Annotated in this window: 57 protein-coding genes; 25 read left to right on the top strand and 32 right to left on the bottom strand. The window is 63.4% G+C overall.

Translation table 11 applies throughout. The features are described 5' to 3' along the window. Positions 1–43: 43 nt before the first annotated feature. From A3736_RS06585 to pgi, 4 genes are all read right to left on the bottom strand, one after another. Positions 44–1,429, bottom strand: coding sequence for a DEAD/DEAH box helicase (locus tag A3736_RS06585; RefSeq protein ID WP_067680847.1), 1,386 nt, complete (start codon positions 1,427–1,429; stop codon positions 44–46). A gap of 204 nt (positions 1,430–1,633) precedes the next feature. After that, entirely contained in the window at positions 1,634–2,302 is a 669-nt protein-coding gene (locus A3736_RS06590; RefSeq protein ID WP_233999295.1) for a CDP-alcohol phosphatidyltransferase family protein, read from the bottom strand. Between the two features lie 74 nt (positions 2,303–2,376). Continuing rightward, on the bottom strand, positions 2,377–3,267 hold the full coding sequence (locus tag A3736_RS06595; RefSeq protein ID WP_067680691.1) for a DUF4886 domain-containing protein: 891 nt from the start codon (positions 3,265–3,267) through the stop codon (positions 2,377–2,379). After that, complete coding sequence (gene pgi, locus A3736_RS06600) at positions 3,264–4,847, bottom strand: glucose-6-phosphate isomerase (protein WP_067680693.1); 1,584 nt, start codon at positions 4,845–4,847, stop codon at positions 3,264–3,266. Before pgi ends, A3736_RS06595 begins: the two co-directional genes overlap by 4 nt. Before the next feature lie 78 nt (positions 4,848–4,925). On the opposite strand from pgi, the gene lepB reads away from it, so the two are divergent. Genes lepB through era form a run of 3 tightly spaced genes read left to right on the top strand, consistent with a single transcriptional unit; the run spans position 4,926 to position 7,382 of the window. Then, positions 4,926–5,774 (top strand): signal peptidase I, encoded by an 849-nt coding sequence (gene lepB / locus A3736_RS06605; protein ID WP_067680697.1) that lies wholly within the window; start codon positions 4,926–4,928, stop codon positions 5,772–5,774. A gap of 10 nt (positions 5,775–5,784) precedes the next feature. Beyond that, positions 5,785–6,456, top strand: a complete 672-nt coding sequence (gene rnc / locus A3736_RS06610) for a ribonuclease III (protein WP_067680700.1) — start codon at positions 5,785–5,787, stop codon at positions 6,454–6,456. Then, entirely contained in the window at positions 6,453–7,382 is a 930-nt protein-coding gene (era, locus tag A3736_RS06615) for a GTPase Era (protein ID WP_067680703.1), read from the top strand. The genes rnc and era overlap by 4 nt, the downstream gene beginning before the upstream one ends. A gap of 26 nt (positions 7,383–7,408) precedes the next feature. Here the strand turns inward: era and A3736_RS06620 are convergent, their stop codons facing one another. From A3736_RS06620 to plsY, 5 genes are all read right to left on the bottom strand, one after another. Next, positions 7,409–8,071, bottom strand: a complete 663-nt coding sequence (locus A3736_RS06620; protein ID WP_156502024.1) for a hypothetical protein — start codon at positions 8,069–8,071, stop codon at positions 7,409–7,411. A gap of 135 nt (positions 8,072–8,206) precedes the next feature. Beyond that, positions 8,207–8,389 (bottom strand): hypothetical protein, encoded by a 183-nt coding sequence (locus tag A3736_RS06625; protein ID WP_067680709.1) that lies wholly within the window; start codon positions 8,387–8,389, stop codon positions 8,207–8,209. Beyond that, positions 8,389–10,992 (bottom strand): type I DNA topoisomerase, encoded by a 2,604-nt coding sequence (topA, locus tag A3736_RS06630; protein ID WP_067680712.1) that lies wholly within the window; start codon positions 10,990–10,992, stop codon positions 8,389–8,391. The genes A3736_RS06625 and topA overlap by 1 nt, the downstream gene beginning before the upstream one ends. A 125-nt stretch (positions 10,993–11,117) precedes the next feature. Continuing rightward, positions 11,118–12,206 carry a DNA-processing protein DprA gene (gene dprA, locus A3736_RS06635; protein ID WP_067680715.1) on the bottom strand — a complete coding sequence of 363 codons (1,089 nt, stop codon included), beginning with the start codon at positions 12,204–12,206 and terminating at the stop codon, positions 11,118–11,120. Beyond that, positions 12,203–12,787, bottom strand: coding sequence for a glycerol-3-phosphate 1-O-acyltransferase PlsY (plsY, locus tag A3736_RS06640; RefSeq protein ID WP_067680718.1), 585 nt, complete (start codon positions 12,785–12,787; stop codon positions 12,203–12,205). Before plsY ends, dprA begins: the two co-directional genes overlap by 4 nt. A 120-nt stretch (positions 12,788–12,907) precedes the next feature. Here plsY and murI point away from each other — a divergent pair, with 120 nt between their 5' ends. The 5 genes from murI to A3736_RS06665 all read left to right on the top strand — a co-directional run bounded on the left by murI (position 12,908) and on the right by A3736_RS06665 (position 17,867). Beyond that, a complete protein-coding gene (gene murI, locus A3736_RS06645; RefSeq protein ID WP_067680721.1) occupies positions 12,908–13,711 on the top strand; it encodes a glutamate racemase in 804 nt (267 codons plus the stop codon). A gap of 127 nt (positions 13,712–13,838) precedes the next feature. Further along, positions 13,839–15,059 carry a 5-aminolevulinate synthase gene (gene hemA, locus A3736_RS06650; RefSeq protein ID WP_067680724.1) on the top strand — a complete coding sequence of 407 codons (1,221 nt, stop codon included), beginning with the start codon at positions 13,839–13,841 and terminating at the stop codon, positions 15,057–15,059. A 37-nt stretch (positions 15,060–15,096) separates the two neighbouring features. Next, the gene (locus tag A3736_RS06655) at positions 15,097–16,332 is read left to right on the top strand and encodes a cell wall hydrolase (RefSeq protein WP_067680727.1); all 1,236 of its coding nucleotides are present in this window, start codon (positions 15,097–15,099) and stop codon (positions 16,330–16,332) included. Between the two features lie 59 nt (positions 16,333–16,391). Continuing rightward, positions 16,392–17,090, top strand: a complete 699-nt coding sequence (locus tag A3736_RS06660) for a nitroreductase (RefSeq protein ID WP_067680731.1) — start codon at positions 16,392–16,394, stop codon at positions 17,088–17,090. A gap of 6 nt (positions 17,091–17,096) precedes the next feature. Next, on the top strand, positions 17,097–17,867 hold the full coding sequence (locus A3736_RS06665) for a hypothetical protein (RefSeq protein ID WP_067680734.1): 771 nt from the start codon (positions 17,097–17,099) through the stop codon (positions 17,865–17,867). Positions 17,868–17,870: 3 nt separating this feature from the next. On the opposite strand, the gene A3736_RS06670 is transcribed toward A3736_RS06665, so the two are convergent. From A3736_RS06670 to A3736_RS06690, 5 genes are all read right to left on the bottom strand, one after another. Beyond that, entirely contained in the window at positions 17,871–18,473 is a 603-nt protein-coding gene (locus tag A3736_RS06670) for an SOS response-associated peptidase (RefSeq protein ID WP_067680738.1), read from the bottom strand. A gap of 26 nt (positions 18,474–18,499) precedes the next feature. Continuing rightward, positions 18,500–19,702 carry a type III PLP-dependent enzyme gene (locus tag A3736_RS06675; RefSeq protein ID WP_067680743.1) on the bottom strand — a complete coding sequence of 401 codons (1,203 nt, stop codon included), beginning with the start codon at positions 19,700–19,702 and terminating at the stop codon, positions 18,500–18,502. A 156-nt stretch (positions 19,703–19,858) separates the two neighbouring features. Further along, a complete protein-coding gene (locus tag A3736_RS06680; RefSeq protein ID WP_067680746.1) occupies positions 19,859–21,031 on the bottom strand; it encodes a carboxynorspermidine decarboxylase in 1,173 nt (390 codons plus the stop codon). Further along, positions 21,031–21,771 carry a class I SAM-dependent methyltransferase gene (locus A3736_RS06685; protein WP_067680749.1) on the bottom strand — a complete coding sequence of 247 codons (741 nt, stop codon included), beginning with the start codon at positions 21,769–21,771 and terminating at the stop codon, positions 21,031–21,033. Before A3736_RS06685 ends, A3736_RS06680 begins: the two co-directional genes overlap by 1 nt. A gap of 3 nt (positions 21,772–21,774) precedes the next feature. Then, positions 21,775–22,986: a saccharopine dehydrogenase family protein gene (locus A3736_RS06690; protein ID WP_067680752.1), complete on the bottom strand. Its 1,212-nt coding sequence runs from the start codon at positions 22,984–22,986 to the stop codon at positions 21,775–21,777. 61 nt (positions 22,987–23,047) lie between these two features. Here A3736_RS06690 and A3736_RS06695 point away from each other — a divergent pair, with 61 nt between their 5' ends. Together A3736_RS06695 and A3736_RS06700 are read left to right on the top strand one after the other, a co-directional pair. Beyond that, complete coding sequence (locus tag A3736_RS06695) at positions 23,048–24,031, top strand: threonine/serine dehydratase (protein WP_067680755.1); 984 nt, start codon at positions 23,048–23,050, stop codon at positions 24,029–24,031. A 48-nt stretch (positions 24,032–24,079) separates the two neighbouring features. Further along, entirely contained in the window at positions 24,080–24,523 is a 444-nt protein-coding gene (locus A3736_RS06700) for an MAPEG family protein (protein ID WP_067680757.1), read from the top strand. 2 nt (positions 24,524–24,525) lie between these two features. Here A3736_RS06700 and trxB read toward each other — a convergent pair whose 3' ends face one another. The 7 genes from trxB to A3736_RS06735 all read right to left on the bottom strand — a co-directional run bounded on the left by trxB (position 24,526) and on the right by A3736_RS06735 (position 33,974). Next, positions 24,526–25,512 carry a thioredoxin-disulfide reductase gene (gene trxB / locus A3736_RS06705; RefSeq protein WP_067680761.1) on the bottom strand — a complete coding sequence of 329 codons (987 nt, stop codon included), beginning with the start codon at positions 25,510–25,512 and terminating at the stop codon, positions 24,526–24,528. Positions 25,513–25,578: 66 nt separating this feature from the next. Further along, positions 25,579–26,361 (bottom strand): tyrosine-protein phosphatase, encoded by a 783-nt coding sequence (locus tag A3736_RS06710; protein ID WP_067680764.1) that lies wholly within the window; start codon positions 26,359–26,361, stop codon positions 25,579–25,581. Positions 26,362–26,407: 46 nt separating this feature from the next. After that, positions 26,408–27,076 (bottom strand): TIGR02281 family clan AA aspartic protease, encoded by a 669-nt coding sequence (locus A3736_RS06715; protein WP_067680767.1) that lies wholly within the window; start codon positions 27,074–27,076, stop codon positions 26,408–26,410. A gap of 64 nt (positions 27,077–27,140) precedes the next feature. Continuing rightward, positions 27,141–28,139: an L-histidine N(alpha)-methyltransferase gene (egtD, locus tag A3736_RS06720; RefSeq protein ID WP_067680774.1), complete on the bottom strand. Its 999-nt coding sequence runs from the start codon at positions 28,137–28,139 to the stop codon at positions 27,141–27,143. After that, complete coding sequence (gene egtB / locus A3736_RS06725; RefSeq protein ID WP_067680776.1) at positions 28,139–29,422, bottom strand: ergothioneine biosynthesis protein EgtB; 1,284 nt, start codon at positions 29,420–29,422, stop codon at positions 28,139–28,141. The genes egtD and egtB overlap by 1 nt, the downstream gene beginning before the upstream one ends. Before the next feature lie 120 nt (positions 29,423–29,542). After that, positions 29,543–30,913 (bottom strand): class II 3-deoxy-7-phosphoheptulonate synthase, encoded by a 1,371-nt coding sequence (locus A3736_RS06730; protein WP_067680778.1) that lies wholly within the window; start codon positions 30,911–30,913, stop codon positions 29,543–29,545. 106 nt (positions 30,914–31,019) lie between these two features. Further along, positions 31,020–33,974, bottom strand: a complete 2,955-nt coding sequence (locus A3736_RS06735; RefSeq protein ID WP_067680781.1) for a pitrilysin family protein — start codon at positions 33,972–33,974, stop codon at positions 31,020–31,022. 132 nt (positions 33,975–34,106) lie between these two features. On the opposite strand from A3736_RS06735, the gene A3736_RS06740 reads away from it, so the two are divergent. The 7 genes from A3736_RS06740 to A3736_RS06770 all read left to right on the top strand — a co-directional run bounded on the left by A3736_RS06740 (position 34,107) and on the right by A3736_RS06770 (position 38,468). Continuing rightward, the gene (locus A3736_RS06740; protein WP_067680783.1) at positions 34,107–34,694 is read left to right on the top strand and encodes a NifU family protein; all 588 of its coding nucleotides are present in this window, start codon (positions 34,107–34,109) and stop codon (positions 34,692–34,694) included. A gap of 31 nt (positions 34,695–34,725) precedes the next feature. Next, positions 34,726–35,334: a malonic semialdehyde reductase gene (locus A3736_RS06745; protein WP_067680785.1), complete on the top strand. Its 609-nt coding sequence runs from the start codon at positions 34,726–34,728 to the stop codon at positions 35,332–35,334. Positions 35,335–35,389: 55 nt separating this feature from the next. After that, entirely contained in the window at positions 35,390–36,034 is a 645-nt protein-coding gene (gene tsaB / locus A3736_RS06750) for a tRNA (adenosine(37)-N6)-threonylcarbamoyltransferase complex dimerization subunit type 1 TsaB (RefSeq protein WP_067680786.1), read from the top strand. After that, entirely contained in the window at positions 36,031–36,489 is a 459-nt protein-coding gene (locus tag A3736_RS06755; protein ID WP_233999290.1) for a GNAT family N-acetyltransferase, read from the top strand. Before tsaB ends, A3736_RS06755 begins: the two co-directional genes overlap by 4 nt. Before the next feature lie 118 nt (positions 36,490–36,607). Further along, entirely contained in the window at positions 36,608–37,048 is a 441-nt protein-coding gene (locus A3736_RS06760) for a MucR family transcriptional regulator (protein WP_067680788.1), read from the top strand. 77 nt (positions 37,049–37,125) lie between these two features. Further along, on the top strand, positions 37,126–37,551 hold the full coding sequence (locus A3736_RS06765; RefSeq protein WP_067680791.1) for a Fur family transcriptional regulator: 426 nt from the start codon (positions 37,126–37,128) through the stop codon (positions 37,549–37,551). 74 nt (positions 37,552–37,625) lie between these two features. Beyond that, positions 37,626–38,468: a 1-acyl-sn-glycerol-3-phosphate acyltransferase gene (locus tag A3736_RS06770; protein ID WP_067680852.1), complete on the top strand. Its 843-nt coding sequence runs from the start codon at positions 37,626–37,628 to the stop codon at positions 38,466–38,468. On the opposite strand, the gene A3736_RS06775 is transcribed toward A3736_RS06770, so the two are convergent. The 5 genes from A3736_RS06775 to A3736_RS06795 form a co-directional block, all read right to left on the bottom strand. Beyond that, entirely contained in the window at positions 38,465–39,349 is an 885-nt protein-coding gene (locus A3736_RS06775; protein WP_082851354.1) for a LysR family transcriptional regulator, read from the bottom strand. The two genes, A3736_RS06770 and A3736_RS06775, sit on opposite strands and share 4 nt — an antisense overlap. Positions 39,350–39,411: 62 nt before the next feature. Further along, positions 39,412–40,341 carry a hemolysin family protein gene (locus A3736_RS06780; RefSeq protein ID WP_067680799.1) on the bottom strand — a complete coding sequence of 310 codons (930 nt, stop codon included), beginning with the start codon at positions 40,339–40,341 and terminating at the stop codon, positions 39,412–39,414. 23 nt (positions 40,342–40,364) lie between these two features. After that, positions 40,365–40,856 (bottom strand): rRNA maturation RNase YbeY, encoded by a 492-nt coding sequence (gene ybeY, locus A3736_RS06785; protein WP_067680803.1) that lies wholly within the window; start codon positions 40,854–40,856, stop codon positions 40,365–40,367. Beyond that, complete coding sequence (locus A3736_RS06790; RefSeq protein WP_233999293.1) at positions 40,856–41,911, bottom strand: PhoH family protein; 1,056 nt, start codon at positions 41,909–41,911, stop codon at positions 40,856–40,858. The genes ybeY and A3736_RS06790 overlap by 1 nt, the downstream gene beginning before the upstream one ends. A gap of 168 nt (positions 41,912–42,079) precedes the next feature. Further along, positions 42,080–42,790 carry a transporter gene (locus tag A3736_RS06795; protein ID WP_067680806.1) on the bottom strand — a complete coding sequence of 237 codons (711 nt, stop codon included), beginning with the start codon at positions 42,788–42,790 and terminating at the stop codon, positions 42,080–42,082. A 350-nt stretch (positions 42,791–43,140) separates the two neighbouring features. Here A3736_RS06795 and A3736_RS17035 point away from each other — a divergent pair, with 350 nt between their 5' ends. The 4 genes from A3736_RS17035 (at position 43,141) to A3736_RS06815 (ending at position 47,256) form a co-directional block, all read left to right on the top strand. Continuing rightward, positions 43,141–44,076 (top strand): hypothetical protein, encoded by a 936-nt coding sequence (locus A3736_RS17035; protein WP_156502025.1) that lies wholly within the window; start codon positions 43,141–43,143, stop codon positions 44,074–44,076. A 148-nt stretch (positions 44,077–44,224) separates the two neighbouring features. Next, on the top strand, positions 44,225–45,145 hold the full coding sequence (locus tag A3736_RS06805; protein ID WP_067680812.1) for a hypothetical protein: 921 nt from the start codon (positions 44,225–44,227) through the stop codon (positions 45,143–45,145). 89 nt (positions 45,146–45,234) lie between these two features. Further along, the gene (locus A3736_RS06810; protein ID WP_067680815.1) at positions 45,235–46,134 is read left to right on the top strand and encodes a hypothetical protein; all 900 of its coding nucleotides are present in this window, start codon (positions 45,235–45,237) and stop codon (positions 46,132–46,134) included. Between the two features lie 204 nt (positions 46,135–46,338). Then, entirely contained in the window at positions 46,339–47,256 is a 918-nt protein-coding gene (locus A3736_RS06815; protein ID WP_197465523.1) for a hypothetical protein, read from the top strand. Between the two features lie 11 nt (positions 47,257–47,267). Here A3736_RS06815 and miaB read toward each other — a convergent pair whose 3' ends face one another. Together miaB and A3736_RS06825 are read right to left on the bottom strand one after the other, a co-directional pair. After that, on the bottom strand, positions 47,268–48,629 hold the full coding sequence (gene miaB / locus A3736_RS06820) for a tRNA (N6-isopentenyl adenosine(37)-C2)-methylthiotransferase MiaB (protein ID WP_067680819.1): 1,362 nt from the start codon (positions 48,627–48,629) through the stop codon (positions 47,268–47,270). A gap of 88 nt (positions 48,630–48,717) precedes the next feature. Next, positions 48,718–49,179, bottom strand: a complete 462-nt coding sequence (locus tag A3736_RS06825; RefSeq protein WP_067680821.1) for a peptidylprolyl isomerase — start codon at positions 49,177–49,179, stop codon at positions 48,718–48,720. 103 nt (positions 49,180–49,282) lie between these two features. Between A3736_RS06825 and mgtE the strand changes: the two genes are divergently transcribed. Genes mgtE through A3736_RS06840 form a run of 3 tightly spaced genes read left to right on the top strand, consistent with a single transcriptional unit; the run spans position 49,283 to position 51,446 of the window. Further along, positions 49,283–50,728, top strand: coding sequence for a magnesium transporter (gene mgtE, locus A3736_RS06830; protein ID WP_067680823.1), 1,446 nt, complete (start codon positions 49,283–49,285; stop codon positions 50,726–50,728). A gap of 31 nt (positions 50,729–50,759) precedes the next feature. Next, entirely contained in the window at positions 50,760–51,149 is a 390-nt protein-coding gene (locus A3736_RS06835) for a DUF1489 family protein (RefSeq protein WP_067680825.1), read from the top strand. A gap of 51 nt (positions 51,150–51,200) precedes the next feature. After that, a complete protein-coding gene (locus A3736_RS06840) occupies positions 51,201–51,446 on the top strand; it encodes a hypothetical protein (protein ID WP_067680827.1) in 246 nt (81 codons plus the stop codon). 58 nt (positions 51,447–51,504) lie between these two features. Here A3736_RS06840 and A3736_RS06845 read toward each other — a convergent pair whose 3' ends face one another. From A3736_RS06845 to A3736_RS06855, 3 genes are read right to left on the bottom strand one after another with little or no spacing between them, the layout of a single operon-like run. After that, entirely contained in the window at positions 51,505–52,188 is a 684-nt protein-coding gene (locus tag A3736_RS06845) for a DsbA family oxidoreductase (RefSeq protein WP_067680830.1), read from the bottom strand. Next, positions 52,185–53,069: an NAD(+) diphosphatase gene (nudC, locus tag A3736_RS06850; RefSeq protein WP_067680832.1), complete on the bottom strand. Its 885-nt coding sequence runs from the start codon at positions 53,067–53,069 to the stop codon at positions 52,185–52,187. Before nudC ends, A3736_RS06845 begins: the two co-directional genes overlap by 4 nt. Continuing rightward, positions 53,069–54,385 carry a serine hydrolase gene (locus tag A3736_RS06855; protein WP_067680839.1) on the bottom strand — a complete coding sequence of 439 codons (1,317 nt, stop codon included), beginning with the start codon at positions 54,383–54,385 and terminating at the stop codon, positions 53,069–53,071. The genes nudC and A3736_RS06855 overlap by 1 nt, the downstream gene beginning before the upstream one ends. Positions 54,386–54,519: 134 nt before the next feature. Here A3736_RS06855 and A3736_RS06860 point away from each other — a divergent pair, with 134 nt between their 5' ends. After that, a complete protein-coding gene (locus tag A3736_RS06860; RefSeq protein WP_067680842.1) occupies positions 54,520–54,741 on the top strand; it encodes a hypothetical protein in 222 nt (73 codons plus the stop codon). Between the two features lie 22 nt (positions 54,742–54,763). Here the strand turns inward: A3736_RS06860 and A3736_RS06865 are convergent, their stop codons facing one another. Continuing rightward, positions 54,764–55,774 carry an A/G-specific adenine glycosylase gene (locus tag A3736_RS06865; RefSeq protein WP_067680844.1) on the bottom strand — a complete coding sequence of 337 codons (1,011 nt, stop codon included), beginning with the start codon at positions 55,772–55,774 and terminating at the stop codon, positions 54,764–54,766. Positions 55,775–55,969 lie beyond the last annotated feature (195 nt).

Genomic DNA, 55,969 nt, shown 5'->3' on the forward strand with positions numbered 1-55,969 from the left:
GCCGGAGCCTGAAGAGCGGGACGCCGAAGCGCCCCGCTGAAGATCAGCCGCGCGGGGCGCCGCCGCCACCGCCACCACCGCTCCGGCGGCGCCGGTTGCGGTTGCCGCCGGACTGGCCGGACCCTTGGCCCTGACCGCCCGAACCTTGGGGCCGGCCCTTGCGTGCCGGATGCTTGGCCTTGCGCTGCTTGGCGGCATCGCCAGTGGGCGTGACGCGCGGGCGCGCCATGCGCTGCTGCTTTGGCGCAGGCTTGGTCGGGCCGACACCTTCGACCACGGCACGGAAATTGTCGGGCAGTGGCAGACGCTCGAATTCGGCATCGGTCGTCTTGCGGATATCCTTGAGATAACTCCGCTCGTCCTCGGCACAGAAAGCGATGGCAATCCCGTCCGCCCCGGCGCGCGCGGTGCGCCCGATGCGGTGGACATATTGTTCGGGCACGTTGGGCAACTCGTAATTGATCACGTGGCTGACGCCGGGAATGTCGATCCCTCGCGCGGCCACGTCGGTCGCGATCAGCACCGGCGTCTTGGCGCGCTTGAACTCGTCGAGCGCGCGTTCGCGCTGCGGCTGGCTCTTATTGCCGTGGATCGCATTCGCCTGGATGCCAGTCTGCGCCAGCTTCTTCACCACGCGGTCGCAGCCATGCTTGGTGCGCGCGAAGATCAGAACGCGCTCGATCTTGCCGGGCACCTGATGGCGGCCCGACAGGATCAGTTCGAGCAGGCTCTGCTTCTCGTCCTGCTGGACCATGAAGAGATATTGCTCGATCCTTTCGGCGGTGGTGCTTTCGGGCGTCACGCTGACCTGGACCGGATCCTTGCAATAGGCGCCGACCAGTTCCTTGATCTGTTTCGGCATGGTGGCGCTGAAGAACAGCGTCTGGCGCTCTTTCGGCGCGAGCTGGTGGATCTTGCGCAGCGCATGGATGAAGCCGAGGTCCAGCATCTGGTCCGCTTCGTCCAGCACCAGCACTTCGACGCCGTTCAGATTGAACGCCTTCTGGTCGATCAGGTCGAGCAGGCGGCCCGGCGTCGCGACGAGAATGTCGGTGCCGCGATGCAGCTTGTTGCGGTCCTTGTTGACCGAAGTGCCGCCGACGATGGAATGGACCTTGAGGCCCGCCAGCGCGCCGTAATCCTTGGCGCTCTGGGCGATCTGCCCGGCCAGTTCGCGCGTCGGGGCGAGCACCAGCATGCGGCAGGATTTGAACGGAGTCTGCTTGTCCGCATCGCGCAGCCGGTCGATGCTGGGCAGCATGAAGGCGGCGGTCTTGCCCGTGCCGGTCTGCGCGATGCCGAGCAGGTCGCGGCCTGAAAGGACGGGCGGGATCGCCTGCGCCTGGATCGGCGTCGGCGTGGAATAGCCCTTGAGGTCGAGGGCCTGGAGAACCGGCTGTGAGAGGCCGAGATCGGAAAACTGTGTCATGAAAACTCGCATGAAATGCGGCGCGCGCGCGAAAATGGGCGCACGGTCGCGGGGTTTGGAAACCACCCGCGTGAAAAGGGGAGTCTGGGAAATTGCCGAGGCGCGGCCGGGGCGATGGATGTCTCTCACATCGCCGCTTCACGCTGGCTAGCGCGCTTCGGTGACCGTGAAGTGGGCGCGCCCGCGCCTAAAGTCAAGCACGGCTCAACTGCGCCCGCGCCATTCCGCGTTGCGCGCGGGCTCTTCCACCGCCAATCGCCGCGCAGTCACGAGGGTCTGATGGACGAACAGGACGATCATGATCGTGCCCGCAGACGCGGTAAAAATATCGAAGCCGGAAATCCGCCCGAACCAGCCCTGCCCTTCGCTGCCGAACGTCATCATCGCCAGCGTGAAGCCGATCAACAGGAAGCGCAGCTCGGTTGGCCCGGCGGCAAGGTAGGACAGTTTCATCTCGCTCAGCACTCGAACGCGCAGGAAGGCGTGGATCGAGAGTAGGAGATAGCCCGCCAGCGCGACCAGCGCCGACTCCAGTTCGACGTAAGGCGACAGGCCGATCCCCGCGAGCACCAGCAGCGTCGCCAGTCCGTCGCAGCTATGGTCGAGGAAATAGCCGTAGCGCGGGCGTTCGATCTTGCGGAAGCGCGCCAGGCTCCCATCCGTGGAATCGCCGAACCATTGCACCGCATAGCCCGCGATGGCGAGGAACAGCCAATTTTCGCCCAGATTGCTGAGCAGATAGCCCGCGAAGACGAGCACCGCCCCCACCATGCCGAGGAAGGTCATCATGTCGGGCGTAACCCAGCCCGGCAGGCGGGCGCAGATCGCGTTCAGCAGCTTCCTCTCGCTGCGCGCCAGCACGTTTTCCTGAATCCGAACGGGCGGCGGCGCGGCGGGTGCCTGCTCGCCGGTATTGGAGCCGCTGTTTCCTTCGTCGGGTCCTTGAGTCACTCGGCCATGCCCACCTGGGCTGCCGCGATGCGCTGCAAGGCTTCGGCCACCTTGCCTTCGATCCCGAGTTCGTGAGCGGCGCGCTCGCTCCCGCCGAATTGACGCACATCGTAGCCGGTCACTTGCGCGAACACCGTCAGCGCTTCGAGATATGACCCTTCCGCGCTGGCATGGTAGTGATCGTAGCTCCACAGATCGATCGTGTCGTAATCCCGCCCGTCATAGGGGTTGGGATCGGCGATTCCCGCTGCCATCGCGGCATTCCACGCTTCGCCCACGGGTATCACCGCATCGATATCCTCGCTCGCCGCGTCGACCGCGTCCAGTTCGCGCCTGAGGTCGAGCGCCATGGTCTCCACCGGCTTTCCATACCAGTGGCCGTTCGGCTTGTAGGTCTGGTCGGCGCGGCTCCAGGTCGACATCAGATAAACGCGCACGTCGGGCTTCGCGGCAGTAAACAAAGCGGCGAGCGCGGGGGCATCGCGGCGCGTGTCGGTGGCATCGAGCGGACGTTCGGGATTCAGCGTCGAATATTGCTGCATCACCACCACGTCCCAGCCCTGATCGATCGCCTCGCGCTTTTCGTTGAGGTGGAAATCGAGCGTCGTGCCGCCGCGCAATTCGTGGTGGACCGACCATTCCATGCCCGCCTGCTCGGCGAATTTGGCGAACAGAGCGGGGATGCCGCCGACGCGATCTTCGGGCTTTTCGGCGTTCAGATCCTCGACGCTGTCGGGGCGATATCGCAGCACCGCACTGTTCGCGCCCTGCGTGAAGCTGTTGCCGATGAACAGGATGCGGTCGGGCCCATGGGCCGCGAGCGGCGCGGCGAGCGCCCCCGTGACGAAAGCCGCGACAGACAGGGCCAAACGGGCGGCGCGGTTCATTGTGCCATCCCTGCCGCGTCAAGCAGGGCTTCGGTGCTGGCGTCGAAACTTTCCCCGCCGCGCTCGATTGCCTTGGCCATGCTCTTGCCCAGCTCCACGCCGAACTGGTCGAACGGATTGATCCCCATCAACACGGCATTGGCGAAGGTGCGGTGTTCGTGGAACGCGATCAGCGCGCCTAGGCTCGCCGCGTCGAGATCGTCGGCCAGCATGGTGGCGCTCGGCCGGTCGCCGGGGAAATGGCGCGCGGGATTGTCGCCCGGATCGCCTTTCATCAAGGCGGCCCCTTGCGCGAAGCAATTCATCAGCAGGATTCGGTGATGCGCCGGGTCGAGCGCATCGCCCGGCGCGATGCTGGCGATGAAATCGACCGGGATCAGATGCGTGCCCTGATGCAGCAATTGGAACACCGCATGCTGCGCATCGGTGCCCACGCCGCCCCAGGTGATCGGCGCAGTCGGCTCGTTCACCGGTTGCATGTCGGTTGTGACCCGCTTGCCGTTCGATTCCATTTCGAGCTGCTGGAGATAGTCGGGAAACAGGCCGAACCGCTCGTCATAGGCAAAGACGGCGCGGGTCTGGCAGCCCCGGACGCGGGCGTAATACCGATCGGCGAAAGCGGCGAGGAGCGGGAGATTGGCCCGCCCTTCCTGTTCGGCGAAATGCCGGTCGACCGCCTGCGCACCTGCCAGCATCGCTTCGAAATCGTCCCATCCCACCGCGATCGCGACCGGAAAGCCGATCGAGGACCACAGCGAATAGCGCCCGCCGACGCTTTCCATGAAGGGCAGCACCCGCGTCTCGTCGACACCCCATTCGACTGCCTTTTCCGGGCTCGCCGTCAGTGCGACCACTCTGCCCGAAGGATCGGCGACGCCATTATCCTTGAGCCACGTGAGCGCGCTCTGCGCATTGGTCATGGTCTCGATGGTGGTGAAGGTCTTGCTGGCCACCGCGATCATGGTCGTCGCCGGATCGCAGGCTTCGAACGCCGCTTCCAGCGCCACGCCGTCGATATTCGAGACGACATGGACGTCCACCAGCGGGAAGTCGCGGGCCAGTGCGTCGATGGCGAGCGCGGGGCCCAGCGCGCTACCGCCGATGCCGATATGGATCAGGTGCTTCACCTCGCCCAGAGCACCCTGGTGGATCGCTTCGACCAGCATTCGCATCCGGTCGTGGAGCGCCGCGGCCTCCTCCACATCCGCATCCGCCCCGGTCCCGCGTTCCGCAGTGTGGGTTACGGCGCGGTTTTCGGTGACGTTGATCCGCTCGCCCGCCAGCAGCGCCGCCCGCCGCCCGGCGAAATCGCAAGCCTTGGCGAGATCTTCGAATGCATCGAGAAGCGCGCTGTCGAGATGCGTCTTCGACCAGTCGAACAGGATGCCGCCCGCCGATTCCTCTTTGCCCCAGCCGATCCGGCCCGACAGCATGGCGACTCGCTCCGCCCCGGCCGGTTCGTCCGCGCCCTCTCCCCCGTCGCGCTTGCTACTGAAAAGCTCGCCCAGCGTGGGGCGCGGCAGCGCTTCGATACGCGTCCAGATATCGACAGCGGCGGCATGGTCGGGTGCGGCGGACATATGCGAAAATCCTTTCGTGGCGATCCGCCTGCGCCTAGGGATCGCTGCGATGATCGACAAGCCCGAAGCCTGGCCGGAATGACAACGAGTGCCAAGCTCGAACCGTCGGATGCCCGGCGCGACGGGGACCGGGCGGACGGCCGATCCGAGAAGGACGAGAGCTGGGGCAGTTTTCTCGCCTTCGTGCTCAAGCTGGTGCTGGCCGTCATCCTCTTCCGAACGCTCTTGTTCGCGCCCTTCACCATCCCTAGCGAAAGCATGCTGCCGCTGCTGCGGAACGGGGATTACATCGTGGCGGCGAAATGGCCCTATGGCTATTCGCGCCTGTCGCTGCCCTTCGATGCGCCCGTCCTGAAAGGTCGGATCTTTGCGCGCCTGCCAGAACGCGGCGATGTCGTGATTTTCAAGCATCCCTATGACGAGGTCGATTACATCAAGCGGGTGATCGGCCTGCCCGGCGATATTGTGGAATTGCGCGGCGGGCGTCTGCTGCTGAACGGCGCGCCCGTGCCGCAGGACGGGGCGGCGCCGCTCGCAATTCCGCTGTCCGCGAACACGGGCTGCCATCCCGCCGCGCGCGAACGGACGACGCAGGAAGGCCCGGTCTGCGACTATCCCAGCGCGATCGAAACCTTACCCAACGGTCGCTCCTATCGCGTGCTCGACCTGGGCTATGGGCCGGCGGACGATTTCGGTCTCATCGCAATTCCCGATGGCCGTCTGTTCGTAATGGGCGACAACCGCGACAATTCGCAGGATAGCCGCTATGCCGCGCAACCCGGCGGCGGAGTCGGTCTGGTGCCTGCGGATCGGCTCGTGGGACGCGCGAGCATGATCCTTTTTTCCACCGATGGCAGCGCCGAATGGGTCAAACCCTGGACCTGGTTCACCGCCGCGCGGTGGGACCGCATCGGACAAACCCTATGAGGCCACGATTATGAGCGAATTGACGCCCGAAGCGAGGCAGTGGCTGGAAGCGACCGGCTATACGGTCACCGATCAGGCCCTGTGGCTGGCCGCGCTCACCCATGGCAGCATGGGGGAAAAGCGCGATTACGAACGGCTGGAATTTCTGGGCGACCGGGTGCTGGGCCTCGCCATTGCGGACTGGCTGTTCGAACGCAGCGAAGCGCCGGAAGGCAAGCTGTCGCAGCGCCTGAACGCTCTCGTCAGCCGCGCCATGTGCGCCGAAATCGCGCGCGGCATCGGCCTTGCGCCGCATGTCCGCATCTCGAAACAGGCCATGGCCGATGGCGGGCGGGACAGCGACAATATTCTGGGCGACGTCATGGAATCGCTGCTGGGCGCGCATTTCATCGAACACGGCTTTGCCGCCACGCGCGATCTCGTGCACCAATTGTGGCGGCCTGCGCTGGAAAGCGGCGCAGGCAAGGCCAAGCATCCCAAAAGCGCGCTGCAGGAATGGGCAGCGGGCAATCAACGCAAACCGCCCGAATACGAAGTCGTCGACCGGTCGGGCCCCGATCACGCGGCGAAATTCACCGTCCGGGTCAAGGTCCACAAGGTCGGCGAGGCGCAAGGCACCGCCGGCAGCAAGGGCGAGGCGGAGAAGGCGGCGGCAAAGACTTTCATGGAGAAATACGGGTGAGCGACAATCAGATCAAAGGCGGCCAGACCAAATGCGGCGTCGTCGCCGTGATCGGCGCGCCGAATGCGGGCAAGTCCACGCTGGTGAACCAGCTGGTCGGCCAGAAAGTGGCGATCACCAGCGCCAAGGCACAGACCACGCGCGCCCGCATGATGGGCATCGCGCTGCACCCCGATACCGATCCCGACACGCAGATGATCCTCGTCGACACGCCCGGCATCTTCGCTCCCAAAAGGCGCCTCGACCGCGCAATGGTGAGCGCGGCCTGGGAAGGCGCGGAAGCGGCGGACGCGGTGCTGCTGATGGTCGATCCGATCAAGCAGCGCAGGCACGAACTGGAACCGCTGATCGAACAGATTGCCGGTCGGCCCGAACGCAAGATCCTGGTTCTGAACAAGGTGGACCGGGCGAAGAAAGAGCCGCTGCTCGCCCTGGCGCAGGAGCTGGGCGAAAAGGCCGACTTTACCGAAATCTACTTCGTGTCCGCCCTGACGGGCGATGGCGTCGCGGAGATGAAAGCCGCCCTCGCCGCGCTGATGCCGGAAGCGCCGTGGATGTATCCCGAAGACCAGGTCAGCGATGCGAGCGAGCGCTTGCTGGCCTGCGAGATCACGCGCGAACAGCTCTACAAGCAGCTGCATGAGGAACTGCCCTATGACAGCGCAGTGCGGCCCGAGAAATATGTCGAGCGCCAGGACGGCAGCGTCGAAATCCACCAGCAGATCGTCGTTATGCGCGACAACCAGCGCGCCATAGTCCTCGGCAAGGGCGGCAGCCGCATCAAGGAAATCGGACAGGCCGCGCGCGAGGAATTAAGCGAGCTGCTGGGCCGCAAGGTCCATCTCTTCCTGCACGTGAAGACCGATGAGCGCTGGAGCGAGGACAAGGAGATGTTCGAGGAGATGGGGCTGGACTGGGTGCGGTGAAGGATTTTCCTTCACTACTCGAACGGTCACTGCGCTTGTGACGTAAACCTCGCGCTCAGGTTAGTGACATACGGCACCGCCTGTCCGCTCTGAGAGGTCATCACGCCGAAATTACCATCCTCGATCCGGGAACAGACAATTTTTTTCAGCACCTCGGCAATTTCAGGCGAGCCGTCGCATTCGGCGACGTTACCCTGATCGTCGACCGCCACGACAAGAGAAAGGTTGTACGGGCCATCGGAACCCTCAGGAAATTTGTTCAAAACAATTTCGACATCGGGAGACGTTGTAGCGTTTCTGACTTCCCTCTCGTTCTTTTGACCGTGACTGACGATTTTCAACATGGTTATCAGACGTCCGAAGGTCGGCTCGTCCTCATGATTTTTTGCCGGAACCAATTTTACCTGCTCGTAACTCGCGCAGACTTCATCGACCTTGTTTATCTCTCCGGCGAAAAGCGAGGAGGAGCACTTGTAGATCTTCCCGCTAGGATCGACCCACAGATCCACGGTGACGGCAAAGGCCGAAACGCGATCAGCGCTGGCCGATAATGGTCCTGAGGTGAGCATGTTGAGCGATCTTCGGTCAAATGAAGGCGCCGTAGTCTCTGCCAAAGATGGTGATGCAACGAATCCGAGCACACCCATCATGAGAAGAAGCATTTTTCTCCTTGGCATTTTGCGCCGCATAGCAGTGACTCCTCCCTTTCGGGGTTTTTCCGAATTCGAATCCTCAAGATTTTTAAATCGCGATTTTGAGACTGTCTACAGCGACCTTGCTCATCAGATTTGAGCGTCACCTCATTAAGAGAACCGACAAACTGCTTACCGCTTCTTCAAAATTTCGATCTTGTTCTTCTTCGCGAAATCCTTGGTCGACTCCTCGCTCCGCCCGATTGCCTTGGCGATTTCCTTGAGGCCCTTGCCCTTGCCGGCCAGCATGCGCAGCTGGCCTGCCTCTTCGGCTTTCCAGGGCTGTTTGTGGCGTTCGAAAAACTCCTTCGCCATCACTCGGCCTCCGTCTTCTTAGGCGCCGCCTTCTTCTTTGCAGCGGGTTTCTTAGTAGGGGCTTTCTTCGCCGGAGCCTTCTTCGCAGCGGCTTTCTTCGCCGGGGCCTTCTTCTTTGCGGGGGCCTTGCGCTTTTTCTTCGCCGGGCCCTTGGCCGCTCGCGCGTCGATAAGTTCGATCGCCTGCGATTCGGTCACGTCCTCGGGCTTCATGTCCTTGGGGATCGTCGCATTTGTCGTCCCGTCGGTGACATAGGGACCGTAGCGGCCCGGCATCACCTTCATTTCGCCGCCGCTGGTCGGATGTTCGCCCAACGTCTTGATCGGTTCCGCCTTGGCGCGTCCGCCGCCGCGATTGGCCGACTGGGCGAGGATATCGACCGCTCGGTTCATGCCGACTTCGAACACTTCGCGCGTGTTCGACAGCTTGCCGTATTTGCCATCGTGCCTGAGATACGGCCCGTAACGCCCTATCGCGGCTTCGATATCCTTGCCGGTTTCGGGATGCTGGCCGACGATGCGCGGCAGGTTCAGCAGCTTGATCGCCCATTCGAGATCGAAATCGTCGAGATCCTTGGGAATGCTCGCGCGCTTGGCTTCCTTGCCCTCGCCGAGCTGGACATACGGCCCGAAGCGTCCACTCTTGCGCTCGACCGGCAGGCCGGTCTCCGGATCCTCACCCATCACGCCGTCATCGGCAGGATCCTCGCCATCCGCGCCCGGCTGGGCGAAGCGGCGCGTGTATTTGCAGTCGGGATAATTGGCGCAGGCGACGAACGCGCCATAGCGCCCGCCGCGAAGCGCCAAGCGCCCGCCATCGCGCCCCTCCTGTTCGCATAACGGGCAGAAGCGCGGATCCTTGCCATCGGCGCGTTCGGGGAAGAGGAAGTCGGAAAGATATTCGTCCAGCACCTCGGTGACTTCGGACGGCTTCTTCTCCATCACCTCTTCGGTTTTGGGCTTGAAGTCTTTCCAGAAGGCTTCGAGCAATGTCTTCCAGGCCTCGTTCCCGGCACTCACCTCGTCGAGCTCGTCCTCCATCCCGGCGGTGAATTCGTAGGCGACGTAGGTCGGGAAGAACCGCTCGAGAAATGCCGTCAGCAATCGGCCCGATTCCTCTGCGAAGAAACGGTTTTTCTCCATCCGGACATAGGCGCGATCGCGCAGGGTCTGGATGGTGCTGGCATAGGTGGAGGGCCGTCCGATGCCGAGTTCTTCCAGGCGTTTCACCAGCGAGGCTTCGGAAAAGCGCGGCGGCGGCTGGGTGAAATGCTGGTTCGCCTCGACCGCGCTCTTGCTCGGCGCATCGCCCTTGCGAAGGACGGGGAGCAGGCCCTCGTCCTCGTCGTCGGTATCGTCCCTACCTTCTTGATAAACTGCGAAATATCCGGGGAATTTGACCACCTGGCCGGTCGCGCGCAGCTCGTGCTGGCCGGTCGCATCGCGCAGCGTCACGGTGGTGCGCTCCAAAAGCGCGGTCGCCATCTGGCTCGCCATGGCGCGCTTGAAGATCAGGTCGTAAAGCTTGGCCTCGTCGCCCGATCCGGCGCGGTCCTTGCGGAAATCGGTCGGCCGGATCGCTTCGTGCGCTTCCTGAGCATTCTTCGCCTTGGTGCTGTAAAAACGCGGTTTTTCCGGACGGTAATCGTCGCTGAACCGCTCCACGATGGCATCGCGCGCAGCCATGATGGCGCTCATGTCCATCTGCACGCCGTCGGTCCGCATATAGGTGATCGCGCCCGCCTCGTAGAGCGACTGGGCCAGTCGCATCGTGTGGCTGGCGGAGAAGCCGAGCTTGCGGGCTGCTTCCTGCTGCAGGGTGGATGTTGTGAAGGGAGGCGCGGGATTGCGCTTCAGCGGCTTGGTCTCGACCTCTTCGACCGTGAAGCGCCCTTCCTCGACCGCCTTCCTGGCGGCCATCGCGCTGCCCTCTTCGCCGAGCGTCAGCTTCTCGAGCTTCTTGCCGTCATACCGGACCAGCCGGGCATCGAAGGCGGTGCCGTCATGCTGGAGCTTGGCGAGCACGCTCCAATATTCGTCGGGCCGGAAGGCTTCGATCTCGCGCTCGCGCTCGCACACCAGGCGCAGGGCGACCGACTGGACGCGGCCCGCGCTCTTGGCGCCCGGCAGGCGCCGCCAGAGGACGGGCGAGAGCGTGAAGCCGTAAAGATAATCGAGCGCGCGGCGCGCCAGATAGGCGTCGATCAAGGGCTGGTCGAGCTCGCGCGGGGATTTCATCGCCTCTGTCACCGCGCCTTTGGTGATCGCGTTGAAAGTCACGCGGTCGACCTTGGTCGGCAGGGCCTTGCGGTTCCTCAGCAGCTCGCGGACATGCCAGCTGATCGCCTCCCCCTCGCGATCGGGGTCGGTGGCGAGGACGAGGCGATCGGCCTTCTTGGCGGCGTCCGCGATTTCCTTGAAGCGGCTCTGCTTGTCGCGATAGAGTTCCCAGTCCATCGCGAAATCCTCGTCAGGTCGCACGCTGCCATCCTTGGGCGGCAGATCGCGGACATGGCCGTAACTGGCGAGAACCTTGAAGTCCTTGCCGAGATATTTCTCGATGGTTTTGGCTTTCGCCGGTGATTCAACGATGACGAGTTGCATGGATGTGAGAGCCGTCCCTTAGGTGTGCCTATACGTGCACGTGTGCGTATACGCGCGAAAATGGGGATCGGGTGAGAGCGGCGTCAAGCGGGATAGTTATCCAGCGAGAAAAGATGGCGCGGCGCTTACCTGAGCGAGACCCGCCCTGCGGCGTGCCGCTCCAGCCTTCCGGCGATTTCCAGTTCCAGCAGCGCCAATTGCACCGCCGCCGCGCCTGCGCCCGACTGGCGGATCAGCTCGTCCACCGAAACGGGTGCGGTCGTGAGCAGGGCGGCGATGTCAGCCGGTTCCGCTTCCGCCAGCTCTTCGGGTGCGTGATCGAACGTGCCCACCGGCTCGCGGAAGGTCGATCGCGGGCTTCCGTCGAAGCCGCTCAGCAGTTCCACGACATCCTCGGGCGAATTGACCAGCACCGCGCCTTCGCGGATCAGATGGTTGCAGCCGTGGCTGCGCGGCTCCAGCGGGCTGCCGGGGATCGCCATGACCTCGCGCCCCGCCTCGCCCGCCAGCCGCGCGGTGATGAGGCTGCCGGATTTCACTGCCGCTTCGACGACGAGCGTCCCCGAGGCGAGCCCGGCGATGATGCGGTTGCGGCTGGGGAAATGGCTGCCGCGCGGTTCGGTGCCGGGTGGCTGTTCGGCGATCAGCAGACCTTCGCTCGCGATCCGGTCCTGCAAGTCCCGATGCTGCGGCGGATAGGCGATATCGATCCCGCTGGCGATCACGCCGATGGTCTGTGGAAACGCGCCTTCATGCGCCGCGCCGTCGATCCCGCGTGCCAAACCCGAAACCACCGTGAAGCCCGCTTCCGCCAACCCTTGCGAGAAATCGCGCGCCAGCTTCACCGCCGCCGCACTGGCATTGCGCGCGCCGACCACGGCGACGCAGGGCCGCGCGGCCAGAGCGAGATCGCCGCGAAAGGTCAGGATCGGCGGCGCTCCGTCGATTTCGCGCAGCGGAGCGGGGTAATCCGGCCGATCGTGAAACAAGTATTTCGCGCCCGCCCGGCGCACCGCCTCGACCTCGCGCTCCACCTTTTCGCGTGGCACCGCGCTGTAGGAACCGCCGCCGCTTCTGCCGATCGTCGGCAGGGCTTCCAGCGCCGTCTCGGCATCGCCGTATCGCGCCAGCAATTGAGCGTAGCTGACCGGGCCGATGCGCGGGGACCGCAGCAGGCGAATGCGCGCAAACGCCTCGGCCTGGGTCAATGTCACGTCTTGCCGCCCACCTTCGGCTCTTCACCCTTCAACAGCCGGGCGATATTGGCGCGGTGGAGATAGATCACCAGCACGGCGATCGCGTCAAGCACCGGGAAGAATTGCGGATAGCCGAACAGCGGCGCCGCCGCCGCAGCCGCCACCACCGCGCATAGTCCGGCGAGCGAGGAGATGCGGAACGCGGCCAGTACGCCCAGCCAAACCGCTGCGTAGACCAGCCCGATGGGCCAGGCGAGGCCGAAGCTGACACCCGCATTGGTCGCCACGCCCTTGCCCCCCTTGAAGCCGAGCCAGACGGGATAGCAATGGCCGATCACCGCCGCACCGGCGGCGAACGCCATCGCCACCTCGCCCCAGATCGCGCCCGCCAGCGCGACCGGCACGAATCCCTTCGCCAGATCGAGCAGCAAAGTCGCCGCCGCCACTTTCTTGTTGCCGGTGCGCAGCACGTTGGTGGCGCCGATATTGCCACTGCCCTGCTGGCGCACATCGCCGAGCCCGGCAGCTTTCGTCAGCAGCAGGCCGAAGGGTATCGATCCGATAAGATAGCCGAGCAGCGCGGCGAGAATATTGTCCACCTGGAACTCCGTTCGTCCCCACCTCGTGACCGCGAAGGCGGTTGTCGGGGGACCGCTTTTTTGTCTAGCGCAGGGTCTACGGTGAAGGACGGTCCTTCGGCAAGCAGAGGACGAACGGTTTTGGAAGAAAGCGCAGGCCCCGCCCCCATCCTGCTGTTCGATTCGGGCGTCGGCGGACTGACCGTGCTCGCCGAACTGCGCGCGCTGATGCCGCAGGCGCCGGTGATCTATGCCGCCGATATCGCAGGCCTGCCCTACGGCGCGAAGACCGAAGCGGAGATCGCCGCGCGCGTCTCCGGCCTGCTGGGCCGCATGGCCGAACGCTTCCAACCGCGCCTCATCTGCATCGCCTGCAACACCGCCAGCACGATTGCGCTCGGCATGGTGCGCGATGTGCTGGAAACGCCGATCGTAGGCACCGTGCCTGCGATCAAGCCCGCCGCCGCCATGACGAAAACCGGCACGATCGGCCTGCTGGGCACCGAAGCGACCGTGCGCCAGCGCTATGTCGACGACCTCGAGCGCGAATTCGCCAAGGGCAAGACGCTGCTGCGATACGGCGCAAACGATCTGGTTGCGCTGGGCGAGGCCAAATTGCGCGGCGACACGGTCAGCGTCGATGCGGTGGCGGACGCAGCCAAGGGGCTGGTGCTTCAGGAAAACGGCCAGGATCTCGACACGGTCGTGCTGGCCTGCACCCATTTCCCCCTGCTCGAGCCCGAGCTGCGCGAGGCGTTTGGGCCCGAAGTGCGGTTCATCCACGGGGCGGACGGTATCGCGCGGCGGATCGCCAGCCTGGTCGAGGGCCAGGCGTTCGAGCGCGCAAAGCCGGATTTCGCCGTCACGACCGGACCGGCGGATGATTTCGACCGCCTGGCCCCTGCGTTCGCACGGCACGGGATCGAGCATCTGGTGCAGTTCTAGCGGCGCAAGCGCCCGCAGGCCCTTGCGAATCGTTCGCAAAGATCGCGGTGGCGAAAGCGCGCTTTAAGGATTAGATGGCGAGCCTATGACGGCCGCTCGAAAGGCGGCGTGGATAGCGGTGTTACGCGTGAATTACGGACACATCTTCGACCAGGCGATCGATCGGCTCCATTCCGAGGGCCGCTATCGCGTCTTCATCGACATCATGCGCAACAAGGGCGCGTTCCCCAATGCGCGCTGCTTCCACGGGCATAACGGCCCCAAGCCGATCACCGTGTGGTGTTCCAACGATTACCTCGCCATGGGCCAGCATCCCAAGGTGATCGAAGCCATGGAAGAAGCGCTGCACGATGTCGGCGCTGGTTCGGGCGGCACGCGCAATATCGGCGGCAACACGCATCTGCACGTCGCGCTCGAACGGGAACTGGCCGATCTCCACGGCAAGGAAGGCGCGCTGCTGTTCACCAGCGGCTACGTCTCGAACGATGCCACCTTGTCCACGCTCGCCAAGCTGCTGCCGGGCTGCGTGATCTTCTCCGACGAGCTGAACCATGCCAGCATGATCGCCGGCATCCGCAATTCGGGCTGCGAGAAGCGGGTGTTCCGCCACAACGATCTCGATCACCTCGAACAGCTTCTCGCTGCCGAAGACGCGGACGTGCCCAAGCTGATCGCCTTCGAAAGCGTCTATTCGATGGATGGCGATGTCGCGCCGATCCACGAAATTTGCGACCTTGCCGAAAAATACAATGCGCTGACCTATATCGACGAGGTCCACGCGGTCGGAATGTACGGTCCGCGCGGCGGCGGCATTTCGGAGCGTGACGAAGCGGCGCACCGCATCGACATCATCGAAGGCACGCTGGGCAAGGCGTTCGGCGTGATGGGCGGCTATATCGCAGCCGACACCCGCGTGATCGACTGCATCCGCAGCTATGCGCCGGGCTTCATCTTCACTACCTCGCTGTCTCCTGTGCTGGTCGCTGGCGTGCTGGCGGCGGTGAGGCATCTGAAAAGTTCGAGCGAGGAACGCGATGCGCAGCAGGCCAATGCGGCCATGCTGAAGGCGATCCTGCGCGAACGTGGCCTGCCGGTGATGGATTCGACCACCCATATCGTCCCGCTGATGGTGGGCGATCCGGTGCGCGCGAAGAAGATCAGCGACATCCTGCTCGCCGAGTACGGCGTCTACGTGCAGCCGATCAATTTCCCCACCGTGCCGCGCGGGACGGAGCGCCTGCGCTTCACCCCCGGCCCGGCCCATACGGTCGAAATGATGCACGAACTGGGCGATGCGCTGGTCGAGATTTGGGACCGCATGGAGCTGGAACTGCGCCAGGCGGCGTGACAGCCCCTGCCTTTCGCCAACCTAGCGGCGGCAGACGATGACAGCACCGTCCTCTTCCGCCTCGCGCTGGCGCGATAACGCTCCGCTCTATGCGATCGGGGCGCTTCTGATCGCAGTGTTCGCGGCTCTGGCCATCTGGAGAGCGGGTTCGCCCGCACCGCCCGCTGAAGTTGAGCGCCCGGTCGCAGCGTCTCCAAGTACCGGCACCCCGCTTCCGCTCGACGCCCTGCCCGCCGATGCCGACGATGCGGCAGTGGTCTGGTCGCGGCTCGGGCCGGAGGAAGCGCGGGCGCGCAATGCGTCCGTGCCGCTGGCGGCGGGCGGTGTCGGCACGGCCCGTCCCTTCGCCTTCACCGGCAACGGTGTCGATCGCGAACGCGCGACCGGATGCCTTGCGCTGGCGGCTTTGGCCGAAGCGGGCCAAGGGAGCGGGGACCAAGGCGAGGCGGACCAGCGCGCCGTCATGCAGGTGGTGCTCAACCGCGTACGCCACCCCGCCTTCGCGAACACCGTCTGCGGCGTCGTCTTCGAAGGATCGGAGCGCGCGACCGGGTGCCAGTTCAGCTTCACCTGCGACGGATCGCTCGCGCGGACCTATCCCGCCGCCGCGATGCAGTCCGCCCGCCGCCGCGCCATCGAAGCGCTGGGGGGTTATGTCCACGCGCCCGTCGGCAATGCGACCCACTACCACGCCGATTACGTCTGGCCGTGGTGGAGCCCCCGCCTCGACAAGGTCGCCGTCGAAGGCCCGCACATCTTCTATCGCTGGCGCGGCTTCTGGGGCACGCCCCAGGCGCTGAGCGCGCGCTATCGCGGGAGCGAACCCGACCCGCTCGGCCTCGAAGCCACAGCCGAAGCGGTCGAGCGCCTCGCCCTCCCCACCCGCAGTTTCGCCGAGGACGGCGCGGCGATGCGCACCATCACCGCAGGCGCGCAGGATACCCCCCGTGTGATCGAACGCCGCGATGACCGGCCGCTCCCCAGCTCCGGCGATCCGCGAGTCCATTTCGTGCTGGTCGCCCGCTCGGACGATCCCGCTGCCCTCATCGAACGCGCCCGCGCCCTGTGCCCCGGCGAAAGATTCTGTCAGGTCTATGGCTGGACCGAGAGCGAGGCCATTCCCGATGCGCTCCCGCTGTCGGATCGGGCGCGCCGAAATCTGCGTTTCAGCTTCCTGCCTGCCCGATCCCGCAATGGAGAAGCGATCTTTTTCGATTGTCAGCTTTTCCCCACTCCATCGCAGGGTCGTTGCATGCCGCGTGCACGGCCATGATGGCGCGCGAGTGCCGTAAGGGATTTGGCGGCGCGGCCAGCGGCGGCTAGAGAACGGCCATGAGCGGAAACCCGAACCAGACCTACGCCGACATCGTCACCTCCCGCCGATCGATCCGCGGCTATCTCGACAAGCCCGTGCCGCGCGATCTGATCGAGGAGATCCTGGCGCTCGCCATGCGCTCACCCACCTCGATGAACACGCAGCCGTGGCATTTCCACGTCATCACCGGCGAACCGCTCGACCGGATCCGCAAGGGCAATACCGAGCGCATCCTTGCGGGCGAGCCCGACAGCCGGGAGTTCCGCCGGGGAGAGCCCTTCGCAGGCGTCCATCGCGAGCGGCAGATCGGCGTAGCCAAGCAATTGTTCGGCGCGATGGGGATCGAGCGTGACGACAAGGATGCGCGGCAGGACTGGGTGCTGCGCGGCTTTCGCCAGTTCGATGCGCCGGTCTGCGTGATCGTGACCTACGACCGCGAGCTGAGCGGCAGCGACGACACCGCCTTCGATTGCGGCGCGGTCACCACCGCGCTCGTCAACGCGGCCTGGTCGCGCGGGCTCGGCTGCGTCATCAATTCGCAAGGCATCATGCAAAGCCCGGTCGTGCGCGAACATGCAGGCATACCGGACGATCAGGTGATCATGAAAGCGGTCGCCATGGGCTGGCCGGACGAGGATTTCCCCGCCAACGCTGTGGTCAGCGAACGTAAACCCGTGGACGAGGCGGCACGCTTCGTGGGCTTCGAAGAAGGATAAGGCGCGATGGCCGAAACGATCGAACAATTGGCGGATGGGTTCTGGCGCATTGCCGGTGAAATGAAGATCGGCGGTGTGGTCGATTTCGGCACCCACGCGTCGCTGGTGCGGCTCGCCAACGGCAATTTCGTGTTCCTCGACAGCTATACGCTGCCGCCCGACCTGCATCGCGAGGTCATGGGATTGACGAAGGGCGCGACGATCGAAGCGATCCTCAATCTCCATCCCTTTCACACGCTCCATTGCGAATGGATGCACGCGGCGTTTCCGGGCGCGGCGCTCTATGGCACGGCGCGGCATCTCGAACGGTTTCCCGAACTGCCCTGGCAAGAGACGCTGTGCGAGGACGCGGCCTTGGCGGAGCGGTACGGAGCCGATTTCGCCTTCTCTACGCCCGAAGGCGTGCCGCTCGTGTGCTCGGACGAGAGCGTCCATTTCTCGTCGGTCCTCGCCCTCCACCGCGCGAGCGGGACGCTGCATGTCGACGACACGCTGGTCTATCTCGACAAGGGCCCTCCGCTTTCCCTGCTGCCGATGAACCGGCGGCTCGGCTTCCATCCGACACTCGAGAAGGCGCTTTACCCCGAGGCCGGGGCTGCCGACCAATTCCGCGAATGGGCGATCGCGCTGGGAATCGATTGGGCCGAAACGCGCCGCATCGCCGCTGCGCACAATGCCGTGCTGGAGTTGGACAGCGGGGAATTTCCCGACCTGATCGGAGCGGCGCTGGGGCGGGTCAAGCCGGTGCTCGACGCGCATCGCCGCACCTACGGATAGGGCTTAGCGCTTGGTCCACGCCTCGTCGGTTCGGTCCATCGTCAGTTCGCCGCGCCACGGTACGCACAGTTCCCGCGCCGCTTTGGGCGAGGCATCGGTCCAATGCGCCCAGTCATCCCTCGCCAGCAGCACCGGCATGCGATCATGGCATTCGGCGGCCAGTCCGGCGGCGTCGGTCATGATCATGGAATAGACGTCGCCCCATTCGTCGCTCGATCGCCAGAGACCCGCCACTGCGATGATCTCCGCATCGGGTCGCGCGAACCATGTGCGGGTCTTGCCGCCCTTCGGCCCCTCCGCTTCCGCCCAGGCGGTGAGCGGGATCAGGCAGCGCCGTTCTTCGAAGCTGTAGCGCCAGAAGAAGCTGTCGAGCTTGTCGGTGCGCGTGTTGTTGACCGGGCGGGGTTTCAGCGTCTGACCGGCCTTGCCCTTCAACTGCAGGGGGAAGCCCCAATTCATCGAGCGAACGCGGCCCTCGGCGACGACAGGCCCCGGATAGCCGGGATAGACCTCGCTGCCGAAATTCGCGCCGCCGACAGCGTCCACGGCATCGAACCAAAGCGCGACCTCGTCGACATTCCTGGTCATGCGATAAAGATTGCACATGACCCGACCCTGCCGCGCGGCGCGCTCTACCGCAAGCTCACCACGTTATCGCTCGCCACGCGCGTGCGGCTGCCGTCGTAAAGGCTGGCCATGGGCTCGTCCTCGACCACCACGTGCCGCGTCGCGCCGAAGCCGTTGAAATCGGTCTTCATCGCCGCGCCATAGGCGCCGAGCATGCCGATCTCGATATAATCGCCCGCCTGGATGTCGGACGGCAGCGGGAACGGGCCCTGCATGTAATCCGCATCGTCGCAGGTCGGGCCGTAGAAGGCGAAGTCCATTTCGGGCTTGATGAGATCGTCTTCCAGCGCGCGGACCGGGAATTTCCACGCCACATGCGCGGCATCGAACAGCGCGCCATAGGCACCGTCGTTGATGTACAATTCCTCGCCCCGGCGCTTTTCGACGCGCACGATCAGGCTGCTGTATTCCGCACACAGCGCACGACCGGGCTCGCACCACAATTCGGCGTTGTAGGCGATGGGGAGCGCATAGAAGTGCTGGTGGATCAACGCGAAATAGTCTTCAAGCGGGGGCGGTTCGAGCCCCGGATAGACGCTCGGAAACCCGCCGCCGACATCGATCATGTCGATCACGACCGAAGCCTCGGCAATCGCGGCGCGCGTGCGGTCGAGCGCCTGCACATACGCGAAGGGCGTCATCGCCTGGCTGCCGACATGGAAGCATACGCCCAGCCAGTCCGCATATTGCCGCGCCTCGCGCAGCAGGGTCGGCGCCTCGGTCAGGTCGCAGCCGAATTTCGATGCGAGGCTCAATTCGGAATATTCGCTGGAGACGCGCAGACGGATGCAGAGGCGCAGGTCGCGCGCCGCCGTGCCGTCTTCCGTGCGGGTCGCCGCGACGATCTTCGCCAGCTCTTCGGAGGAATCGAGGCTGAACGTGCGGACGCCGTGTACGAAATACGCTTCGCGGATTGCACCGGGGGCCTTGATCGGGTGCATGAAGCACAGCACCGCATCGGGCAGCAGACCGCGGACCAGCCGCACTTCGGCGATCGAGGCGACGTCGTAATGCGTCACGCCATTGTCCCACAATACGCGAATGAGATCGGGCGAGGGATTCGCCTTCACCGCATAGAGCGACTTGCCGGGAAACTTTTCGACGAAGAACCGCGCCGCCCGCGCCGCTGCATGCGGCCGGTTGAGAATGACGGGCTCGTCCGGCGAAAAGGCGCGAACTACAGACCGGGCGTCAGGAAAATGCGGCAATTCAAGGGACCCCCAAAACGGTTAGGTTTCAGACAAGGCTGCCTTGCGGTTCGAGTCCCCTTGGGGCAGCGGAGCGGCGCTTCTAGGGACTGCGCCATGAACTGCAAGTGAAATCCGCGAAGCGGCAACTCGCAGGAGTGCAGGGATTCAACGCTGTCAGGAAAGACGGTTCCGAAATTCCTCGTAACCGAATTCGCGCACCAGTTCGAGCTGGTCGCTTTCGCTGTCCCACAGCCAGATGGACGGAAGCGGCACCCCGTTGAACGTGTTGGTCTTCACCATCGAATAATGTGCCTGGTCGAGGAAGGCGACCCGCTGGCCCGGCTGGTTGGGAACGGGCAGCGAATAATCGCCGATCACGTCCCCTGCGAGGCAGGACGGGCCGCCAAGCCTGACGGGCGCCTCGCCCGGCTGTTCGCCCAGCATCGCGGGGCGGTACGGCGCTTCGATCACGTCGGGCATGTGGCAGGTGGCCGACACGTCGAGAATCGCGAAGGGCACTTCGTTCGTGCCGTTATCGAGAATGGTGCCGACGAGAATGCCCGCATCGAGCGCCACGGCCTCGCCCGGTTCGAGATAGATCTCGGCGCCCGAATCCTCCTTCGCATCCTTCAGGAATTCGACCAATTCGTCGCGCTGGTAATCGGCGCGGGTGATGTGATGGCCGCCGCCCATATTGATCCATTTCAACTGGCCGAACCACGGCTCGATCGCGTCGAACACCTTGTCCCAGGTCCGATGCAGCGGCTCGAAATCCTGCTCGCAAAGATTGTGGAAATGGATCCCGTCGATCCCCTCCATCATTTCGGGCGTCAATTGGTCGATCGGGAAACCGAGGCGGCTGCCCGGGCTAGACGGGTCGTAGCGCGGTACCTCCCCGGTGGGGACCTGCGGGTTGATGCGCAGGCCGACATCGAAATCCTGCCCCGCCGCACGTGCATTTTCGAGGATCAGCGTGGCGCGCTCGATCTGCTGCGGGGAATTGAAGATGACGTGATCGGACAGGCGGATGACCTCGTCGAGGTCTTCGGGCTTGTAAGCCGCGCAATAGGTGCTGATCTCGCCATCGTAGAATTCGGACGCCAGCCGCGCTTCGTAAAGGCCGGAGGTGCAGACCCCGTCGAGATATTCCCCGACGATCGGCGCGGCGGAAAACATGCTGAACGCCTTCAGGGCGGACAGCATCTTGATATCCGCCGCGTCGCGAATGTCCGCCAGCACCTGACAATTCGCGCGCAGCTTCGCGGCGTCGACGACGAAAGCGGGGCTGTCGACGCGGTTCAGATCGAATTGGGCGAAAGCCCCCGGATCGCCGGCTCTGGTTTCCATCAGTCTTTGTACCCCCACACCCCGAACATCAGATCGGCGAGATAAATCCCCTCAATCGATTGCTCTTTCTCAAGCTGTTCGAGCAATTCTTCGTATTCCTGGCGGGATAACAGCGATGCTGCGTCGATCCGCGATTTCGACATTCGCAACATATCCGCAAGCGGATACGGATTGTCGGGAGTATGGGTCAACACTGCGGTGCGCGCATTGCGCCGGGTCAAACCCGCCTCGTCGAACATTTCGAAAAGCTTAGGCCCCAGCCGGGTCTGCGCTCCTTCATGTTCCAGCATGGCTTGAGCAAGGTCTCTGCCACGATCAAAGGCAGGATGATTGTGGTTGCCGGAATAACGAAACGCGAAGTCGTGTTCGTGTGCGATAAAAACGCCGCCGGGCTTCAGGTGCTCGGATAACGCTTTCACCGCCTCCAGCGGATTTGGGAGGTACATCAGCACTCGCCGCCCGAACATTGCATCATATCTACCAAGGTCTTCAGGCAAAGCAGTAAGATCTATCTGGCGGAACTTCACATTTGCAACGCCCCTCGCCTCGGCCTCGGCTCTCGCATTTTCGATCGATTCGGGGCCGCTATCGACGCCCGTCACCGAACCTTCGGAGCCGACGATCTTTGCCAGTTCGAAGGTGACAGCCCCCGAACCACAACCGAAATCGAGAACGGCTGCGCCTTTTTTTATCCCGATGGATCGAAGAATCCGACGCGTGAAATCACCGCCGATGTCCACCGACTAGAAATCCACCGGCCCGTCGAGCTCCTTGACCTGCCAGGGCAGACCGTGATCGTTGAGCATGTCCATGAAGGGATCGGGGTCCATCTGCTCCATGTTGAAGACGCCATCGCCTTCCCATGTGCCCTGCACCATCATGGCCGAGCCGATCATGGCAGGCACGCCGGTGGTGTAGCTGACCGCCTGATTGCCGGTTTCCTCGTAAGCCTTTTCGTGGCTGCAGATATTGTTGATGTAGAAGGTCTTCTCGCCCGAACCGTCCAGCGCCTCGCCGGTGGCGATGACGCCGATATTGGTGTTGCCCTTGGTCGTCTCGCCCAGCGTTTCGGGCTTGGGCAGCACGGCGGCGAGGAACTGGAGCGGGATGATCTCCTTGCCCTGATACTTGACCGGATCGATCCGCGTCATGCCGACATTCTGCAGCACGGTCAGATGCTTGATATATTCATCGCCGAACGTCATCCAGAAGCGCGCGCGCTCCAATTCCGGATTGAACTTGGCGAGGCTTTCAAGCTCCTCGTGATACATCATGTACATGTTCTTCTTGCCGACCGCCTCGAAGTCGAACTCGACCTTCTTAGCCATGGCGGGCGTCTCGACGAATTCGCCGTTTTCCCAGTGGCGGGCAGGCGCGGTCACTTCGCGGATATTGATCTCGGGATTGAAATTGGTGGCGAAGGCCTGGCCGTGATCGCCGCCATTGCAGTCCAGAATGTCGAGCTGGCGGATGCTCTTCAGCTTATGCTTCTTGAGCCACATGGTGAAGACGCTGGTGACCCCCGGATCAAAGCCCGACCCGAGCAAGGCCATCAGCCCCGCTTCCTTGAAACGGTCGTGATAGGCCCACTGCCAGTGATATTCGAACTTGGCCTCGTCCTTGGGCTCGTAATTCGCCGTATCGAGATAATCGACGCCCGCCTCGAGGCAAGCATCCATGATCGGCAGGTCCTGATAAGGAAGCGCCAGATTGACGACGAGGCTGGGTTCGATCTTGCGGATCAGATTGACCATCGCCGGGACTTCTTCGGCGTCGATCTCATAGGTCGCGACATCGACGCCGGTGCGCTCTTTCACGCTCTTTGCAATGCTGTCGCATTTCGATTTCGTGCGGCTTGCAAGGTGGATGTCCGAAAAGATGGCCTTGTTCATCGCCATCTTGTGGACGCACACGCTGCTGACGCCGCCCGCGCCGATTACCAGGACTTTCGACATTTTGCGCTTCTCCGTATTCGAATCTTGCCGGCTCCCTAGCGAAATGCGCTAGGTGCGCCAAATGATCCAAAGCGAAGATTTGCCCGTCGCCCCCGTTTCCGAGCAGATGCCGACCCGTGTCGGCGTGCTGGCCGCCGCACGCTCGATCGCCGAAATCCTTCCGCCGACACCCTTGCTCCCCGTCGAAATCGGCGGTGTTCGCTGCCATGTGAAGGCGGAGAGCCTGCAACCGATCGGCGCTTTCAAGATCCGCGGCGGATGGTGGCGGCTCGCCAACCTTTCCGACGAGGAGCGCGCGCGCGGCGTGGTCGCGGTGTCGAGCGGCAATCACGCGCAGGGCGTCGCCTGGGCGGCGCGACGGTTGGGGATCAAGGCCACGATCGTGATGCCACGCAACGCGCCCCAGGTGAAACTGGACGCGACGCGCGCTTTGGGCGCCGAGATCGTGCTGTACGAGCGCCCCGGCGAGGACCGTGACGAGGTTGCAGCCCTATTGGTCGAGGAAAGCGGCGCGACGCTGGTCCATGCTTTCGGGGATCCGTGGGTGATCGAAGGCCAAGGCAGCGCGGGCGTGGAAATCGCATCTCAGCTCGGCCAGACGCCCGATCGCATCCTCGTATGCTGCGGCGGCGGCGGCCTTGCGGCGGGGCTGTCGCTCGCCTGCCCCGACAGCGCGATCCATGTCGTGGAGCCGGAAGGCTGGGACATGGTCGGAAAAGCACTGGAAACAGGCGAGATCGTGCGCGTCGGCGACAATCCGCCCTCCACCATCTGCGACGCACTCCAGCCCGATGCTACCAAGCCGATCAATCTCGCGGTCCTGAAGGATCGCGCCGAACCAAGCGTAACGGTGACCGATGCCGAAATCCGCGCAGCGCAGCGGTTCGCCTTTTCCAATCTCAATCTTGTCGTCGAACCCGGCGGCGCGGCGGCGCTGGCAGCGGCGCTCGCGGGGAAAGTGCCGCCGAGCGAAAACTCGGTAATCATGGTCACCGGCGGCAATTGCGACCCGGCGCGGTTCGCCGAAACTCTCACCAGCGATTGACAGCCCTTCGCGCGGCCCTAGTTTCGCGCGCAACAGGGAGAAAATTCAATGCAGGCTCAAATGCTCGCACCCGCCGCCGTGCTGGTCGCCTGGTCGCTGGTCATGCTGTTCTGGATGGCGTTCACGCGTCTGCCGGCGATGTCCAAGGGCGGAGGATTGAAAAACGCCAAGCCCGGCGGGCGTGGCCAGGATCTCGAAGGCGTGATTCCGGACAGGATCAATTGGAAGGCGCATAATTACGCCCATCTGATGGAACAGCCGACGGTCTTCTACGCCGCCGTGGTCATCATCGCGATCATGGGCCCCGGTGCGCTCGATCCGGTGTTCGCCTGGATTTATGTCGCGATCAGGATCGTGCACTCGATCTGGCAGGCGACCGTCAATATCGTCTCGGTGCGCTTCCTGCTGTTCCTGCTCTCGACGCTGGCGCTTATCTGCCTCGCCTGGCGCGCGGTGGCGCTGACGCTGTTCGCGGACCCAACGCTGCTCTAGCGCTACTCCGCCGCTTCCACCTCTTCCACATGACCGTCGAGCTCGATTTCGAGCCCGGCCAGGAAGCGTTCGGCGTCGAGCGCCGCCATGCAGCCCGTGCCCGCCGCAGTGACGGCCTGGCGATAGGTGTGGTCCATCACATCTCCGCAGGCGAAGACGCCGGGGATTTCAGTGCGCGGCGTACCAGGTTCGACAACGACATAGCCGCCATCGTCGAGCGGCAGCTTGCCCTTCACCAGCTCGGTGGCAGGTGCATGGCCGATCGCGACGAAGGCACCATCCACCTTCAGGTCGCTGCTCGACCCGTCGACCGTGTCGCGCAGTGCCAGATGCGTGAGCCCGCCCGCCAGCGGATCGCCTTCGAATCGCTCGACCGCCTTGTTCCAGAGAACGGTGATCTTGGGATGCTTCAGCAGCCGGTCCTGCAGGATCTTCTCGGCGCGCAATTCCTCGCGGCGGTGGATCAGCGTCACGTCGTCGGAATGATTGGTGAGGTAGAGCGCTTCCTCGACAGCGGTGTTGCCGCCGCCGATCACGGCCACCTTCTTGCCGCGATAGAAGAACCCGTCGCAGGTCGCGCAGGCCGACACGCCCTTGCCGCCCAGTTCCTGTTCGCCCGGAACGCCGAGCCATTTCGCCTGCGCGCCCGTAGCGATCACCAGCGCATCGCCGATATATTCGTCCCCGCTGTCGCCGATTGCGCGAAAAGGGCTGCCGTTTTCGAGATCGATCTCGACGATCGTGTCCCACAGCATCCGCGTGCCGACATGTTCGGCCTGCGCCTTCATCTCTTCCATCAGCCAGGGGCCCTGCACCACGTCGCGAAAGCCGGGATAATTCTCGACATCGGTGGTGATCGTCAGCTGTCCACCGGGCTGGAGGCCCTGGACCACGATCGGCTCCATCATAGCCCGCGCGCCATAGATCGCGGCGGAATAACCCGCCGGGCCGGAACCGATGATGAGGAGCTTGGTGCGATGGGTAGCCATGAAAAATCTCTTACGAAGGTCTGTCGAAGTGTCTGGGCCGCTATATGGGAAGCGGGGCCGCTCTTGTCACGTCAGGTAGCGCTCGCGAAGCGCTTCGCGCAATGCATCGTCCACACCTATCTCGGCTTCGAGCCAGGCGTCGAGCGATCCGTATGACTCGTTCACGATCGCATGGAAGCGGTCGAGATAGTCGCCATGCACTTCCAGAAGCGCACGAATGCCCTCCTCGTCCAGCGTACGCCCAAGGCGCGCCTCGATCCCCGGCACGGACTGGCGGCGCAGCACATCGATGGTCGGCGCGTCGTTGGTGCGCAGGAATTCGGCGCGCTGGTCCGCCTCGCTAACGCCGAGAATGTGCAGGACGAGCGTCGCCGCGATGCCGGTGCGGTCCTTGCCCGCAAAACAGTGGACCAGGCTCGCCCCGTCGCGCTCCACCAGCGCGCGCAGATACCGCGCAAACATGGTCTGCATCGCCGGATTGACGGGCATGCGGGTATAAACCGCCAGCATGCGCTCGCGCGCGAATTCGGCAGTGGTGGTCTCGGGCGTGATGTCCATATGCGGCGGGCTGGAACTGGTCTCGCCTTCGTAGAACAGGACGTCGCCGTCCCACCCCTCGACCCGACGGCAGGGATTGCGCGCGCGTTCGCCCTCCCCCCGCAAATCGATCACGGTGCGGATGTCGAGCGCATCGATGGCGGCGAGATCGGCGTCGCTCGCCTCGACATGCTGACCGGAACGGTAGAGCAGGCCGGTGCGGACCTGTCTGCCGTCTGCTCCGAGCCAGCCGCCGAAATCGCGGAAATTGTGGATGCCTTCGGTGATGAGAAAGGGATCGGGATTCTGCATGGGTAGCGCGTGGCAGGTCGAAGCCGCGCGGACAAGCGCAGCGCGCCTATTCGCCCTCGCCGCGATCCTCTTCGTCCGGAACCAGGATCAGCGTGTTGTCCTCCACCCGCCAACTGGCGAGGCGCGACAAGACGTTCATTCCCAGCACATTGGTGCGGCCCAGATTGGGCGCGATCACCACGTCGATCCCGCGCGCCTCGACATTACCGAAGCTTAGGGATTCGGCGCTGGAGATGGAGGCGTTGATCGGGCCATTGGCAGTGGTGATCCGTACGGGAATGCCGCCCCGGCGCGCTTCCAGCCCCGCCGCGGCGGCGACGTCCTGCGACACGGCGGTCACTGTCGCGCCGGTATCGACGAGGAAGTTCGCGGGCACGCCGTTCAATTCGGCTTCCAGCCAGAAATGTCCGTCAGGCGAGAGCGGCACGCGCGTCTCCCCGCCCGCGACCACCTGTTGGGGCAGGCCGAGTTCGGGCACGGCGATGTCGAGGCGCGGATCCATGCGGGAAAGCTGCAGGACGACCGTCACCAGCACTCCCACCAGGGCGAAAGTCGACGCAGTGCGGACCAGACGCCCGCCCGGAACGCGATTGCGCACCAGCATCGAACCGATCCACCCGCCGACCATCGCGGCGAGCGCGATCATCAGCAGCTCGAAACGCGGGATGGCGCGCACGATCTCGGCAATGGCATCGAAAGCGGCGGAGAAATCCATGCCCGTTTCTTAGCCCTTTTCGCCTGCCAGAACTCTGAACGAAGACCGCGTTATAATGGAGCGATCAGGGCGCGTTGCGGGGCTCGGTCGCTTCGGCGAGAATCAGCGAGAAGCGCTTCTTGCTGTCGCGCCAGCGCTTGCGCGGCGACCAGCCGGCTGCCTGCAACAGGAGATGCGAGCTGCGCCGGGTGAATTTGTGGCTGTTCTCGGTGTGAATGCTCTCACCCTCGGCCATCTGAAACGACCGACCGGAAACTTCGAACGCGATGTCGCGCGTGGCGACAAGGTGCATCTCGACCCGAGCCATTCGGTCGTTCCAGCGCGCCTCGTGGCGCATGGCGTCGAGCGGGATCGTACCGCCGAGTTCGCGATTGATCCGGCGCGCAAGATTGTAGTTGAATTCCGCCGTCACGCCGCCCGCATCGTCATAGGCGGCTTCGAGCACGTCCGGATCCTTCACCAGATCCATCCCGATCAGCAGCATGGGCTGTACCCCGTGATCGGCCTGCAAGGTCGCCCGCATCGATCGCAGCAGATCGACCGCAGTGCGCGGGACCATGTTGCCGATGGTCGATCCGGGGAAAAAGCCGAGCTTGGGCAGGCTATGCACCGCGCGCGGAAGATCGACCTCGCGCATGAAATCGGCTTCTATCGGATACACCGGCAGACCCGGAAACTTGGCCGAGAGATCGTCCGCCGCCTGGCGCAGGAAATCGCCCGAGATATCGAGCGGGACGTAAGCCGCCGGGTTGATCGCGTTGAGCAGTAGCGGCGTCTTGACCGAGCTGCCCGATCCGAATTCCACCACAGCCCGATCCTTGCCGATCGCTTCGGCGAATTCCGCGCCGCGCCGGGTCAGGATCTCGGTTTCGGCGCGGGTCGGGTAATATTCGGGGATTTGGGTGATATCCTCGAACAATTGCGAGCCGGCTTCGTCGTAGAGCCAGCGGGCGGGTATCGCCTTCTGGTCGTAGCCCAGCCCGTCCAGCACGTCCGCGCGGAAAGCCCGGTCGACTCCCTGTTCGTCCAGATCGACGAGCGCGATGCCCCCTTCGCTTGCCATCAGATATCCTTTGCGAGCCTTAGGCCGGTGAATTGCCAGCGTTGATGCGGGTAGAAGAAATTGCGGTAGGAACTGCGCGAATGCCCCCGCGCGGTCGCGCAGCTCGCCCCCTTGAGGACGAACTGACCGCTCATGAACTTGCCGTTATATTCGCCCACCGCGCCTTCGGCAGGCTGGAAACGTGGATAGGGCAGATAGCCCGATCGCGTGAATTGCCAGCAATCGCCGAACAGATTGGTGCCGCCAACGGGAAGCGGCGGCGCGGCGCAATCCAGCTGATTGCCACCTGCTGGATCGTGCGAGGCCGTTTCGCCTTCCTGACCACGCGCAACCGCTTCCCATTCGAACTCGGTCGGCAGGCGATGGCCCGCCCAGCTCGCATAGGCATCGGCTTCGTAATAGCTGATATGCGTGACAGGCGCGTTCGGGTCGCGCTCTTGCCAGCCGGAATGGGTGAAGTGGCGATCCCCTTTCCAATATGACGGCGCGCGAACGCCGTTTTCGTTGACCCAGCCCCACCCGTCCGACAGCCAGAGCGCGGCGGTCTCGTATCCGCCATCGGCGATGAAATCCGCCCATTCGCCGTTCGTTACGAGCCGATCGGCCAGAGCGAAGGGTTCGAGCAGAACGCGGTGGACCGGGCCTTCATTGTCGAAGGCAAATCCGCCCGTCTGATGGCCGATCTTGGCGATTCCGCCGGGATGGCTGTGCCAGCCCAGATCGGATGCACCCGTTTCCGGCCCTGCACCATCGCTCGGCCACATCGCCGGGCCCAGCGGGTTCTGGAACAGGGCGTGCTTGATATCGGTCAGCAGCAATTCCTGGTGCTGCTGTTCGTGCGCGATGCCGAGGCGGATCAGCGGCTCGTGCTCGGGGTTTTCCAGCAGAACGTCCATCGCCTGCGTGACATGCGCGCGATAGGCGAGGATCTCGTCCAGCGTCGGGCGCGAAAGCATTCCGCGGGAAAAGCGCGCGATCCGCTCGCCTTCGGCCTCGTAATAGCTGTTGTGGATGAAGGGCCAGCGTTCGTCGAACAGAGTGTAGCCGGGCGCATGTTCGCGCAGCAGAAAGGTTTCCCAGAACCAGGTCGTGTGCGCCAGATGCCATTTGGCGGGCGAGGCATCTTCCATCGACTGGATCGTCGCGTCCGCATCGCTCAGCGGCTCGACCAAAGCCTCGCTCAGCGCGCGTGTGCTGGCGAAAGCACTGGCCAATTCAGGCGCGCTATCAGGCGCATGGGCGCCCCGGATATCCGGTTGGGAACGGGTCTGGATATGGGCCATGCTCGTGCCCCCTTCGCATATCTGCGCCCGCGGGATTCGCACGGGCCGCCGCCTACATGGCGAACGGAACCCGAACGCGAAAGGGAAAGCACGGATTTTCTTCGCGAACCTTAACCTGTGTTAAGCGGCGGCGCGGCGCTCCGCCTCCTCCTCGTTCAACATCTCCGCAAGCAGGAAGGCGAGTTCGAGCGATTGCGCCGCATTCAGGCGCGGATCGCAATGGGTGTGATAGCGATCGCCCAGCGCATCGTCGGTAATGGCGACCGCGCCGCCGACGCATTCGGTCACGTCCTGACCGGTCATCTCGACATGGATGCCGCCGGGATGCGTCCCTTCCGCGCGGTGGACCGCGAAGAAATCCCTCGCTTCGCGCAGGATGCGGTCGAAGGGCCGGGTTTTGTAGCCGCTCTCCGACTTGACGACGTTGCCGTGCATCGGATCGCAGCTCCACACCACCGGGTGCCCTTCCCGCTTGGCGGCACGCACCAGCGGGGGAAGGCCCGCTTCGACCTTCTCGTGCCCGAAGCGCGCGATCAAAGTGATCCGCCCCGCCTCGCGATTGGGGTTCAGTGTGTCGAGCAGGCGGAGCATCGCATCGGGCTCAAGGCTCGGCCCGCATTTCATTCCGAGCGGATTGCCGATCCCACGCGCGAATTCGATATGCGCGCTGCCATCGAAGCGCGTGCGATCGCCGATCCAGACCATATGCGCGCTGGTATCGTACCAGTCGCCGGTCAGGCTGTCGCGCCGCGTCAGTGCCTGCTCGTAAGGGAGCAGCAGCGCCTCGTGGCTGGTGTAGAAGCTGGTGCGCTGCAATTGCGGCATGGTTTCGGGGTCGATCCCACACGCTTCCATGAAGTCGAGCGCTTCGCCGATGCGGTCGGCCACGTCCTTGAACTTGTCCGCCCACGGGCTGCGGCCCATGAAATCGAGCGTCCACTGGTGGACCTGCCGCAGATTGGCGTAGCCACCGCCTGCGAAGGCGCGCAGCAGATTCAACGTGGCGGCGGCCTGCGAACAGGCGCGCACCATGCGCTGGGGATCGGGCGCGCGACTGGCGGCGTCGAATTCGATGCCGTTGATATTGTCACCGAAATAGCTCGCCAGCGTGATACCGTCCTGCGTTTCGGTCTGCGCGCTGCGCGGCTTGGCGAACTGGCCCGCCATCCGGCCGACCTTCACCACCGGGCGCTTGCTGGCAAAGGTCAGGACGACCGCCATCTGCAACAGCACGCGGAAGGTATCGCGAATATTGTTGGGGTGGAATTCGGCGAAGCTTTCGGCGCAATCGCCGCCCTGCAACAGGAACGCCCGCCCTGCCGCGACCTCGGCCAAGTCCGCCTTGAGCGCGCGCGCTTCTCCGGCGAACACGAGCGGCGGGTGCGAGGCCAGCGCCTCTTCCGCTGCTGCCAGCGCGGCGGCATCCTCGTACACGGGCAGATGCCGCGCTTCGGCCTGCTTCCAGCTATCGGGGCTCCACGCCTCTGTCATCGTATCGTCCCTCACATCAGGTTTGGCCTATTACGCAAGACCAGTGCACCCCGTGGCGCAAACAGGTTTTGCTTGGCCAGCCCAAAAGCCCGATTGCCGTGATCGGTTATCGGCCCTTCGGACGCGAGGCGAGCGCCTGTCCCTCGGGGATCACCGCCAACCGCCAGCCTTCGCGCCCACCGAAATATTTCTGCGCCAGCGCCTGCATCGCCTGGGGGGTGGTGCGCGAATAATCGTTCAGGAGCGAGCGCAGTAGCGCGATCCGCCTTGGATCCTGCGTGCTGCCTTCGAGCTGGAACAGCCAGAACAGATTTCCCGTCGAAGCGCGCGAGATATACTGACGCAGCGGCTCGGTAACGCGCTCGAGTTCGTCCGCGCTCGGCGGTGTCGTCGAAAGATCGCGCGCGATCCGGTCTGCCTCTTCGAAAAAGATCGGCACGTCCTTGGGCTGCAATTGCGCGAGCGCGCTGATCCGTCCGCCCCCGTCGATGTCGTTCGGCCATTCGCTGCGCACATTGGGCGCATAGCTGGCACCGGCACGCTCGCGCATCGCATCGAGCAATCGGTTGTTGAACACTTGGACGAGGATTTCGAGCTGGCGCGATTCCCGCAGGTCCGTCACGCCGCCCCCGCTCGGCCAGGCGATCACCGCCGCCGCCTGATTGGCATCGCCGCGATGATACAGCACTTCGGTCTCGCCCGCTTCGGGAAAACCGGGAATGCGCGCAGTGACGTCCGGCGACAGCGCACTGCGCGGTTCCAGCGCGCCGAAGCTCTTCGCCAAAGCCTCGACCGCCGCGTCGCGTTCGAAATCGCCGAAGACCAGCACTTCGATCGGACCCTGCGCAAGGATAGGCTCCCAGAACGCGCGGAAACCTTCCGGCGTCGCCGCTTCCAAAGCCGCCAGATCGGGCGTCGCATAGCGCGGATCGCCATCGCGGATCAGACTGTCGAGATCGCGACCCAGAACGCCTGCCGGGCTGGTCGCATAGCTTTCGTAAGCCAGCCGCGCCGCCGCCTTGGCGCGCAGGACCGGGTTCGGATCCCAGCGCGGCACCGCCAGCTTCGCGGCAAACAGGTAAAGCTGATCCGCAAGATCCTCCGCACGGGTCTGCGCGAAGAAGGTGAAGCCGCCCTCGTCGATACCGAAATCGAAGCCCATCTTGCGGCCCGTCGAGATGCGATCGAGTTCGTCCTGGCCGAGTTCGCCGACACCCGAACCGACAAGCGCCATCTGGCCGAGCCTGGCATAGACCGCATCCTCCGGCCCAACGGCGCGATATCCGCCGCCGAAGCGAACCTTTACCGCCACGCGGCCCGGTTCCGCGTCGTTCGACCACAGGATCGTCTTGACCCCGTTCGCAAAGTCGACCCGCTCGATATCGAGCACGCCGATCGGCTGCGCGGAAGCGACCTCGCCCGGCTCGCCGATGGCAGGCTGATCGGCGAAGGAGATCTCGCTTGCCGTGACGCGGGCGCTCGCATCCGGCTCGACCGGCGCGGACAATGCGGCGCGCAACGCGGCGGCGTCCGCCTCGCCGGTGGCAGGCGTGGTATAGGAAGCGCGGATCACTGCGCCATCGAACAAGGCGCGAGTGTGATCGAGGATCTGTTCGGGCGTAATCGTATCCTTCATGCCGCGGAACACCGTCAGCACGGTTTCGGGCGCGGCGACCGCTTCGCGAATGTCGACGGCCTGAACGATATCGTCGGCAAGTCTGCCACCGGCGAGCACGGCACGTTCTTCCACCGAGCTGACGAAGACCTGCTCGAATTCGGCGATTTCGCGCGCCAGCTCTTCCTCGCTCGGCGGGGTGGCGAGGGCATCGGCGATGACCGCGCGTACATCGGTCAGCGCGCCGCGCCAATCCTCACCGATCGGCGCGAAACTGACGAAGGTCGCATCGGTCGAACGGCTGACATCGTCCTGCTGAACCTGGGCGTAAAGATAGCTGCCTCCGCCTCGTGCTCGCGCTTCGAGCCGCCGATTGATGAGCTGTTGCGCCAGCGAATCGCGCAGCAGGCCCTGATTATAGGCAATCGTGTCCTGCACCGGACGCCAGGGCCGCAGGACCGCATACGTGAAGGACCGCGGCAGATCGGATTCGACCGTTACCGAGGTCTCGCCCACCGGATTGGCCGGATCGGCTCCTACGGGCGCGACCGGATCGCCGAAATCGGGAGCAGCCACGGCCTTGCCGCTGCCCTTCCATTCGCCGAACCACTTCTCGATTTCGGCGGCGAGGATCTGCGGATCCATGTCGCCCACCGCCACAATCACGGTGTTCTCGGGCCGATACCAGCGCTTGTAGAAGTTAGACACGCTGCGACCGCGCGCCGCGCTCAAGGTTTCCAGCGTTCCGATCGGGCTGCGCGTGGCAAGGCGTTGTCCGGCGAACAGTGTCTTGCGCGTCGCATCGCCGCTGCGCTGCGCTGCGCCGCCCCGCTCCCGCATTTCGGCGAGCACGATCGGCACTTCGGCGCGCACATTCGCATCGCTCAGGACAGGCGCGCGCACCATGCCCGACAGCAGTTTCATGCTCTCGTCGAGCTTCGCCGCATCGATATTGGGGAGGTCGAGCTTGTAGACGGTGTGGGTCGGCGTGGTTTCGGCATTGGTATCGCTGCCGAAGGTCGCGCCAAGCCGCTGCCATGTCGGGATCGCCTGGGCCGGCCCCAGATATTTGCTTTCGCGGAACAGCATGTGTTCGAGCAGATGGGCATAGCCCCGCTCCTTGTCGCTTTCATGAAGCGAACCGGCATCGATACGAACGCGAATCGAGACCTGATCGGGCGGCACGCCGTTGCGGCGCACCGCGTAGCGCAGGCCGTTCTTCATCTTGCCGAACAGCCATTCGGGATCGCGCGGCACATCGCTGCCCTCGTAGATCCACGGCGTCTCGTCTCCGGTCTGAAGCGCAATCGGATCGTGAAGCGCGACCGCACCGCTCGCAGGCGCAGTTGCCACGGCGGATGGCTGCGCCGCCGCATGCGGAACGGCGAGAGCGGAAAGAGGGGCGAGAAAGGCGAGGCGCCGGAATGCGCGCGCGATGAATGTCATGTTGCCTCTATAGGGATTGCGGCGCTGAAGCGCGAGTGAATGCCCGATAATTCCGATAGAGCGCGCGCGAATTGTCCCTTGCCAGCCAGCTCCGCCTTGTAGGCGCTCCGCCTCCTGCCTATCTCGACAGCCATGTTCATAGAGACCGAAACCACGCCCAATCCCGCCAGCCTCAAATTCCTTCCCGGTCGCCCGGTGATGGATAACGGCACGCGCGAATTCTCCGATCCCGAAGCCGCCGAAGCGAGCCCGCTGGCCCAGGCAATCTTCGATACCGGCGACGTGGTGAACGTGTTTTTCGGCAGCGATTTTATCACCGTCACCGCCGCACCCGGCGTCGACTGGACGGACCTGAAGCCGATGGTCCTGTCGATCCTGCTCGACCATTTCGTCAGCGAAGCGCCGTTGTTCGTGGCAGCGCCCGGCACGGCCGGGGGCTTCTCGGTCCCTCCCGAAGAGGAGGCGATGCTGGTCGAGGACGATCCCGTTAATGCCGACATCGTGGCCCAGATCAACGAACTTCTCGAAACCCGTGTCCGCCCTGCGGTCGCCGGCGATGGCGGAGACATTCGCTATCGCGGATTCAAGGACGGGATCGTCTATCTGACCATGCAGGGCGCCTGTGCCGGCTGCCCGTCTTCCACAGCGACGCTCAAGCACGGGATCGAGGGGCTCTTGAAGCACTACGTTCCCGAGGTCGAAGAAGTTCGCGCCGCCTGAGCGCACCATCCTCCAGTTACGAGGTTCATCCATGCCCAAGCAGTTTCACGATACGCATTTGTCCGACGATGCGCTCGACCAGATTTTTCGCGAAGCGCGCAGCTATAATGGCTGGCTCGACAAGGACGTCTCGGACGAACAGCTTCACGCGATTTATGAATTGATGAAGATGGGGCCGACCTCTGCCAATATGCAGCCCGCGCGGATCGTCTGGGTCAAGTCGGACGAAGCGAAGGCGAAGCTTGTCGAATGCGTGTCCGACGGCAACAAGGACAAGGTGAAGGCTGCGCCCGTCACCGCGCTGGTCGGCTACGATATCGACTTTCACGAGGAACTGCCCTGGCTGTTTCCGCACACCGACGCCAAGAGCTGGTTCGAAGGTGACGAGGAAGGGCGCAAGGAAGGCGCCTTCCGCAATTCCGCGCTGCAGGGGGCCTATCTGATTATCGCCGCCCGCGCACTCGGCCTCGATACCGGCCCGATGTCCGGCTTCGATGTCGAGGCAGTCGAAAAGGCGTTCTTCGCCGACGATCCGAAGCATAAGGTCAATTTCATCTGCTCGATCGGCTATGGCGATGCGGAGAGCATTTTCGAGCGCAGTCCGCGCCCGGATTTCGACAAATTCACGCGTATAGCCTGACCGGTCTCGCGACGGTGCCTTGAAGCCTGCCCCCGGCTGAGGCATCGCGCATTCGATGCAAACCGATAAGCGATTACTGGCGATCGAATGCGCGACCGAAGCGTGTTCGGTCGCCCTTTTCGAAGATGATGGCATGCAACTGCTCGATCATCGCCACGAAACGATCGGGCGCGGCCATGCCGAGCGCCTGATACCGCTGATTGCCGAATTGCCGGATCGGGGCCGCGCGGCGCGCATTCTCGTCTCGCTCGGCCCCGGCAGCTTTACCGGAACCCGGATCGGCCTCGCCGCCGCGCGCTCGCTTGCGATCGCCTGGGGTGCCGAAGTGTTCGGATATCCGACGCTGGCACTGATCGCTGCGATGGCCAGGAGCTTTGACGAAAAGCGCGATATTCTCGTCGCGATGACCGGCGGGCATGGGGAGATCTTCGTCCAGCCCTTCGCCGCCAGCGGAGAGCCGATCGAGAGCCATTCTTCGCTGGCTCCCGAAGCTGCAGCGGCCCGGTTCGACATCGATCTGGTCGCGGGAGCGAAAGCATCCATGCTGGTCGAACAGCGCGGCTTCGGCGAAGCGCACGACATCCTTCCCGATGCGCGGTACGCAAACGCGCTGCCGCAAGCACTGTTCACCGACAGGCTCGCCCCGATCTACGGCAGAGCACCCGACGCGAAACTCCCGCAAGGGAAGCTTCGCTCGTGACCACGCTCGATCAGATCATGGCAGTCATGGACGAAGCGTTCGAGCCGCATTGGGGCGAAGCCTGGACTCGCTCACAAGTCGCCAATTCTCTCGCCATGCCGCACACCTATGCGCTGATTATCGACAGCACAGGCAGCCTCACCCTTACGGCGGGCGTACGGGAGCCTGCGGGTTTCGCGCTTATTCGCCGTGCGCCGGGAGAGGAGGAATTGCTGCTTATCGGAGTGCGCCCCCGGTTTCGCCAGCACGGTCTTGGCCGAAAGCTTCTCGAAGCCTTTTTCAGCCAGGCCCGCCAGTCCGGTGCCGATCGCGTGTTTCTGGAAATGCGGGCGAACAATCCGGCGCGCGGTCTCTATGCAGCACTCGGCTTCGAACAGATCGGACGCCGTCCCGATTATTACCGACTGGGCGACGGATCGCGCATCGATGCGATAACTTTCGGCAAAAGCGTCTGATTTTGGGACTTTAATCGTTCCTTTAGGTAAAAGGCTACAGTTTTTGTGTCGAAACCGGTTGTTCGACTGGACATTCACTATATCGAGGGTCTAGGGGCCCAAAAAAAGGAGAAAATCCATGGAAGATTTCCAGACCGACATGTCGGAAACGCTCATCACTCTCACGTCGGACATCGTTGCGGCACATGTTGCCAACAACAATGTCGAAGTCGCCGACGTCCCTACGCTGATCGAAACCGTCTATTCCGCTCTTTCGGGCCTCGGCGGCGAAAAGCAGCAGGAAGAAGAACGCCCTGAGCCGGCGGTGTCCGTCCGCGCTTCGGTCAAGCCCGATTACATCGTCTGCCTAGAAGACGGTAAGAAGCTGAAGATGCTCAAGCGCTATCTTCGCACCAATTACGACATGTCGCCGGAAGAATACCGCCAGCGCTGGGATCTTCCGTCCGACTATCCGATGGTCGCTCCGAACTACGCTGAAAAGCGCCGCGAACTCGCCAAGCAGATCGGTCTCGGCCGCAAGCCCGGCCAAAAGCGCGGCCGCAAGAAGAAAGTCGACTGATCATACAGGTCTTCGACTTGAGCCAAACGCCCCGCCCCCCTATGGGTTCGGGGCGTTTTGTTTAGCCGGAGCCAGTCTTGCCGCATCGGATCGATCTCGAACAGCTTTGCGCCGACAAAGGTCTGCGCATCACCGAACAGCGCCGCGTCATCGCGCGCGTCCTGTCCGACGCGGATGACCATCCCGATGTCGAGATGGTGCATGAACGCGCGAACAAGATCGATCCGGGCATTTCGATCGCCACCGTCTATCGCACGGTGCGCTTGTTCGAAGAGGCCGGCATTCTCGACCGGCACGATTTCGGTGACGGCCGCTCGCGCTACGAAGCTGCGCCCGAAGCGCATCACGACCATCTGATCGATGTCGAGACGGGCAAAGTGGTCGAATTCGTCGATCCCGAACTCGAAGCCCTACAGAAACAGATCGCGGAAAAGCTGGGATACCGCCTCGTCGATCACCGTATGGAGCTTTACGGCGTTCGTCTGGAACGCGACGAGAAGTGAGCGAGGCGCCGGTGGATAAACCGGCTTTGAGCGATCGGGCCCGCCGCCGGGCGGAGAAATACGGGCGCAAGCGCATGGCCGCGATGCGTGGCGAAACGGTGCCCCTGACCGTACCCGGTTGGATCCGCTTCACGATACGGGCGATCGGCATTCTCGCTTTGCTGATCGTATTCGTACCGCTCCATTATCTCTATCGCATCTTCGCATACGGATCGCCCTTCCCCATGCTGTTCCTGCGCTACACCGCGCGCGTGGTGGGTGCGAAGGTCCATCGGATCGGCACTCCGTTGCGGCGCGACGTGTTCTTCGTTTCCAATCACCTGTCATGGATCGACATTCTGGCGCTAGCCGGAGCGAGTGGGACTGCCTTCGTCGCCAAGCAGGAATTGTCCGAAGTGCCCGTGATCGGCTGGCTATGCAGTCTCAACCGCACCGTGTTTGTGAAGCGCGAAAACCGGATGGGCGTGGCCGAGCAGATCAACGCATTGAAGGAAGCGCTGCAGGACAATTGGTCGGTCACGGTCTTTCCCGAAGGCACGGTGACCGACGGCCAGTCTATCCTTCCCTTCAAATCCAGCATGTTGAGCGTGCTCGAACCGCCGCCTTCCGGCGTCCTGGTCCAGCCGGTGGTGATGGATTACGGCGCGGTCGCCGAAGAAATCAGCTGGATCGGCGAGGAAAGCGGCCTCCACAATGCGATGCGCGTGATGGCGCGGCCCGGAACGTTCCGACTGGATATCCACTTCCTAGACCCGTTCAGCCCCGAAGACCATCGCGGCAGAAAGGCCATCGCCGCCCAGGCGCGCACGCAGATCGTCGAGCGCCTGGAGGAGGTGCTCGGCAAACCCCTGCGCGATTACCAGCATACGGTCGAGGCGATCCGGTATCGCCCTCCCGCCTCCACAGAAAAGACTTAAAGCTCGGCCCTGACCAGCCAGTCGTGGAAGATGCGCACCGGTCGTTCTTCCAGCGCCGTGGGCTTGCAGACGAACCAATAGCTATACGGGCTTTCGACATCGACGCCGAAGAGGTTTGTCAGCCGATCGTCGGCCGCGCGGCGCATGTGATCGTCATGCATGATTGCGATGCCGAGGCCCTGCTTGGCCGCCTCGAGCATCAGCTGACCCGAATCGTAATGGTCGATCGCCGCCGGTTCGAGATCGTGCATTGCCAGCGCCGCCTTCCACGCTTCGAAACTGGCGGGCAATTCGTTGTGGATGAGGAAAGTCTGCGCTTCCAGCCTTGCCCGATCGGGTTCGTCGCCCACTGCCGCGGCGATATCGCGACTGGCGATCGCGTGGACGCGATTATGGTCGAGCCGCACCGCATGAAGCCCGCTCGCCGGGCCGCGCGACAGGATGATCCCGGCATCGAGCGTATCGCCGACCCGGTCCTCGATATGCGGACCGGTATCGATGTCGATATGCAGGAGGGGATGCGAACGACGCAATTCCGCAAGGCGCGGAAACAGACGCTGGCTGCCGAACAGCGGGAGGACGCCGAGACGCAGGCGAAGAAGCGACAGGTTTTCGGACTGGCTTTCCACCGCGCGCGCAAGCGATTCAAGATGCGGATTGACCGCTTCGTAGAATGCCTGCCCCTCGTCGGTCAGCTGCATCGACTGGCGGGCGCGCGTGAACAGCTTCTTGCCCACAAAGCTTTCGAGATTCCCGATCCGGCGCGACAGGGCCGAGGGGCTTAGGCCCAATTCATCCGCAGCGGCACGTGCGGACCCCATGCGCACCGTGCGCACGAAAGCTTCCAATGCGCGCAAGGGTGGAAGACGACGAACGGCCATGGGGCCTACTCGTATTCACCGCCCCACTTGCTGTCGAGCGGGAATTGCAGATTTCGCAACCTTTAATCTTCTTCCAGGCTTTCTTGCGGCGCATGCAACCGCAAGCGTGTGACGTGGGTTTCGTCGCCCTCGGTCACTTCGATGCGCCAGCCGCTGGGATGATCGACGATCGTGCCCACCGGCGGCACCTGTTCTGCCAAAACGAAAGCCAGGCCGCCCAGCGTATCGACCGCTTCCTCGACTTCGGCGAGGCGTGCATCGATCAGCTCGGCGACATCGTCCAGTTCGGCACGCGCGTCGCATTCCCAGATCCCGTCGCCCATCGGACGGATCATTTCGAGCGGCGCATCGTCATGCTCGTCCTCGATTTCGCCGACGATCTCCTCGACCAGATCCTCGATCGTGATAATCCCGTCCGTGCCGGAAAACTCGTCCAGCACGATGGCGAGGTGCATCCGTTGCGAGCGCATATCCGCCAGCACGTCGAGCGCGTTGCGGGTCTGGGGCACGTAAAGGGGCTGCCGCATCAGCGCGGTCCAGTCGCTGGGCGGCGGATCGGCCTTGGCGAGATAGGGGAACACGTCCTTGATGTGAATCATCCCGATCACATCGTCCAACTGGTCGCGATAGACCGGCATGCGCGAATGGCCGTTATCCGCGAAGATCGCGATCATCTCGTCCCAGCTGGCATCGGCGCGGATCGCCACGATCTCACCCCGCGGCACGGCAACGTCATCCGCGTCGTGCTCGCTGAAATGGAGGAGATTGCGCAGCATCTGCCGCTCGACCGGGCTGAGATCGCCCTTGGCCTTCTCCTCGGGCGAATCCTCGTCCACGCTCTGGTCGTGGCCGTGTTCGTGTTCGTCGATAGCCTCTTCGAGCTGCGCGCGCAGCGAGCGCCCGCCCTCTCCGGCTCCGAACATGCGTTTGAAAGCGGACACCAGTCCGCCGTTACTTTCCGCGTCTCCCGCGGCGGTGTCAGGATCGGGCATGGCCCTCTTGCGTGCTCCTTAAGCTAGTCGCGGTCCCCATATGGGTCGGCGATGTCCAGTTTGGCAAGCGCCGCAATTTCCAATCGTTCCATCGCTTCGGCCTGATCGTCGCTTTCGACATGATCGTGACCCGCCAGATGCAGCAGACCATGGACGATTAAGTGGGCGGTATGCCGGGCGAGCGGGATGCCTTTTTCCTCCGCCTCGCGCGCGCAGGTCTCGTAAGCGAGAGCGAGATCGCCCAGCATTTCCGGAGCGCCTTCCTCAGCCAGACCGGTCAGCGCATCGCGCGACAGCATGGGGAAGGACAAAACGTTCGTCGGCTTGTCCTTCGCCCGCCATTCCTTGTTCAGCGCCCACACTTCCTCGTCCAGCGTGAACAGGACGCTAGCCGTCAGGCGCGGATTGGCGAGCGCGGGTTCGACCGATTCGGCGGCGGAATACGCACGCTCGGCAAGGTCCGCCCAATCCGCTTCGTCCGCAGGCCAGCCGTCGACCTCGATATCGAGATCCATCAGGCGGCAGGCCCCTCATAGGCCTCGACGATCCGCCCCACGATCGGGTGGCGCACGACATCGGCCGCCGTGAACCGGATCGTGCCGAAACCATCGACGCCTTCGAGCTTGTCGACCGCATCGGCCAGCCCGCTCATCCGGTCGCCGCCGGGAATGTCGACCTGGCGCGGATCGCCGCAGATGACCATTCGGCTGTTCTGCCCGAAGCGCGTCAGGAACATCTTCATCTGCTCGCGCGTGGTGTTCTGCGCCTCGTCCAGGATCACAAAGGCATCGGCCAGCGTGCGTCCGCGCATAAAGGCGATCGGCGCGATCTCGATCTCTCCGGAAGCGAGCCGCCGCTCGACCTGTTCGGGCGGCATGCAATCGTAGAGCGCATCGTAGAGTGGGCGCAGATAGGGATCGACCTTGTCCTTCATATCGCCCGGCAGGAAGCCGAGCTTCTCGCCCGCCTCGACCGCCGGGCGCGACAGGATCAGGCGCTGGACGCTTCCGGTGATGAGCTGCGCGACGGCCTGCGCCACGGCGAGATAGGTCTTACCCGTCCCCGCCGGGCCGAGAGCGAAGATGATATCGTCGCGCACCAGGCTGCGCATATAAGTCGCCTGCGTGGCGGAGCGCGGCACGATCGTCTTGCGCCGGGTGCGGATCATGATCGGCGGCATACCCGCCCGCTCGCCCGGCTCGCCCTCGACGATCCCGTCGAGGGTCGGCTCGTCCGACATGGCGATGATCGATTCGATCAGACCCGCATCGAGATCCTGACCGATGGCGAGCTTGTCATACATCGCTCTCAATACATCGCGCGCCCGGGCGACGCTATCTTCCGGCCCTTCGAGATGCAGCTCGTTCCCCCGCGCCGAGATGAATACGCCGAGGCGGTTTTCCACCTGCACCAGATTGGCGTCGAACTGTCCGAACAGGGCACCCAGAAGGCTCTGATTATCGAAGCTCAGATCGAGCTGGGCCCGTCGTACCTCGCGCTGAGGGACGGGAGGCTTGCTGAAGCCGATGCGCTGATCACGCTCCGGCCGGTTTGCGGGTTTTCGAGCCATGCGCTCCTTTCGTGTTCCGAAAGGGAATTTAGGAGCCTTCGCGCCGAGAGCAAGCGTCCTGCGTTGCTATTTCAGTGGATTACCGCGCCAGGCGCAGCGCGGCGAAAACATGGAAATCGCCGCTCCCGTCGCTATCGCCCAGAACTGCCTGGCCGGCTGCGGCCAAGGTCAGTCCGGGGCGAAATCCCACGCCAGACCAGGTCCGAACAGATAAAGCTTCTGTCCGCCAAGACCTTCGCCCTGCGCGTAGAATTCTCCACCTAGCGACAGACTCGGTATTATCCGCTTGCTGACGACGGCGCCGATAAAGGGCAAATCGCCCCCATCTTCGTCGCTCGAGAAGGAATAGCCTCCCCCACCATAAAGCGACCAGTCTCCGATATCGGTCCCGATCCAGATCGGCAGGTCGAAGCCCGTCTTGCTCCTTCCCTCGCTCGCCATCCCCACGGCCAGGGTCGGCGCGATGGCGAGCGACACTTGGCCGGGTTCTCCCGCGATCAACCCGATCTTGGCCTGTATCGTCGTATCGCCGATGGCGAAGCGATCGGTTTCCAGCTGCGGCCCAAAATTCGCCACCGGCACAGTAACGCCGAGTTGAAAATTATCCGCGATCCCGACGCTCACATCGATCCCGGCTTCGCCTTCGAAATCCATGCTGGTGATGGTGCCGTCCGAATAGGCGAGGATCTCGTACTCGCCAGCCGCCAACGTCCCCGGATCGTCAGTGGTGTAGGGAATATCCGCCAGCGCCGGCGCGGCCAGCGCCGCCAGCCCCAGGGGCGAGGTTCTGACAATGGCCCGCATGAAGCGCGGCAATCCCGACAGAGCGATGCGCTCGCTCCTGCCGAAGTGAGGCAAAGAAATTTTGTTGAATTCCATAAACGTCGCAGCCCCGAACACGCGGCGAGGATACCGCGTAACATGTGCTCGGTCGGCCCTGCGCACGTCACAAGGTGAGCGTACGATTCGACGGATGGCGAGCCGATCCCGACTACGACGAAATGGTGAAAATCCGCTTGCCGTGTTGGCGCCGTCGGAAAGTTCGCTTCCAACTGTTCCGATTGCCCCGAACCATCGATGCCGAGGCAATCTTCAATTCGCAAAATTAGGCCATTGATGGAGCAGCGTCGTCTGCCGCGAAGTCGGAGCATCATCATTTGATTGGTTTTCGCTTTACACGAGGCTCTCTAAATGTTTGCAATGAATGAATTGCTTGCGAAAGACTCGGAATGAAAAAAGCATTGTCCGCCCTCATCCTTAGCTCGGCATGCATCTTCACTTCTGCAGCAGCGCAATCGCAGTCGGTGGACGGAGCAGGAGAACAATCCTCGGCAGTCGAACCGAAATCCAATAATGACGATACGATTGTCGTTACCGGTGAATCCGACCGTGAACGCGTAAAAGAACTTGGCAAGGTCATCACCCGCCCGGCACGCGCGAACAAGGCGATCGCTCGATTCCACAATCCCATCTGTTTAAAAGTTTCGGGATTACCCGTTGAAATGGCGGAACTCGTTGCCACCCGCATAAAGGATAACATCTCCTCCATTCCCGCACTCCGGATGGGGGGCGAGGGATGCAAGCCGAACGCCTTCGTCGGCGTTCTCAATAACGTGAACGAAGTCTTCGACAGCCTTCTCAAGGAGGAAAAATGGCTGTTTACCGGTTTGTTCATATATCAGAAAAAGCGGATTTCGAAGGGCTCGGAAGCGGTACGAGCATGGCATGTCTTCGGCGAGCGCAATATCGACGGTACGGAAATTCCCGGGAAGCAACGCGGCGCCAGCGACGCGCAATCGATCGCCAGTTCCGCCAACAGAGTTCATTACACCGGGCGTTCCAACAGAACTCCGGTCGAGATCGCGGGAGCCGTGGTTTTGGTGGAGACGGCCGCTCTGCAAGGCAAGACTTTCCGACAGCTCGCCGATTACGCGACGATCCGCATCCTTGCTTCGGTCACCGACGAAATCGACGGTTCGCGGCCAAGTCTGCCTACAATCCTCACGCTGTTCGACCCTTCATCTGCGTACCAGCCGCCAGAGCTGAGCGGGTTCGATCGGGCCTATCTCGATGCGCTATACGAACTTCCCATCAACAGTCGCGATGCTCAAGTTATTGCCGCTGCAGGCAGGCGATATCGCGCGGCCGATCGAGTGGAAGAATAATCCGCGAAACTCTTTGCAGAAATGTCCCGGAACTTTCGGATATTGAATCGCGCGAGCACAGATAAACGCATTTACGTTCGTCGAGCAAGGATCGCGCTACGTCGTATTCTTCCTTGTTTTGAACAATTTGTCTGCAATAGGTCTCGCCATGAGACAAACGATCCAAGCCCTCGCCCTCGGCGCCGCCCTGATGTTCGCCCCCGCTGCCGTTCACGCGCAAGCGGAGGTCGAGCAGACCCAAGACGCCGTCGCCGATCCTGAAAACACCATCATCGTTACGGGCGAGAGCGATCGCGAAGTGGTCGAGGAACTCGGAAAGATCATCACCCGGCCCTCGCGCGCGGGCAAGCCGATCGCTCGCTTCGATGACGCGGTCTGCGTAAAGGTATCGGGATTGCCGGACGATATGGCCGAACTGGTCGCGCAACGTATCCGCGACAACGTATCCTCCATCCGCGGCGTGTCGCTCGGCGAAGAAGGTTGCAAGCCGAATGCGTTTGTCGGGGTTCTCAACAACGTCACCCAGGCCGTCGATAATCTGCGTACCGATGAGCCGTGGCTGTTCGAAGGCCTGTTAAGCTATCAGCTTGACCGGATCTACGACGGATCGGAAGCCGTGCGCGCTTGGCATGTTTTCGACGAACGCAATATGGACGGGTCGCAGATTCCGGGCAAACAACGCGGGACCAGCGGCGAGGATTCGATCGCAAGCACTATCAACATGATCGAAAATGCAAGCCGGTTCGGCAGGACGCGCGTCAATCTGACCGGCGCCGTGGTGCTGGTCGAAACGGGCGCGCTCAGGGAAAAGACTTTCCGCCAGCTCGCCGATTACGCCACGATCCGCATTCTCGCTTCGGTCAGTGACGAGATCGACACGGCGCGTTCCAGCCTTCCGACGATGCTGACGCTGTTCGGTCCGCGTTCGCCCTATCAACCGACCGAGTTGAGCGAGTTCGATCGCGCCTATCTCGAATCGCTTTACGACTTGCCTGCCAATAGCCGTGACGGGCAGGTCATTGCGGCAGCCGTTACTCGGTATCGCACCAATCTCGGCATGGAAGACTGAGACGATCGATCTTCGTGTTTGACTGACGATCCTTGATTCGTGCGCTTGAATAAGTCATTCTTCCCAAAATACTTGGGGAGGAATATTCGATGCGCCGGTCCCGCTTCATTTACCTGGTTTCGATCATTCTTTTTGGGACAGCCCCTCTCGCGGCGCAGGACACCTCGCCCGAGGACGAGATCATCGTCATCGGCCAAAGCGAGGCCGAAGCGGTCAGGGATCTCGCCGAAAATATCACTCGCAAGTCTCGCATCGACAAACCGATTTCGCGTTTCCAAGGTCCGGTTTGCGTCAAGGTGAGCGGCATGCCCATGGACATGGCTGCCATGGTCGAAGAACGCATCAGGGAGAATGTCGAGCGAGTGGGCGCAAAAGTTGGGAAGCCGGATTGCGCGATCAATGCGCTGGTGGCTTTCGTCAACGACGCGCCGGATCTCCTGACCCATCTTCGCGCCGAAGAACCTTGGCTTTTCAACGATATGCTCGAGCACGAATTCGCGCTTCTGGCTGACGAAAAAGACGGCGTGCGCGCCTGGCATACGCGGATGCTGCGCGACAAGGATGGGCGCGAAATACCAATACAGAAGATCAAACTGCCGCGTTACGGACGTGACGTCTTCATGCGCAATCTGAGAAGCTATGATTCGAGTCGGCGCCTCATTCCGATCAGCATGGAGCTCACAGGCGCAGTAGTCCTCTTCGATCTCGCTCGGATCGAAAACAAGACTTTCCGGCAACTTGCCGATTACGCTACTTTGCGCATCCTGGCGCTGAGCGGCAGCGAGAATGTGAGCGCTGAAAGCCAGTCCATCCCTTCGATCACGACCCTGTTCGATGATCCAGGCTCGACACCTTCTGCGCTTTCGACTTTCGATGAAGCCTATCTTACTGCGCTCTATGACGCGCCTTATTACGCCATGAGCGGTTCGCTTCAGAACGCGACACTGCGGCGCTATCGGTCAGCGAAAGGGCAGGATCTCGATCGGTAGGGCAATGTTTTCCAGTTTCGTGCCGAAGCCAAATCGGCGTCCCGCGCGTCGATCGCAATACTATCCGTACAAATTTGAGAAGTCGTCCCGATCAGTTTTTGAATCTTGGGATCAAAGCAAGTCAATTTCGATAATACATGATCGGACTTGCCTATCGTGAGATTCTCTATACCTTTTGATTTATCAATCTTTCGGAAGGAGAAAATGATGCGTGGATTTGGCCTCAAGCGTGTTCTTCTGGCGAGCGCCCTGATCGCTTCTCCGCTGACAGCACAGGATGCTCCTTCCGACGATGAAATCGTCGTAGTCGGCAAAACGGAAGCCGATGCGGTCAAGGATCTCGCCGAAACCATCACCCGCCGCTCGCGCGTCGACAAGCCGATTTCACGCTTCCAGGATCCGGTCTGCCTCAAGGTCAGCGGCATGCCCGAAGAAATGGCGGCGCTGGTCGAGGATCGGATCGAAGCGAATGCGAGACAGGTCGGCGCAAAGCTGGCTGAACCGGACTGCAAGATCAATACGCTGGTCGCCTTCGTGAATGACGCACCCGGCCTGTTCGAGCGTCTGCGCGAGGACGAGCCGTGGCTGTTCAACGACATGATGCGCCACGAGTTTGATCGCGTGGCCAAAGAAGACAGCGGCGTGCGCGCCTGGCACACACAGATGATGCGAGACAGCGCCGGACGGGAAATCCCGTACGAAGTGGTCTTAATCAATGGCAGACACATCGAGATGCCCGTTCTTCGCGTTTACAAAGCCAGTCGGCTTCAGATCCCTATCAGCATGGAACTCACCGGATCGGTCGTGTTGATCGATCTTGCCCATGTTTCCGGTAAGACATTCCGCCAGCTCGCCGATTACGCTTCGATGCGGATTTTGGGCATGACCGGTAGCGAACGTGTCGAAGGTTCCGATACGCGGATCCCCACGATCATGACTCTGTTCGACGAAGGTGAAACCGCTCCCGCCGGATGGACGGAATTCGATCAGGCTTATCTGACGGCTCTTTACGACACGCAGTATTACGCCCGAAGCGGATCGGTCCGCAATATGACCCTGCGGCGCTATCGCGGCCTGATTGCAGACAAGGGTCGAACCGGCGGCGAGATAGAGCCTTCATGAGGCAATAGCGATCAGGCGGAGACTGGCTGTTCCTGATCGAGCCGACCGGCCATGGAATTCGGCCCGGCCTCGCCCAGCGTCACATCGACCAGATCGCCGATCGCGCAGTCTCCCCCATCTTCTCTGGCGAACCACACACTCTGAAGCCAGGGCGACTTGCCGAGCCATTGGCCGGGGAGCTTGCCCTTGCGTTCCACCAGGACCTGGCAAGTCCGGCCTTCTGTGGCGCGATTGAAGGCGAGTTGGTCGCGGTTGAGCGCTGCCTGGAGGCGCTGGAGGCGATCGTCCATGACCTCTTTTGCGACTTGCCCGTCCATCGTCGCCGCGGGCGTGCCGGGACGGGGCGAATATTTGAAGCTGAAGGCCTGCGCGTATTTGACCTCGTCCACCAGCGCGAGGGTCTCTTCGAACTCGGCATCGGTCTCGCCGGGGAAGCCGACGATGAAATCACCCGAGAGCGCGAGGTCGGGTCGAGCGGCGCGGAAGCGTTCGAGGAGCCTCAGATAGCTTTCGGCGGTGTGCGAGCGGTTCATCGCCTTCAGCACCCGGTCGCTGCCCGCCTGTACCGGCAGGTGGAGGAAGGGCATCAGCTTGTCGATCTCGCCGTGCGCAGCGATCAGGGCATCGTCCATATCGGCAGGATGGCTGGTGGTGTAGCGGATGCGTGCAAGGCCATCGATCTTCGCGAGATCGCGGATCAGGCCTGCGAGGCCGACCGCATGACCGCGCTCGTCCTCGCCGCTCCACGCCGAGACGTTCTGGCCGAGCAGCGTGATCTCCTTTGCGCCCGCATCGACCAGCTTGCGCGCTTCGGTCACGAGGTCCCGATAGGGTCGGCTGATTTCCGCGCCGCGCGTATAGGGCACTACGCAATAGGTGCAGAACTTGTCGCAACCTTCCTGCACGGTGAGAAAGGCGTTCGGCGTCACGCGCCTGCGCTCTGGCAGGGCCGCGAATTTCGCGATCGCGGGCATGTCCGTATCGGTCGCCCGCTCGCCCTTCACTGCCCGGTCGAGCATATCCGGCAGGCGGTGATAGGCCTGCGGGCCGACCACCATGGAAACGGCGGGCGCGCGCGCCATGATCTCCTCGCCCTCGGCCTGCGCGACGCAGCCCGCGACCGCAATCAGCGGTTCCTTCCCCGCCGCCCGGCCCGCCTTGGTCAGGCGACCGATGTCGGAATAGACCTTCTCCGCCGCCTTCTCGCGGATGTGGCAAGTGTTGAGGACGACGAGGTCGGCCTCCTCCCCCTCGGGCGCAGGCGCGATGCCGCGCTCGGCCAGCATCTCGGCCATGCGCTCGCCGTCATAGACGTTCATCTGGCAGCCGAAGGACTTGACCCGGTAGGTCTTGGGGGAATTTGTCTGTTTCATGAGTGCCGCGCCTTTACCCGAGGGGGGCGCTCCTTTCAACGAAAAGGGCGGCACCTGGCCGCCCTTCCCTCGTCGCTATTCGTGAGGCTTACGAAACGGTCGCCTTCACGATCTTGCCCGGCTCCTTCGGCGGTTCGCCCTTGGGCAGGGCATCGACGTGTTCCATGCCGCTCTCGACCTGGCCCCAGACGGTGTACTGGCCGTCGAGGAAATGCGCGTCGTCGAAGCAGATGAAGAACTGGCTGTTCGCGCTGTCGGGCACTTGGGTGCGGGCCATCGAGCAGGTCCCGCGCACATGCGGTTCGGCGTTGAATTCGGCCTTCAGGTCGGGCTTGTCGCTGCCGCCCATGCCGGTGCCGGTAGGATCGCCGCCCTGCGCCATGAAGCCGGGGATCACGCGGTGGAACACAACGCCGTCGTAGAAGCCTTCGCCGACGAGTTCGGTGATCCGCTCGACATGGCCGGGCGCGAGATCGGGGCGCAGCTTGATGACCACGTCCTTGTTTTCGCCGTCTCCGGTGTCGAGCGTGAATGTGAGAGTGTCGGCCATCGTGTCTGTCTCCTGATGAATATGTGGCCGCCTACATAGGCGCTCGGGCCCTGATGTCACCCTCTCGCTTGCCATCCGCGTGCGACCGCCTAGAGCGGGCCGCATGGCAGACGATGCTCTCCTCGACGACGACCGGCTGACGGACGACCTGCCCGAGGATGGCGGCCGTCCGGACGACCGCATCGACGACGAGCGGATGGACGAGGAGAATACGCTCAAGCCCGAATTCGTCCGCCGCGTGGAAGACGCGCTGGACGAAGGCGACGAGGGCGCGGTCTACGACCTGGTCGAACCGCTCCACCCCGCCGACGTGGCCGACCTGCTCGAACTGTTCGACCGCGAGGATCGGCGGAAGCTCGCCTCCGCCATCACCGATCTGATGACCGGCGACGTGGTCGCCGAATTGAACGATTACGTCCGCGACGACATGATGGAGGATCTGCCCGCGGCCAGCGTGGCGCAGATCGCCGAACAGCTCGAAACCGACGACGCCGTCCAGCTGATCGAGGATCTCGACGAGGAAGACCAGCAGGCGATCCTCGCCGAGCTGGGCGATGAAGATCGCATCGCGATCGAAAGCGCGCTCGCCTATCCCGAGGAGACCGCCGGGCGCCTGATGAGCCGCGAACTGGTCGCGGTGCCCGAGCATATGAGCGTGGGCGATCTCATCGATTTCTTGCGCGACGGGCGCGACCTGCCGCAGGATTTCTTCGAGGTTTTCGTGGTGGACGAACGGCATCACCCAGTCGGCACCTGCCAGCTCTCGTGGATATTGCGCACGCCGCGCAGCGTCGCGCTCGCCGACGTGATGAAGCGCGACCAGACGCTGATCCCCGCCATGCTCGACCAGGAAGAGGTCGGCAATATGTTCCAGAAATACGCTCTCATTAGCGCCGCCGTGGTGGACGAGAGCGGGCGGCTGGTCGGCCAGATGACGGTGGACGACGTGGTCCACATCATTGCCGAGGAAGCGGGCGAGGACGCGCTGCTGATGTCCGGCGCGGGCGATGGCGACATCAACGAACCGATCCGCGACGCCTATTCCGCCCGCGTGCGCTGGCTGATCGCCAATCTGGGCACGGCCCTGCTCGCCAGCTTTATCATTGCCCTGTTCGGCGCGGCTATCGAACAATTGGTTGCGCTCGCCGTCCTCATGCCGATCGTCGCCAGTATCGGCGGCAATGCGGGCACCCAGACCATGGCGGTGACGGTCCGCGCCATCGCGATGAACCAGCTCACGCGATCGAACACGCGGCGGATCCTGTGGCGCGAACTGCGCGTCGCGATGCTGAACGGCGTCACTATCGCGGTGCTGATCGGGCTGGCGACTGGGGTATTCTTCACCCCCCTGCTCGGCGGTGTGATCGCAGCGGCGATGGTGGTGAACGTGCTGGTGGCAGGGCTCGCGGGCGTCCTCGTCCCTGTCATCTTCGATCGGCTGGATCAGGACCCGGCGGTGGCGTCGAGCGTCTTCGTGACGATGATTACCGATTCCATGGGCTTCTTCGCCTTCCTCGGCCTGGCGGTCGCGAGCGGCGTGGTGGGATGACAATCGGCCGTCAGTTCCCATATCGGACCCGATGCCGCTCAACCTGACCAAGATCGCCTTTGGCGCGAAAAGCTATGCCGATATCGAAAGCTGGTTCGCCAATCGCCCGCGCATGAGCGTGAACACACGCTATCGCCCCACGCGATGGGAGGAATGCATCGGCGGGTCGCTGTTCTGGATCCACGAGCACAATCTCGTCGCGCGCAGCCCCATCATCGGCTTCACCGAACAGGACAATGGCCGCTGGTTCATCGACCTCGAACCCAAATTGATCCCGGTCCTCCCCAAGCCCAAGCGCGCGCATCAGGGCTGGCGCTATCTTAAGGGCGAGCCTCCTCGCGATCTCAAGGATGGCGAGGAAGTGGGCGACGTGATCCCCGGCAAGATCGCAACCAAGCTGCAAAGGCTCGGACTGATTTAATTGGAACGGGACCACTCCCTTACCCGTTGAAGGGTAAAGGAGATTTCAAAAATGCCCGAACGCCAGTCCCGCCATCCCGACAACGAATTGATCGCCGACATCACCGAAGGCGCAACGCCTTCGCAGTCCGGTTCGTCCGGCGGCGAAGTCAACCGCAGGGTCGGCAAGCGTGCCGAATTGAACGGCGCGACGGATCCCGCCAATCGCGAACCCGAAGTGGGATCGGACAATCCCGCCCAGGATGCGCAAAAGGGTCCCAAGACCCGCGCGGCGATTCAGGAAAATCGCAACAGCTAATTGTCGACAGGATCGATGATACAACGCCCCGCCCTCACCCGGCGGGGCGTCCCGCATGTCAGGTGGGAATTTTCTCCGCCACCCGCCTCAGCGCATCGCGATAGACTTGCGGTGATTGCGCGCCGGGGATCATGAAGGCGTTCTCCACCACCATGGCGGGCACGCCGGTTACATTGAGATCGTAAGCCGCGCTTTCCTCGGCCCGCACCTTGTGCGCCCATTCCTTGCTGTCGAGTGCCTCTCCGGCGGCCTCGCGATCGAACCCGGTTTCTTCCGCCACGTCGAGCAGGACGTCCCTTTCGCCGATCGGGCGGCGCGCGTTGAAATGCGCTTCGAACAGAGCGAGTTTGAGCGCGGTCTGGCGGTCATGGCCGTGCACTTCGCCCGCCCACACCAGCAGCTTGTGCGCGGCGAAGGTGTTCCACATCATCGCGTCCGGTGCGGGCTCCTCGCCCTCGTAATCGAGCGACACGCCAGCCGCCTCGGCCGCTGCGCGCATCTGGCCCTGCACGTCGCGCGACTGTTCCAGCGTGCGGCCGTATTTGCGCGCGATATGCGCAGTGCGCTCCTCGCCCTCTTCCGGCATGTCGGGGTTCAGCTCGAAAGCATGCCAGCGCAGGTTCGCCGCGATCTCGCCTTCGAGGCTATCGAGCGCCTGTCTGAGATTGCCCCAGCCGACCAGACACCACGGGCACATGACATCGGACCAGATGTCGATCGTCAGCGTGCGGGGTTCGGTCATTTTTCGCTCCACCAGGTCAGCAAATGCGTCGCGATCGCCTCGCGCGGGGGTTTGGCGAAGGCCGCATCGGGCCCGCCTTCGAGCGCGGCCTTGACCTCGCCGCGCGTGAACCAGCGCAGTTCGGCCAGCTCGGTCTCGTCCAGCGTCAACGCGTCATCGTCGGCAAAGGCGTGGCAGCCGATCATCAGCTGGCTCGGAAACGGCCAGGGCTGGCTGGCGACATAAGTGACATCGCGAACCGCTACGCCGCTTTCCTCCAGCACCTCGCGCGCGACTGCCTCTTCGATGCTCTCGCCCGGCTCCACGAAACCGGCGAGCGCGGAAAAGCGGCCCTCGCCCCAGCCGAGCCCACGCCCCAGCATCAGGCGGTCTTCATGTTCCACCAGCATGATCGTGACGGGATCGGTGCGCGGAAAATGCTGCGCGCCGCAATTCGTGCAATTGCGCTGCCAGCCGCCTTTGGCGATTTGCGTCGCCCCGCCGCACTGGGCGCAGAAGCGATGCCGCGCGTGCCAGTCCACCAGACTGCGCGCGCCGCCATAGACCGCGAGGTCGTCGGCCGAGAGCGCGGCCATCGCCGCCCACAGTGCCGGATTGGCCATGCGCGGCGCGCTGTCGCCCCGGGGCGGGACACAGGCGAAACAGGGCCGGTCTCCATCCAGCCCGAGAAAGACCAGTTCGGCATCTTCGGGAGCCTCGGCGAGGCTGGTCCAGGCAAGCGCGCCTGTATCGTCCACGCCCGGCATCAGGCCGTCGAGCGCGAGCAGCCGCGCGCGCCAGCCCATCATGCCTGCCAAGCGCTCGGGATCGGCCCGAACGTGGTCGGCGCGGTCGATCCGCGATCCGGTGAAGGCCAGAGGAGACGAAGCCGCCACCGCGATCAGGCCGCCGCCCGCATGGCAGTAAGGTCAGACACCACCGCGGCGGGGAAGCCTTCATGGATCGGATAGGCTTCGGACGGCATATACTGCGTGAACAGGGCCGCGCGCAGATCGGCCGCGAAATTCACGAAGGCGACCGTTCCCGCCGCGCCGCCCCAACCGTAGGAGCCGTCGCTGACGCGGCCGCCCGCGCCATAACCTTGGCCAGCGACCCATGTGCCTTCGGTAGTGGCGGTTTCGGGCAGGATGTTCGACGTGCCGAGCTTGACCGCCGCCTCGCTCATCACGCGCGTCCCGTCGATCGCGCCGTATCCCAGCAGCATGCGCAGGAAGCGGTCGTAATCGCGGGGCGACGAGACCAGGCCAGCCCCGCCGAAGGGGAAGGACGGCTCGTCCAGATAGATGGAGGCGCGTGCGGGATCGATCGGAATCGGCACACCGTTGACGATACCGTAATTGGCCGTGAAACGCCCGATCTCGCTCTGCGGGACGCGGAACCAGGTGCTGGTCATGCCGGTAGGCTGGAAAATCCGCTCGTCGAGGAAGCGATCAAACGGCATCCCGCTAGCGACTTCGATCACGCGGCCCATCAGGTCGAGCCCGACCGAATAACTCCATTTCGATCCCGGCTGAAGTACCAGTGGCATCTCGGCCAGCCGGTCCGCGAAAGTGTCGAGACCTTTTACCGCAGGCGCGCGCCCAAGGCCTGGGATCGGCAGGCGGCTTACCTGGCCGGGCACGATCCCGCGCTGGACGTAGGCCTGCGAGATCGGGCCTTTCTGAACGATATTGTAGCCGAGCCCGGCAGTGTGGGTCAGCAATTGGCGGATGGTGATCGGGCGTTCGGCGGGCACGGTATCGGTCAGCGATCCGTCATAGGTCCGCTGAACGCGCATATCGGCGAATTTCGGCAGGATTTCAGCGAGCGGCTGGTCGAGGCCCAATTTGCCCTCGTCGATCAGGATCATCGCAGCCATGCCGGTGATCGGCTTGGTCATCGAATAGATGCGATAGAGCGAATCGATATCGGCGCGCTGGCTCTGCCCGATGGCCAGCGTGCCCTTCGCAATCGTGGTCGGTGCCTGTTGCCCCCAGCCGAGCGTGGCGACCATGTTGGCGACCTTGCGCTCGTCGACATATTTATCGACCATTGCGGCGACCGACGGCCACATCGCGCGCATCGCGTTGCTTGCCGCCGCCTTGTCCTGCGCGAACAGCGCCGGTGCGCCGGAAAGGGCAGCGCCCGCGCCGAGAAGAGCTCCTCCGCGCAGCAGCGCGCGGCGGGAAAAGGCAGTGTCGAAGTCGCGATAGACCAAGTCGTGTTCCTCTCTGACGGTCAGGGCTTTTGCCCTCTACGCGCGGCACTGTGAACGATGGATTGCGGATTGCAACCCGTTCGACCGGGGCATCGAGCCCTTGCGCCGCGCGCCGTGTTGCCTATCTATGACACATGCTCAACATCATTTCTTTCCTGCTCGGACTTCTCTCGCTGGTCATCGTGATCCCTTCGACCATTCCCCTGCTTGGTTGGGGAAACTGGTTCGCCCTGCCGCTGATCGTGGCTGGCGTGGTTGCCGGGCAATTGTCGTCCAAGCGCTCGGGCCGCAATTTCTGCCTGATCGTACTACTTGTCGCGGTGATCCGCCTGTCGCTCGGCGGCGGGATTATCTGACGCGGGATCTTCAGGCGCGGAGTCAGGCCAGCGCGAGCCGCGCGGCCTTTGCATAAAGCGTCGGTAGGCCGGCAGCCTCGATCCGGTCGATCCGCCACCATTCGCCTTCTCCCAGAGGGACGGACCCGCGCACGACCGACAATTCCAGGTCGAAATGCGTGAATCCATGGCGCACCAGGCCGAGCATCTCGCCCTCTTCCCCTCCGAGGCCATCGCCCCGCGCGGACCAGCCGTCATCGGGCAGAGCGCGCATGCCGCCGAGCATGCCCTTGCCCGGACGCGTTACCAGCCAGACCACCGGCCCTTCCGGTCCCTCACGTTCGATCCACCAGGCGCGGCCCTGTCTCAGCGGTTTCGCTTTCTTAGCCGGTTTGACGGGAAAGCGCGCCGGATCGCCTGCGATCCTGCCCTCGCAATCGCCCGCCAAGGGGCAGAGCAGGCATTTCGGATCCCGCGTCGTGCAGATCGTCGCGCCGAGATCCATCATGCCCTGCGCAAAATCGCCCGCGCGCCGGTCGGGTGTGATCGCATCCGTCTTTGCCCGGATCGATTTGCGCGCGCCGGGCAGAACCTCGTCGATCGCGAACAGGCGCGAAACGACGCGCTCGACATTGGCGTCCACCACAACGGCGCGCTGCTCGAATGCGATCGCCGCCACCGCAGCCGCGGTATAAGCGCCGAGCCCCGGCAATTCGCGCAGGCCCTTTTCCGTCTCGGGAAAGCCGCCGCGCTGCGCCACCGCGCGCGCCGCCTTCACCAGATTGCGCGCCCGCGAATAATATCCCAGCCCCGCCCACGCGGCCATGATCTCCTCTTCCGGCGCGGCGGCCAGATCGTCGATGGTGGGCCAGCGATCGGTAAAGGCGTGGAAATACGGTTTCACCGCCGCGACGGTGGTCTGCTGCAGCATGATTTCCGACAGCCAGACGCGATAGGGATCGTTCGGCGGCTCACCCGGCTGCGCTCGCCACGGCAGCACGCGCGCATGATCGTCGTACCAGGCGAGAAGATGGGCCGCGATGCTGGAGGTCACGCCGGTCCTATGGCATAGGCCCCTGCGTAATGGAAAGCGACGACACCCCGGCCAAGACGCCCTCTGCTTCGCGGACCGATGCCAAACCGCGCAAGAAAGCCAAATTCCGCGAATATCATCGCCCGCGCGGCGGGCGATGATATTCGCGGAATTTGGCTTTCTTGCGCGGTTTGGCATCGGTCCGCGAAGCAGAGG

Source organism: Erythrobacter sp. HI0063 (assembly GCF_001635685.1).
In the GTDB taxonomy this organism is placed as follows: domain Bacteria; phylum Pseudomonadota; class Alphaproteobacteria; order Sphingomonadales; family Sphingomonadaceae; genus Qipengyuania.

Excerpts from the sequence above, each read along its gene's own strand:
- A3736_RS06585 (WP_067680847.1), bottom strand. The coding sequence starts at position 1,429 with ATGACACAGTTTTCCGATCTCGGCCTCTCACAGCCGGTTCTCCAGGCC.
- A3736_RS06595 (WP_067680691.1), bottom strand. The coding sequence starts at position 3,267 with ATGAACCGCGCCGCCCGTTTGGCCCTGTCTGTCGCGGCTTTCGTCACG.
- pgi (WP_067680693.1), bottom strand. The coding sequence starts at position 4,847 with ATGTCCGCCGCACCCGACCATGCCGCCGCTGTCGATATCTGGACGCGT.
- lepB (WP_067680697.1), top strand. The coding sequence starts at position 4,926 with ATGACAACGAGTGCCAAGCTCGAACCGTCGGATGCCCGGCGCGACGGG.
- rnc (WP_067680700.1), top strand. The coding sequence starts at position 5,785 with ATGAGCGAATTGACGCCCGAAGCGAGGCAGTGGCTGGAAGCGACCGGC.
- A3736_RS06620 (WP_156502024.1), bottom strand. The coding sequence starts at position 8,071 with ATGCGGCGCAAAATGCCAAGGAGAAAAATGCTTCTTCTCATGATGGGT.
- A3736_RS06625 (WP_067680709.1), bottom strand. The coding sequence starts at position 8,389 with ATGGCGAAGGAGTTTTTCGAACGCCACAAACAGCCCTGGAAAGCCGAA.
- topA (WP_067680712.1), bottom strand. The coding sequence starts at position 10,992 with ATGCAACTCGTCATCGTTGAATCACCGGCGAAAGCCAAAACCATCGAG.
- A3736_RS06655 (WP_067680727.1), top strand. The coding sequence starts at position 15,097 with ATGACAGCACCGTCCTCTTCCGCCTCGCGCTGGCGCGATAACGCTCCG.
- A3736_RS06660 (WP_067680731.1), top strand. The coding sequence starts at position 16,392 with ATGAGCGGAAACCCGAACCAGACCTACGCCGACATCGTCACCTCCCGC.
- A3736_RS06665 (WP_067680734.1), top strand. The coding sequence starts at position 17,097 with ATGGCCGAAACGATCGAACAATTGGCGGATGGGTTCTGGCGCATTGCC.
- A3736_RS06670 (WP_067680738.1), bottom strand. The coding sequence starts at position 18,473 with ATGTGCAATCTTTATCGCATGACCAGGAATGTCGACGAGGTCGCGCTT.
- A3736_RS06680 (WP_067680746.1), bottom strand. The coding sequence starts at position 21,031 with ATGGAAACCAGAGCCGGCGATCCGGGGGCTTTCGCCCAATTCGATCTG.
- A3736_RS06690 (WP_067680752.1), bottom strand. The coding sequence starts at position 22,986 with ATGTCGAAAGTCCTGGTAATCGGCGCGGGCGGCGTCAGCAGCGTGTGC.
- A3736_RS06695 (WP_067680755.1), top strand. The coding sequence starts at position 23,048 with ATGATCCAAAGCGAAGATTTGCCCGTCGCCCCCGTTTCCGAGCAGATG.
- A3736_RS06700 (WP_067680757.1), top strand. The coding sequence starts at position 24,080 with ATGCAGGCTCAAATGCTCGCACCCGCCGCCGTGCTGGTCGCCTGGTCG.
- trxB (WP_067680761.1), bottom strand. The coding sequence starts at position 25,512 with ATGGCTACCCATCGCACCAAGCTCCTCATCATCGGTTCCGGCCCGGCG.
- A3736_RS06710 (WP_067680764.1), bottom strand. The coding sequence starts at position 26,361 with ATGCAGAATCCCGATCCCTTTCTCATCACCGAAGGCATCCACAATTTC.
- A3736_RS06715 (WP_067680767.1), bottom strand. The coding sequence starts at position 27,076 with ATGGATTTCTCCGCCGCTTTCGATGCCATTGCCGAGATCGTGCGCGCC.
- egtD (WP_067680774.1), bottom strand. The coding sequence starts at position 28,139 with ATGGCAAGCGAAGGGGGCATCGCGCTCGTCGATCTGGACGAACAGGGA.
- egtB (WP_067680776.1), bottom strand. The coding sequence starts at position 29,422 with ATGGCCCATATCCAGACCCGTTCCCAACCGGATATCCGGGGCGCCCAT.
- A3736_RS06730 (WP_067680778.1), bottom strand. The coding sequence starts at position 30,913 with ATGACAGAGGCGTGGAGCCCCGATAGCTGGAAGCAGGCCGAAGCGCGG.
- A3736_RS06735 (WP_067680781.1), bottom strand. The coding sequence starts at position 33,974 with ATGACATTCATCGCGCGCGCATTCCGGCGCCTCGCCTTTCTCGCCCCT.
- A3736_RS06740 (WP_067680783.1), top strand. The coding sequence starts at position 34,107 with ATGTTCATAGAGACCGAAACCACGCCCAATCCCGCCAGCCTCAAATTC.
- A3736_RS06745 (WP_067680785.1), top strand. The coding sequence starts at position 34,726 with ATGCCCAAGCAGTTTCACGATACGCATTTGTCCGACGATGCGCTCGAC.
- tsaB (WP_067680786.1), top strand. The coding sequence starts at position 35,390 with ATGCAAACCGATAAGCGATTACTGGCGATCGAATGCGCGACCGAAGCG.
- A3736_RS06760 (WP_067680788.1), top strand. The coding sequence starts at position 36,608 with ATGGAAGATTTCCAGACCGACATGTCGGAAACGCTCATCACTCTCACG.
- A3736_RS06770 (WP_067680852.1), top strand. The coding sequence starts at position 37,626 with ATGGCCGCGATGCGTGGCGAAACGGTGCCCCTGACCGTACCCGGTTGG.
- A3736_RS06775 (WP_082851354.1), bottom strand. The coding sequence starts at position 39,349 with ATGGCCGTTCGTCGTCTTCCACCCTTGCGCGCATTGGAAGCTTTCGTG.
- A3736_RS06780 (WP_067680799.1), bottom strand. The coding sequence starts at position 40,341 with ATGCCCGATCCTGACACCGCCGCGGGAGACGCGGAAAGTAACGGCGGA.
- ybeY (WP_067680803.1), bottom strand. The coding sequence starts at position 40,856 with ATGGATCTCGATATCGAGGTCGACGGCTGGCCTGCGGACGAAGCGGAT.
- A3736_RS06790 (WP_233999293.1), bottom strand. The coding sequence starts at position 41,911 with ATGGCTCGAAAACCCGCAAACCGGCCGGAGCGTGATCAGCGCATCGGC.
- A3736_RS06795 (WP_067680806.1), bottom strand. The coding sequence starts at position 42,790 with ATGGAATTCAACAAAATTTCTTTGCCTCACTTCGGCAGGAGCGAGCGC.
- A3736_RS17035 (WP_156502025.1), top strand. The coding sequence starts at position 43,141 with ATGAAAAAAGCATTGTCCGCCCTCATCCTTAGCTCGGCATGCATCTTC.
- A3736_RS06805 (WP_067680812.1), top strand. The coding sequence starts at position 44,225 with ATGAGACAAACGATCCAAGCCCTCGCCCTCGGCGCCGCCCTGATGTTC.
- A3736_RS06810 (WP_067680815.1), top strand. The coding sequence starts at position 45,235 with ATGCGCCGGTCCCGCTTCATTTACCTGGTTTCGATCATTCTTTTTGGG.
- A3736_RS06815 (WP_197465523.1), top strand. The coding sequence starts at position 46,339 with ATGATGCGTGGATTTGGCCTCAAGCGTGTTCTTCTGGCGAGCGCCCTG.
- miaB (WP_067680819.1), bottom strand. The coding sequence starts at position 48,629 with ATGAAACAGACAAATTCCCCCAAGACCTACCGGGTCAAGTCCTTCGGC.
- A3736_RS06825 (WP_067680821.1), bottom strand. The coding sequence starts at position 49,179 with ATGGCCGACACTCTCACATTCACGCTCGACACCGGAGACGGCGAAAAC.
- mgtE (WP_067680823.1), top strand. The coding sequence starts at position 49,283 with ATGGCAGACGATGCTCTCCTCGACGACGACCGGCTGACGGACGACCTG.
- A3736_RS06835 (WP_067680825.1), top strand. The coding sequence starts at position 50,760 with ATGCCGCTCAACCTGACCAAGATCGCCTTTGGCGCGAAAAGCTATGCC.
- A3736_RS06840 (WP_067680827.1), top strand. The coding sequence starts at position 51,201 with ATGCCCGAACGCCAGTCCCGCCATCCCGACAACGAATTGATCGCCGAC.
- A3736_RS06845 (WP_067680830.1), bottom strand. The coding sequence starts at position 52,188 with ATGACCGAACCCCGCACGCTGACGATCGACATCTGGTCCGATGTCATG.
- A3736_RS06860 (WP_067680842.1), top strand. The coding sequence starts at position 54,520 with ATGCTCAACATCATTTCTTTCCTGCTCGGACTTCTCTCGCTGGTCATC.